General features: G+C 39.9%; 54 protein-coding genes and 1 pseudogene (1 of these 55 running past the window's edge). 36 read left to right on the top strand and 19 right to left on the bottom strand.

Annotated features, from left to right (window positions below):
• The 4 genes from hemL to QL998_RS08480 form a co-directional block, all read right to left on the bottom strand.
• Nucleotides 1–187, bottom strand: partial view of a glutamate-1-semialdehyde 2,1-aminomutase gene (gene hemL / locus QL998_RS08495; RefSeq protein WP_165744316.1) — the 5' end (the start) only. 1094 nt of this gene lie to the left of the window's left edge; 187 of the gene's 1281 nt are visible here — the first part of the coding sequence; its start codon is at nt 185–187; its stop codon lies off the left edge, out of view.
• Between the two features lie 33 nt (nt 188–220).
• Nucleotides 221–1237 carry an aspartate carbamoyltransferase gene (locus tag QL998_RS08490; RefSeq protein ID WP_007584862.1) on the bottom strand — a complete coding sequence of 339 codons (1017 nt, stop codon included), beginning with the start codon at nt 1235–1237 and terminating at the stop codon, nt 221–223.
• Nucleotides 1238–1351: 114 nt separating this feature from the next.
• Entirely contained in the window at nt 1352–1786 is a 435-nt protein-coding gene (locus QL998_RS08485) for a CopD family protein (protein WP_007584864.1), read from the bottom strand.
• A 15-nt stretch (nt 1787–1801) separates the two neighbouring features.
• Nucleotides 1802–3484 carry a chloride channel protein gene (locus QL998_RS08480; protein ID WP_007584866.1) on the bottom strand — a complete coding sequence of 561 codons (1683 nt, stop codon included), beginning with the start codon at nt 3482–3484 and terminating at the stop codon, nt 1802–1804.
• Nucleotides 3485–3806: 322 nt separating this feature from the next.
• Between QL998_RS08480 and erpA the strand changes: the two genes are divergently transcribed.
• Nucleotides 3807–4145 (top strand): iron-sulfur cluster insertion protein ErpA, encoded by a 339-nt coding sequence (erpA, locus tag QL998_RS08475; RefSeq protein WP_002958911.1) that lies wholly within the window; start codon nt 3807–3809, stop codon nt 4143–4145.
• Between the two features lie 49 nt (nt 4146–4194).
• Here the strand turns inward: erpA and QL998_RS08470 are convergent, their stop codons facing one another.
• A complete protein-coding gene (locus QL998_RS08470; RefSeq protein WP_010555198.1) occupies nt 4195–4383 on the bottom strand; it encodes a hypothetical protein in 189 nt (62 codons plus the stop codon).
• A gap of 452 nt (nt 4384–4835) precedes the next feature.
• Between QL998_RS08470 and QL998_RS08465 the strand changes: the two genes are divergently transcribed.
• A complete protein-coding gene (locus QL998_RS08465; RefSeq protein ID WP_007584874.1) occupies nt 4836–5075 on the top strand; it encodes a helix-turn-helix transcriptional regulator in 240 nt (79 codons plus the stop codon).
• Between the two features lie 70 nt (nt 5076–5145).
• Here the strand turns inward: QL998_RS08465 and QL998_RS08460 are convergent, their stop codons facing one another.
• Genes QL998_RS08460 through QL998_RS08445 form a run of 4 tightly spaced genes read right to left on the bottom strand, consistent with a single transcriptional unit; the run spans nt 5146 to nt 8902 of the window.
• Nucleotides 5146–6525, bottom strand: a complete 1380-nt coding sequence (locus QL998_RS08460; RefSeq protein WP_182195960.1) for an MFS transporter — start codon at nt 6523–6525, stop codon at nt 5146–5148.
• Nucleotides 6526–6575: 50 nt separating this feature from the next.
• Nucleotides 6576–7196, bottom strand: coding sequence for a peptidylprolyl isomerase (locus QL998_RS08455; RefSeq protein ID WP_010555196.1), 621 nt, complete (start codon nt 7194–7196; stop codon nt 6576–6578).
• 2 nt (nt 7197–7198) lie between these two features.
• On the bottom strand, nt 7199–7759 hold the full coding sequence (locus QL998_RS08450) for a YajG family lipoprotein (RefSeq protein WP_182195959.1): 561 nt from the start codon (nt 7757–7759) through the stop codon (nt 7199–7201).
• The gene (locus QL998_RS08445; protein WP_024598287.1) at nt 7760–8902 is read right to left on the bottom strand and encodes a methyltransferase; all 1143 of its coding nucleotides are present in this window, start codon (nt 8900–8902) and stop codon (nt 7760–7762) included.
• Between the two features lie 42 nt (nt 8903–8944).
• Between QL998_RS08445 and QL998_RS08440 the strand changes: the two genes are divergently transcribed.
• From QL998_RS08440 to cyoE, 17 genes are all read left to right on the top strand, one after another.
• Complete coding sequence (locus QL998_RS08440) at nt 8945–9571, top strand: alpha-ketoglutarate-dependent dioxygenase AlkB (RefSeq protein ID WP_182195957.1); 627 nt, start codon at nt 8945–8947, stop codon at nt 9569–9571.
• A gap of 46 nt (nt 9572–9617) precedes the next feature.
• Entirely contained in the window at nt 9618–9929 is a 312-nt protein-coding gene (locus QL998_RS08435; protein WP_165721276.1) for a BolA/IbaG family iron-sulfur metabolism protein, read from the top strand.
• 107 nt (nt 9930–10036) lie between these two features.
• Entirely contained in the window at nt 10037–11230 is a 1194-nt protein-coding gene (gene fabV, locus QL998_RS08430) for an enoyl-ACP reductase FabV (protein WP_007584887.1), read from the top strand.
• Nucleotides 11231–11592: 362 nt separating this feature from the next.
• Nucleotides 11593–12936, top strand: coding sequence for a Na(+)-translocating NADH-quinone reductase subunit A (locus QL998_RS08425; protein ID WP_024596562.1), 1344 nt, complete (start codon nt 11593–11595; stop codon nt 12934–12936).
• Nucleotides 12937–12940: 4 nt separating this feature from the next.
• Nucleotides 12941–14143, top strand: a complete 1203-nt coding sequence (locus QL998_RS08420) for an NADH:ubiquinone reductase (Na(+)-transporting) subunit B (RefSeq protein WP_002958899.1) — start codon at nt 12941–12943, stop codon at nt 14141–14143.
• Nucleotides 14136–14888: a Na(+)-translocating NADH-quinone reductase subunit C gene (locus QL998_RS08415; protein WP_002958898.1), complete on the top strand. Its 753-nt coding sequence runs from the start codon at nt 14136–14138 to the stop codon at nt 14886–14888. The genes QL998_RS08420 and QL998_RS08415 overlap by 8 nt, the downstream gene beginning before the upstream one ends.
• Nucleotides 14888–15520: an NADH:ubiquinone reductase (Na(+)-transporting) subunit D gene (locus QL998_RS08410; protein ID WP_007584891.1), complete on the top strand. Its 633-nt coding sequence runs from the start codon at nt 14888–14890 to the stop codon at nt 15518–15520. Before QL998_RS08415 ends, QL998_RS08410 begins: the two co-directional genes overlap by 1 nt.
• Before the next feature lie 10 nt (nt 15521–15530).
• A complete protein-coding gene (gene nqrE, locus QL998_RS08405; RefSeq protein WP_002958896.1) occupies nt 15531–16139 on the top strand; it encodes an NADH:ubiquinone reductase (Na(+)-transporting) subunit E in 609 nt (202 codons plus the stop codon).
• A gap of 18 nt (nt 16140–16157) precedes the next feature.
• Nucleotides 16158–17387, top strand: coding sequence for an NADH:ubiquinone reductase (Na(+)-transporting) subunit F (gene nqrF, locus QL998_RS08400; RefSeq protein WP_002958895.1), 1230 nt, complete (start codon nt 16158–16160; stop codon nt 17385–17387).
• 109 nt (nt 17388–17496) lie between these two features.
• Nucleotides 17497–18528, top strand: coding sequence for an FAD:protein FMN transferase (locus QL998_RS08395; protein WP_182712248.1), 1032 nt, complete (start codon nt 17497–17499; stop codon nt 18526–18528).
• Nucleotides 18529–18629: 101 nt separating this feature from the next.
• Nucleotides 18630–18842, top strand: coding sequence for a (Na+)-NQR maturation NqrM (nqrM, locus tag QL998_RS08390; protein WP_007376137.1), 213 nt, complete (start codon nt 18630–18632; stop codon nt 18840–18842).
• Between the two features lie 1080 nt (nt 18843–19922).
• Nucleotides 19923–20342: a hypothetical protein gene (locus tag QL998_RS08385; protein ID WP_002958097.1), complete on the top strand. Its 420-nt coding sequence runs from the start codon at nt 19923–19925 to the stop codon at nt 20340–20342.
• Between the two features lie 318 nt (nt 20343–20660).
• Nucleotides 20661–21620, top strand: coding sequence for a ubiquinol oxidase subunit II (gene cyoA, locus QL998_RS08380; protein ID WP_024603771.1), 960 nt, complete (start codon nt 20661–20663; stop codon nt 21618–21620).
• A gap of 2 nt (nt 21621–21622) precedes the next feature.
• Nucleotides 21623–23611, top strand: coding sequence for a cytochrome o ubiquinol oxidase subunit I (gene cyoB / locus QL998_RS08375; protein ID WP_149594194.1), 1989 nt, complete (start codon nt 21623–21625; stop codon nt 23609–23611).
• Nucleotides 23608–24249, top strand: coding sequence for a cytochrome o ubiquinol oxidase subunit III (gene cyoC, locus QL998_RS08370; RefSeq protein WP_149615280.1), 642 nt, complete (start codon nt 23608–23610; stop codon nt 24247–24249). Before cyoB ends, cyoC begins: the two co-directional genes overlap by 4 nt.
• Nucleotides 24249–24605 carry a cytochrome o ubiquinol oxidase subunit IV gene (gene cyoD, locus QL998_RS08365; RefSeq protein ID WP_024603769.1) on the top strand — a complete coding sequence of 119 codons (357 nt, stop codon included), beginning with the start codon at nt 24249–24251 and terminating at the stop codon, nt 24603–24605. Before cyoC ends, cyoD begins: the two co-directional genes overlap by 1 nt.
• 9 nt (nt 24606–24614) lie before the next feature.
• The gene (cyoE, locus tag QL998_RS08360; RefSeq protein ID WP_182195955.1) at nt 24615–25499 is read left to right on the top strand and encodes a heme o synthase; all 885 of its coding nucleotides are present in this window, start codon (nt 24615–24617) and stop codon (nt 25497–25499) included.
• 101 nt (nt 25500–25600) lie between these two features.
• Here cyoE and QL998_RS08355 read toward each other — a convergent pair whose 3' ends face one another.
• The 4 genes from QL998_RS08355 to QL998_RS08340 form a co-directional block, all read right to left on the bottom strand.
• Nucleotides 25601–26266, bottom strand: coding sequence for a hypothetical protein (locus QL998_RS08355; protein WP_182195953.1), 666 nt, complete (start codon nt 26264–26266; stop codon nt 25601–25603).
• A 158-nt stretch (nt 26267–26424) separates the two neighbouring features.
• Nucleotides 26425–28407 (bottom strand): phytase, encoded by a 1983-nt coding sequence (locus QL998_RS08350; RefSeq protein WP_182195950.1) that lies wholly within the window; start codon nt 28405–28407, stop codon nt 26425–26427.
• Between the two features lie 11 nt (nt 28408–28418).
• Nucleotides 28419–29393 carry a metallophosphoesterase gene (locus tag QL998_RS08345; protein ID WP_182195948.1) on the bottom strand — a complete coding sequence of 325 codons (975 nt, stop codon included), beginning with the start codon at nt 29391–29393 and terminating at the stop codon, nt 28419–28421.
• A gap of 61 nt (nt 29394–29454) precedes the next feature.
• Nucleotides 29455–31758, bottom strand: a complete 2304-nt coding sequence (locus tag QL998_RS08340; protein ID WP_290192512.1) for a TonB-dependent receptor — start codon at nt 31756–31758, stop codon at nt 29455–29457.
• Nucleotides 31759–32055: 297 nt separating this feature from the next.
• On the opposite strand from QL998_RS08340, the gene QL998_RS08335 reads away from it, so the two are divergent.
• Together QL998_RS08335 and QL998_RS08330 are read left to right on the top strand one after the other, a co-directional pair.
• The gene (locus tag QL998_RS08335; RefSeq protein WP_024605135.1) at nt 32056–32976 is read left to right on the top strand and encodes a GGDEF domain-containing protein; all 921 of its coding nucleotides are present in this window, start codon (nt 32056–32058) and stop codon (nt 32974–32976) included.
• Complete coding sequence (locus QL998_RS08330; RefSeq protein ID WP_182195942.1) at nt 32960–33961, top strand: AraC family transcriptional regulator; 1002 nt, start codon at nt 32960–32962, stop codon at nt 33959–33961. Before QL998_RS08335 ends, QL998_RS08330 begins: the two co-directional genes overlap by 17 nt.
• A gap of 1 nt (nt 33962) precedes the next feature.
• On the opposite strand, the gene QL998_RS08325 is transcribed toward QL998_RS08330, so the two are convergent.
• From QL998_RS08325 to ettA, 4 genes are all read right to left on the bottom strand, one after another.
• Nucleotides 33963–34466 (bottom strand): TlpA disulfide reductase family protein, encoded by a 504-nt coding sequence (locus QL998_RS08325; protein ID WP_138489503.1) that lies wholly within the window; start codon nt 34464–34466, stop codon nt 33963–33965.
• Between the two features lie 62 nt (nt 34467–34528).
• Nucleotides 34529–35437: a histone deacetylase gene (locus QL998_RS08320; RefSeq protein WP_290192511.1), complete on the bottom strand. Its 909-nt coding sequence runs from the start codon at nt 35435–35437 to the stop codon at nt 34529–34531.
• Nucleotides 35438–35490: 53 nt separating this feature from the next.
• On the bottom strand, nt 35491–35856 hold the full coding sequence (locus QL998_RS08315) for a PilZ domain-containing protein (RefSeq protein ID WP_002958114.1): 366 nt from the start codon (nt 35854–35856) through the stop codon (nt 35491–35493).
• 155 nt (nt 35857–36011) lie between these two features.
• A complete protein-coding gene (gene ettA / locus QL998_RS08310) occupies nt 36012–37685 on the bottom strand; it encodes an energy-dependent translational throttle protein EttA (RefSeq protein WP_024605363.1) in 1674 nt (557 codons plus the stop codon).
• A 333-nt stretch (nt 37686–38018) separates the two neighbouring features.
• Here ettA and QL998_RS08305 point away from each other — a divergent pair, with 333 nt between their 5' ends.
• The 9 genes and pseudogenes from QL998_RS08305 (at nt 38019) to QL998_RS08265 (ending at nt 48772) form a co-directional block, all read left to right on the top strand.
• Nucleotides 38019–38459 (top strand): outer membrane beta-barrel protein, encoded by a 441-nt coding sequence (locus QL998_RS08305; RefSeq protein ID WP_290192510.1) that lies wholly within the window; start codon nt 38019–38021, stop codon nt 38457–38459.
• Between the two features lie 17 nt (nt 38460–38476).
• Nucleotides 38477–38665, top strand: a complete 189-nt coding sequence (locus QL998_RS08300; protein ID WP_356948109.1) for an outer membrane beta-barrel protein — start codon at nt 38477–38479, stop codon at nt 38663–38665.
• 211 nt (nt 38666–38876) lie between these two features.
• Nucleotides 38877–39824 (top strand): homoserine O-succinyltransferase, encoded by a 948-nt coding sequence (metA, locus tag QL998_RS08295; RefSeq protein ID WP_007376156.1) that lies wholly within the window; start codon nt 38877–38879, stop codon nt 39822–39824.
• Nucleotides 39814–40887: a homocysteine S-methyltransferase family protein gene (locus QL998_RS08290; RefSeq protein ID WP_024605362.1), complete on the top strand. Its 1074-nt coding sequence runs from the start codon at nt 39814–39816 to the stop codon at nt 40885–40887. Before metA ends, QL998_RS08290 begins: the two co-directional genes overlap by 11 nt.
• Before the next feature lie 9 nt (nt 40888–40896).
• Nucleotides 40897–43527, top strand: a complete 2631-nt coding sequence (gene metH / locus QL998_RS08285) for a methionine synthase (RefSeq protein ID WP_290192509.1) — start codon at nt 40897–40899, stop codon at nt 43525–43527.
• A gap of 153 nt (nt 43528–43680) precedes the next feature.
• A complete protein-coding gene (locus QL998_RS08280) occupies nt 43681–45030 on the top strand; it encodes a Fic family protein (protein ID WP_290192508.1) in 1350 nt (449 codons plus the stop codon).
• 27 nt (nt 45031–45057) lie between these two features.
• Entirely contained in the window at nt 45058–45831 is a 774-nt protein-coding gene (locus QL998_RS08275) for a hypothetical protein (RefSeq protein ID WP_290192507.1), read from the top strand.
• 187 nt (nt 45832–46018) lie between these two features.
• A complete protein-coding gene (locus QL998_RS08270) occupies nt 46019–46516 on the top strand; it encodes a (2Fe-2S)-binding protein (RefSeq protein WP_024604026.1) in 498 nt (165 codons plus the stop codon).
• Nucleotides 46513–48772: pseudogene (locus QL998_RS08265) on the top strand (molybdopterin cofactor-binding domain-containing protein). Before QL998_RS08270 ends, QL998_RS08265 begins: the two are co-directional and overlap by 4 nt.
• Before the next feature lie 69 nt (nt 48773–48841).
• Here the strand turns inward: QL998_RS08265 and QL998_RS08260 are convergent.
• Nucleotides 48842–49039 (bottom strand): CsbD family protein, encoded by a 198-nt coding sequence (locus tag QL998_RS08260; RefSeq protein WP_007581220.1) that lies wholly within the window; start codon nt 49037–49039, stop codon nt 48842–48844.
• 280 nt (nt 49040–49319) lie between these two features.
• Between QL998_RS08260 and QL998_RS08255 the strand changes: the two genes are divergently transcribed.
• The 3 genes from QL998_RS08255 to QL998_RS08245 all read left to right on the top strand — a co-directional run bounded on the left by QL998_RS08255 (nt 49320) and on the right by QL998_RS08245 (nt 52799).
• Nucleotides 49320–49733 (top strand): group II truncated hemoglobin, encoded by a 414-nt coding sequence (locus QL998_RS08255; protein ID WP_101217759.1) that lies wholly within the window; start codon nt 49320–49322, stop codon nt 49731–49733.
• Between the two features lie 83 nt (nt 49734–49816).
• Entirely contained in the window at nt 49817–52243 is a 2427-nt protein-coding gene (gene hrpB, locus QL998_RS08250; protein WP_182197991.1) for an ATP-dependent helicase HrpB, read from the top strand.
• 91 nt (nt 52244–52334) lie between these two features.
• Nucleotides 52335–52799, top strand: coding sequence for a nuclear transport factor 2 family protein (locus QL998_RS08245; RefSeq protein WP_182197992.1), 465 nt, complete (start codon nt 52335–52337; stop codon nt 52797–52799).
• Between the two features lie 112 nt (nt 52800–52911).
• Here the strand turns inward: QL998_RS08245 and QL998_RS08240 are convergent, their stop codons facing one another.
• Complete coding sequence (locus tag QL998_RS08240; RefSeq protein WP_010555169.1) at nt 52912–53127, bottom strand: hypothetical protein; 216 nt, start codon at nt 53125–53127, stop codon at nt 52912–52914.
• Between the two features lie 170 nt (nt 53128–53297).
• Between QL998_RS08240 and QL998_RS08235 the strand changes: the two genes are divergently transcribed.
• The 3 genes from QL998_RS08235 to QL998_RS08225 all read left to right on the top strand — a co-directional run bounded on the left by QL998_RS08235 (nt 53298) and on the right by QL998_RS08225 (nt 57377).
• Nucleotides 53298–55205 (top strand): DUF1800 domain-containing protein, encoded by a 1908-nt coding sequence (locus QL998_RS08235; protein WP_182197994.1) that lies wholly within the window; start codon nt 53298–53300, stop codon nt 55203–55205.
• A 9-nt stretch (nt 55206–55214) separates the two neighbouring features.
• Complete coding sequence (locus QL998_RS08230; RefSeq protein ID WP_290192506.1) at nt 55215–56555, top strand: DUF1501 domain-containing protein; 1341 nt, start codon at nt 55215–55217, stop codon at nt 56553–56555.
• Between the two features lie 108 nt (nt 56556–56663).
• Nucleotides 56664–57377, top strand: a complete 714-nt coding sequence (locus QL998_RS08225; RefSeq protein ID WP_010555166.1) for a DUF1499 domain-containing protein — start codon at nt 56664–56666, stop codon at nt 57375–57377.
• Nucleotides 57378–57671: the final 294 nt, after the last annotated feature.

Below are 57671 nucleotides of genomic sequence, written 5' to 3'. Positions count from 1 at the left end.
TCATAGGCCCCCAAGAGCCAACATAATCAATGTAACGATTACCGTCGGCATCAAATGTAAACGCGCCTTCTGCTTTTGTAATAAATAGCGGTGTACCGCCTACACCATTAAAAGCACGAACTGGCGAGTTTACGCCACCTGGAATAGAGGCTTGAGCGCGTTCAAATAAGTCTTGGCTAATTGTCATGAAAAATCCTATAAATTGTCACTTAAAGAGGGTTTAGCTGTCGCGTTTGCGGCTAAACCAAGGTACGTCCACTTCATACTTATCGACTTTATTTTCTACGCCGAGTGTTAAAGCAAACAGTGCCATACGAATTAATACGCCATTTTGTACTTGGCGGAATATTGCTAAATTGTCGTTACTGTTTAAGTCGTTATCAAGCTCGTTGGCTTCTAAGCGGCTATCACGTGGTAACGGATGCATTAATACAGAGTTAGGTTTGCAATGAGCGCTGTAAATAGATTGGCTAATTCTAAAACCGCCACGGTATTTATTTGCTTCTTCTTGCGAAGGAAAACGCTCTTCTTGAATACGTGTTTGGTAAACAATATCGGCTGCTAAATTACCTTCCATTTTGTTTACTAGCTCAATTTTGTGTCCCGCATTTTCTACGGCATCTAAAATGCTCGTTGGCATTTGTAGGCCATCAGGTGCGACCATCGAAAATTTTACGTTTTTATAATGGCACAATAGCTTTGATAGAGAATGCACTGTGCGACCATATTTTAAATCACCCACAAGCGCTATATGCATGCCATCAATATTTTGATCAAAACGGTGTAATTCACGCTCAATGGTTAATAAATCAAGTAATGCTTGAGTCGGGTGCTCATTTGGACCGTCGCCGCCATTAATAACTGGCACAGTACAGCCATCAGCAAATTCACTTACTGAGCCTGCGTCAGGGTGACGCATAGCAACAGCATCGGCGTAAGCTGAAATAACGCGCGCGGTATCGTAAAGTGATTCACCTTTTGCAAGCGCTGAGCTTTGCATACCTGTAGTTTCACGTACACCACCGCCTAGTAAGTTAAAGGCTGTACCAAAGCTAACTCGAGTACGAGTGCTTGGTTCAAAAAACAAATTAGCTAAAATAGCGCCTTTAAGCACTGTTGTTTGCTTTTGTTTTTTAGCATAAGGCTCCATTTTTTTAGCTACTGCAAAAATACGTTCAATACAGTCTCTGTCTAGCTGATTTACAGACAGTATATGTTCGCCTTGGAAACTTAACATGGGGTAATTCCTAATCAATCAAATGGGCGCGATAATCCATAAATGGAGCACGCAATCGCGCGTGTTATAGCAAGTATTGTAAATTGCAGCGCAGTTTAACATGCACCGAAACGCTTATAAATTAGGTTTTATTACCGCAAGTGCCACTATGATGAGCAGCGCAATAACAGGGAGCTCATTAAAAATACGGTAAAAGCGGTCTGTTTTAGTGTTTCGGTCATGTTTAAAGTCACTCAATAACTTAAAACAGTAGCCGTGGTATAGGTATAAAATAATTACCAGTACAAGTTTGTAATGTAGCCACATACTGTATTTAAACCAATCACGACCATATTCAACAATGGTTAATACACCAAATACAGCCGTTAAAACAGCAAATGGGGTTACGAAATAAAGTAGCCTGCGCTCCATAACTTTAAGCATAGAGTTACATGATCTTTCTTCGCTCATTGCGTGATATACAAATAATCGAGGCAAGTAAAAAATACCAGCAAACCACGCAATCATAAAAAATATGTGGAGTGTTTTATAAATCAATAATGCGCTCATAATAGTCCTTATTGCTTAAAGTAAGCTGTTACGAATGGTTAAAATATGATGAATTTGATCCCAGCGTAATAGCCCCATAATTTGTTGATTATCTAAAAGGTTATAAACGTAAAGCGCGCCACTTCTTTTATCTTTTAGTATATCGAATGCATCGGCTAGGGTGGCTTGGCTGCTGATGCCCTGCAAGCTAATGTAATTTATATTTATTGCTTCATCAGACATTAGCGTTAAATCGTATTCAGCGAGGCGATAGCCATTTTCTTCGTCAAAAACAATCAAGGGTGTTTGGCTATCCATGGCATCAAGCGTATTTTTTATTTGCTCTTTATCGTCTGAGTAAAGCAATTTAAAGTCTTCATCCATATCATCCATTATTCCCACTTTTTGTAATGCTTCGGTAGCGGGAGATACATGGTACGGCAATCCCTGAAAATCTAATTGCTGCAAAAATATGGAGCGATTTCCAAAAAATTGTAATGCAGTTACATATGCAGTGGTTATAACTATCATCGCAGGAACGATTATTTCAGGTGATGATGTAAGCTCCATTACTGTTGTTAATGCAGCAAGTGGTGCATGCAGTGTAGCCGCTAATAATCCAGCCATACCTAAAACCCCATACGTGCCCGCAATATCAGTACCCGGGCTAATATATTGAGCAAAAAAGGCCATTAATGTCCCAATTAATACACCAAGCCCAATTACCGGACCAATTAAACCACCAGGAATACCCAAACCAATAGCAAACAATGTGGCAAGTAGTTTAGCTATTAAAATGGTAGTAAGCAGCTTTACGTTATCAGGCGATTCAACCGCGATAGTAATCGCACTCATACCAGAACCCATAGCATGAGGCACCGCGTAAGCTATCAAGCTGGCAATACAGCCTGCGATTAGTAAACGAGGAAACATACTTAAAGGTTTAAATGTTTTAATAATTAGCATTAAGTTTTGATTAAAGCTAAATGCTATAGCGCCCAGCGCCATACCGCATAATATTAAATAAGGGTAATGCCAACCACTTAATGGCGCTATTGTAATGAGTGCAAGTTCAGAGCCTTCACCAAAAACAAACTGCGTAGCGAGTGCACCAGTAACAGCAGCAAGCATGATTGGCACAAATATGTGTACTTTATATTCTCGAAGTACCACTTCCATTACAAAAATAACGGCTGCAAGTGGGGTATTAAACGAAGCGGCTATACCTGCCGCAACGCCGCAACCACTTAAAGTACGCATGGCGTTATGCGGTAAATGTAGTTTATCCGCTAAAATACTCGCACCTGTTGCGCCCATATGTACGGAAGGCCCTTCTCGGCCAACCGAAAAACCGCTAATGAGTGCAAGTGCTCCACCAACAAATTGATTAACCGTATTGTATAAAGGCATTTGCCCGTAATGGCGCTTAATACGATGAATAACAAAAGGAATGCCTAAACGGTAATGTTTAAAGCCAGTAAATGCAGCAAAGCACGCAATTAAAAATGCGGCTATTAATGGCATTAAAACGCGTTCAAGAGTGGGTAGGGTAGTAAAGTCGTCAGGTGTTTCCAAAAATAAGCTTTGAAAAAACAAAATAGTTAAGCGAAATAAAATAATAAAAAATGCAGCAATTAATCCGGCAACTACGCCTAATAAGCATAATTGTACAGATGTTTTAGGTTTTGCCAGTCGACGCCTGAGTTGCTCAAGCCACATGCATTATTTCCTCGCCGCATTTTTCAGCAGCATTTTAGCAAAAGAGTTTAGTTAAGTCCTTGTGATTTTGAATTTTTCGTAACTCATATTAACAATTTGCAGTAAAGATTAAGACCTATTTTTTATAACTAAAATTTTTAATGAATTTATAGTTTACAAGGGTCGCTTTTAGTTTGCTTAAGTATTATTTTAGTGAGCTAATGTTTAGCCACTTTTTTACTAATTTATAGGTATAACTTAGAGTAAAGAGTTGTTTTACTATACTTGATTAAAACACTCGGGTATTAGATAATCACGCCATTGCGATATTGAGGGTTTTAAAATGTCTGAAGAATTACCAATTAAGTTCAGCGATGCAGCTGCTGTTCGCGTTAAACAGTTAATCGACGAAGAAGAAAATCCAGATTTAAAACTGCGTGTTTATGTAACAGGTGGTGGTTGTTCGGGTTTTCAATATGGTTTTACTTTTGATGAAAAAGCGAATCCTGGCGATTTAGAAATTGTAAAAAATGGTGTAACACTCGTTATTGATCCAATGAGCATTCAATATTTGGTTGACGGTGAAGTTGATTACACTGAAGGATTAGAAGGCGCACGCTTTTTTGTATCTAATCCTAATGCAACAACAACCTGTGGTTGTGGTGCAAGCTTTAGCGTTTAACAGCCAAACGCTAGATAGAATGAAGCCGCTTTTGCGGCTTTTTTAATGCCTACAAATCGGTTGGGGCGTATTCGGTTATTTGCATTATCAATACAAAAAAGCCAAGTACAAAAGCAGAAAACGCTAAAATGTATATGAAGCCTTTTTTGCCTTGCTTAATTGGTACGCCGTTGTGGCGCAAAAAAAAGTACCAACCCAAGCACAACACAATCGGTAATAAAAAAAGAAGTCTGAACATTATTCGGCCTTTTTGGTGCTAATTATTGCTTAATCATAAACATGTGACGATAAATTGGAACAAAATTGTTATAAAAATTCATTTAAATATTTTATAACTAGAAATTAATTTATTAATACTTTTTGAGTACTTAGGTCAATATTCAGCGTTTATAAATATTCACTCGTGTTCATATTTGTACCGAGTATGTAATTAGTTATTTAACCAAAGTGTTAATAGTATATAATGTATCCAAGAATGAGACGGGCAAAATTTCATTCTCAATAAAAACAAATCTTTACCACATTATTAGCGTAGTTTTTTAGCTATATTGGTGGAGTGAGTAGCAACACATGCTTTGTTAAGCAATAGCTTGCTATTGAAAATATGGTATGACTGCTTACTTGCCTACAGCTATTGATAGAGACTACTGCTTTAATAGGTACGTCAAATCATCTAGTAGGAGATGTAAAATGATGGGCAAAACAGTTTCTTCTGAAGAAAATGCAAAGCTAACAAAGTGGCTTAAAAGTAAGCGCCACGAAAAGGGTCATACAATGCGAAGCCTAGCACAAGTGCTGGGAACGCCTCATTCGTTTATCGGCAAGATTGAAAACCAAGAACGCCGTTTAGATGTGATTGAGTTTGTTCGTTATTGTACAGCTCTAGAAGTTGATCCACATGAAGCACTTAGTTTGCTAAAAGTAGATTAACTCAAACATTGCTTAGTACACTTTAAGGGGCACTTGATAGTGCTAAGCAATATGTTAATGCAGGGATGCATTAAATATTTTTATGATAATTTTTCTCAAGCTCATATAATTTATGCCTAATCAGGTATAAAAATATCAGCGAAGGTATAACCATCAAGGCTGTTAAAACAAAGAACAGCGACCAATTTCCCATTAACCAATCATCAATTACTACACCACTGTAGCTCGAAAGTAACGTTCGTCCTAAATTCCCTAATGACGCCAGTAATGCATAGTGTGTTGCACTAAATGCTCTATCGCATAACATCGATATAAAGGCCACCATAGCGACCAGCGACCATGCTTGCGTAAACCCATCAATAACAATAGCAAAGGCATACAGTCTTAAATCAGGGCCAACTAAAGCAATCCACGAAAAGGCTAAGTTTGAGGCCGCCATCGCAATGCCACTAACAAATAAACCCTTAACAATGCCATATTTTTGATTAAATAAACTGCCAACAAAGGTGAATATGATTGTAAGTACGGCAGTACCTACCTTTGAAAATGTAGCTATATCGCTATTGCTAAAACCAATTTCTTTATAAAAAACAATCGACATTCGCCCTAAAAACGCTTCGCCTATTTTAAATAAGAAAATAAACGCAAGTAATGCTAGTGCCGTTTTAACGCCATTTTTAGTAAAAAAAGCTCTAAAGGGATCAATAACGGTTACCGCGAGCCACGCAACAGTTTTTGTAAGAGGGGTTTGTTTTGTAGAGGACAGTTTTTCAAGGTACACACGTTCAAGCTCGGCATGTACCGCTTCTCTATTTGATTCAGGTTCTTTTGCAAACAATGATCCACTCATTAGCAGCAGCATTACAGCAGCTAAAAAGTAATAAATTTGTGGCCAGTCGAGCGAGGGGATATCAGCCATATAAAATGGAATTGCACCTAAAAGCGCATAACCTGTCCACCAACCAGACGTTGCCATAGCGGCTGCCGCTGTTGCTTTGTGAGATTCGTTTGCTTTAAGTGTGTCTATTCTGAATGCATCAATAGCAATGTCTTGCGTAGCAGAAGCAATGGCAATTAACAAACAAATTGCAGCAACAATTGCTAAATTAGCTTTTAAATTAAGCCCTGCTAATAATAAGGTGCCAATAAAAATAAAGCTCTGGCAAAATAGTATCCAACTACGACGTTGGCCTAGCCATTTATATAAAATAGGGAGTTTTGTACGATCGATTAAGGGCGACCATAAAAAATTTATACTGTAAGCGCCAAATACAATGCCGAATAGGCCAATCATACTGCGGCTTAGCCCTTCATCCTTTAGCCAAGCCGACATAACAGAGCCAATTAATACCCACGGAAAACCGCTACTCATACCAAATATAAAAATATGGATTAAGCGTTTGTCTTTAAAGTAAGAAAAATATTCGCTAATAGAGAGAGATTTGCTCATAGGGCCTTCATTGGCTTTGATGCAGAGCAGCTAAGCTGCTCTTAAATAAATTACAGTGGAACTTGTTCAAGCATTTTAATATTTAAGATGATCACCGGTTTTTTAGGAACAAAATCGTAACCAATCTTTTCATTAAAGCCCGTTTCTACAGCCATGATCTTATCAAGGGTATCGTAGCCATCCATTACATTACCAAATACTGCAAAACCCCAATCTTTCCCTGGATTTAAGTGATCATTATTATCCATGTTAAAAAAGAATTGGCGTGTTCCCGAGTGCGGTTCACGGTCCTGATACGCCATAGCAATGCTATACATATCGTTTTTTAAACCGTTACCGCTTTCATTAAAAATAGGATCGTTTTCGTGTAAGCCGTCGTAATCTTTATCGTAACCACCACCTTGAATAACAAAGTCGCGATCATTTTCTACATCGCGCTCAATACGATGAAAAACACTGCCTTGATAGCTCTTATCTGACACGTAAGTTAAAAAGTTATTGACCGTAATGGGTGCTTTTGAACGGTCCAGTTCAACAACAATACTGCCCATCGTTGTTACGATTTCGACGCGTGGAAAAATATTGTCTTTTTGCACAAAGCGGCCTTCTTGGGCTGCCAAGCTACTTACACTAAAAAATAGGCCTAAGCAGATTAAAAAAAGTCGTTTCATAGTTAACCTTCTAAAAATTCTATTAATTCAGGGTCAGATACAATGCGGGTAATAACTTGCTCAGTCAACTTATTGAGCTGACCTTCTATTTTTGCTTGCTCATGACTAAACGGGCCTTCTAAATTCGCACTGCCTCTATACACTTTACTAAAATTGCTTGAGGCGCGAATAACTCTTACACCAAGCTCTATATGCGCTTCACTGGTATGGCTCACTAGTTTTTCGGTTACCACCGCTTGCAATGCATGAATATCTACTTCAAAGCGAACAGTTGCTAAGTTAGAAATACTGGCTCCATTGCGGCTAAGGGCGCTGTCTAACACACTTTTAATAGAGCTGGTAATGCCTTGGCTTGCAAAGGTTTTAGTTTTGTCTGATTCAATAAGTTTAAGTGTTGACGAATCGCCACGTAAATCAATTACACTGGTGCTTAAGCTACTATTTATAGTGCTTATTTGACCACTTTTATAAACAGGATTGAGTATTACTTGGCTAGGCTGATTCGCACAGCCACCAAGTATTAGTAATACACAACACCCAATTATAATGTTTGTTAATTTCATTTATAGCATTCCACTATTTTTAGTTGCACTTAGAACGACAAACTTTTTGTTTGAACCTAACAACTTACAGTTTCCGAACATACGGTTTAATTTATCGTGATAATCTAAATGACGATTACCAATAATACGCAGCTCGCCGCCTTCTTTTAAAGTATCTTTTGCTTGTTTAAACATTTGCCAAGCAATGTGATCGGTAACAGCTTGAGCTTGGTGAAATGGAGGATTACAAAGCACCATATCCACACTGTCTCTTTCAAAGCCTGTTAAACAATCGTTTTCGATGAACTCACAGTTATCAAACTTATCGCCTAGGTTAATTTCTACATTTAACCGGGCTGACTCTACTGCCATGTAAGACTCATCAACAAAGGTAACTGATGCATTAGGGCAACGAGCAAGCGTCATTAATCCAACAACTCCGTTACCACAGCCTAAATCAATAATGCTTTTAGCTTTTGGTGTTTCTGGTAAGTAGTTAAAAAAGAAGCGCGCACCAATATCCAACGAATCACGCGAAAACACATTTGCATGATTTGTTATATTAAACTCAGTACCTTCAAGTTCCCATGTTGTAGGGAAGTCTGCTGCTTTATATCCGCCTTTAGCATTGCTTAATATTAGACGTGATTTTTTAACTGCTAGGCTTGTTGTTGTTTCACCAATAAATTGCTCAAATGATTTTATTGTTGAATTATGAATTTCTTTTGTTTTACCTGCGGCAATTACTGGCGTACCAGGTGCAAGTACTTCACTAAGTTCACTTAATTGGAACTGTAAAAAACCCACATTACGAGGGATTTTAATAAGTACTAAATCAACATCCTCTGGTAATGCCGACAAACTATCTACTTGCGTAAACTCTGCTGTAGGCAGCTTGTTTTCTTGTAAGTTATAAGCCGCAGCTTGGTGGCTAATATAAGAATCATTAACTGAACAAACCGTTAACTTATTAAAATAACAAGCAAGTGCACCAAAGCTATCGTTTAAAATAAGCAATGAGCGACAATCTGGGTGATGTTCGTTAACATAATTGATAAGGTACTCATCTGCCGAATCCCACGCTTGTAAGCTGCGGTTTTTTTGATCCAATGGAAAGCGTTCAAGAGTAAAGGTTTTATCGCCTAGCTGGGCTTGCGTCGTCATAATGGTTCGTTGATCAGTAATCTAATGTAGGTAAATTCTAACATGCAACGGCAAAACGCCAACCCCCAACAGTTACCAAATGGCTTTTCTTATCAAAGTAGGGCACTTAGTGCACAAAAAAGCCTCGATCTATTTTATTATTTGCAAAAAAACCTACGTTGGCAGCAACCCGATGTAACCGTTTATGGCAAAACGGGGCCTATTCCACGACTGCAATGTTTCATGAGTGATCTAAATATTGAATACGGCTATTCAAGTAGTAAGCAAATAGTAGAACCATGGGATGAATTGTTACTCAATATGCGAAAGCGTTTAGAAGCACATTTAAACCAGCCTCTAAACTCATTGCTCGTTAATTATTACCGAGATGGTAATGATACGATGGGATGGCACAGTGATGATGAAATAGAGCTTGGTGATAAACCAACAATTGTATGTATCTCTTTAGGAGCTGATCGGGTTTTAAAGTTAAAGCACAAGGCGAGCAATAAAGTAACCGACTTAAAGTTACAAAGCGGTAGTTGTTTGATTATGAACGATCACAGCCAACGAGATTATCAACATGCAATACCTAAGCAAACCACGCTTGGGCATCCGCGAATAAGTTTAACTTACCGATTTATAAAGCACATTAAGCAAAGTAATTTAGTTAGCCAATCGCTGCTTTAAATTGTTATAGTAAGTGTATAAATTAGCTAATTAAAACGGTCTTTTTATGTCAATGCAGCAACAGATCCAAGAAAAAATAAGCAACGCCATTGCGTGTAAACATTTAAACGTGATTAACGAAAGCCATATGCACAGTGCTGGCACTGAATCACACTTTAAAGTAGTAGTGGTTAGCGAAGATTTTGCGGGTAAGCGTTTATTACAACGTCATCGCGAAATTAATGAAATTTTGAAAGATGAGTTAGCAAATCATATTCATGCACTCGCTATTCATACATATACACCCGATGAGTATGCAGAGCAGGGTGGCGAAGCGCCTGATTCACCCAATTGTATGGGTGGCTCTAAAGTTAGCTAAGTAATGTTTTAGAGTATTTGATGAGTGTTTAACTGATCAGATCAGTGTTTTTAGTATTAGCCTTTAAACTAGCGCTAATTTTTATTGTAAAAGATATAGGATGATCAATGGTCATTAAGCCTAAAATTCGTGGATTTATCTGCACAAACGCACACCCAGCTGGTTGTGCAGAGCATGTTCAAGAACAAATTAACTATGTAAAACAACAAGGCGCATTAAAAAGTGCACCAAAAAATGTATTAGTTATTGGCGCATCAACAGGCTACGGCTTGGCATCGCGCATTACTGCTGCGTTTGGTGGTGGTGCTAAAACATTAGGTATTTTCTTTGAAAAAGAAGGTACAGATCGTAAAACAGGCTCTGCTGGTTGGTACAATACCGCTGCTTTTCAAGAAGCTGCAGACGAAGCGGGTCTTTGGTCTAAAAATATTAATGGCGATGCGTTTTCTAACGAAATCAAGCAAAAAGCAATCGACACTATTAAAGCAGATTTGGGTAAAGTAGATTGTATTATTTACAGCCTAGCGTCTCCTCGTCGTACTGATCCAAATACAGGTGAAGTGTTCTCATCTACACTTAAGCCAATAGGTAATGCAGTAACCACTAAAAACTTAAATACATCAAAGCGTGAAATTGATGAAATTACGGTTGAAGCTGCAAATCAAGACGATATCGACAACACTATTAAAGTAATGGGTGGTGAAGATTGGGAAATGTGGATTGATGCATTAAAAGAAGCCGGTGTACTTGCCGATAACTTTAAAACTACAGCGTATACTTATATTGGTAAAGAGCTAACATGGCCAATATACGGACACGCTACTATTGGTAAAGCTAAAGAAGATTTAGACCGTGCAACGGCTGCTATTAAAGAATCAACAAAAGATTTAAATGGTGAGGCGTATGTTTCATCACTTAATGCAGTAGTGACACAAGCAAGTTCTGCTATTCCTATAATGCCGTTATATATTTCTGCTTTATTTAAAGTTATGAAAGCAGATGGCACATATGAAGGCACCATTGAGCAAATTCACGCATTATTTAGTGAAAACCTATATGGTGAATCGCCTCGCTTTGATGACGGTGGGCATTTATTCCAAAACTATAAAGAGCTAGAAGACGATGTGCAAGCACGCGTTCAAGCTGTATGGGATAGTGTTGATACAAGCAGCATTGATGAGCTAACAGACTATGTTGGTTACCATAATGAGTTTTTACGCTTATTTGGTTTTGGTATAGACGGTGTTGACTACGATCAAGACATAGATTCAGTTAAGCCAATTGCTAATATGATTGACTAACAGAATTTAGATATAAAAGCCGCAATAGCGGCTTTTTTTGTATTATGCGATTTGTTTAATTTGCGATGAAATCAGGAACGATAATTGCTTAGGCTACCACTTTGGTCTACCTTGATTTTTATTTAAATCACTTAACAAAACTAAATAAGTGTTTCTGTCGTATAATTTTCATAAATACACTCGCATAGTCATCTAAAATGATGTTAAAATCTCGACAATATGTGATGAGTTTTACTACGTTGCTTGTTTGATATTTCTAGTAAGCTGCTCTTTTGTACCTTGATATAACTTGGAATAACTCAAATGGCGACGTGGTTGATACGATTTTTCAGTTTCTTTCCTTTAATGTAATGCAAGTGCGTATGATCAATATAAAAAAAGGTCTGGATTTACCCTTAGAGGGCGCGCCACAGCAAGTTATACATGACGGTTCTGCTGTCAAACGTGTAGCTGTGCTTGGCGAAGAGTTTATCGGTATGCGTCCAACCATGCATGTTCGTGTGGATGACCAAGTCAAAAAAGGCCAGGTACTTTTTGAAGATAAAAAGAACCCAGGCGTCCTATTTACTGCTCCAGCTTCTGGTACAGTAAAAGAAATAAATCGTGGTGCTAAACGTGTGCTGCAATCTGTTGTTATTGAAGTAGCAGGCAGTGAGCAAATCACCTTTGACTCTTTCAAAGCAGACGAGCTTCCGAGCTTAGAGCGCGAAAAAGCCAAAGAAGTACTTATCCAGTCTGGTCAATGGACAGCACTTCGTGTTCGCCCATTCAGCAAAGTAGCGGCTGTGGATGCAAATCCTAGTTCTATTTTTGTGACCGCAATCGACACAAACCCATTAGCTGCAGATCCTGCAGTAATTATTGCAGAAAATGCGCAAGCATTTGAAGCGGGTCTTGCAGTTGTTTCGCGTTTGACCGATGGCAAAGTATTTGTGTGTAAAAAAGCAGGCAGCCAAGTTCCTAGCTCATCTATAGCTCAAGTAGAAGTACATGAGTTTGGTGGTGTGCATCCGGCTGGCCTCGTTGGCACTCATATCCACCATCTTGATGCAGTTTCTGTTAGCAAACAAGTTTGGCATATTGGTTACCAAGACGTTATTGCGTATGGTCACTTATTCCTTACTGGTGAAATTTACACAAATCGTGTTATTTCGCTTGCAGGTCCTCGCGTTAAAAACCCACGTTTAGTGAAAACACAATTAGGTGCTTCATTGGATGATTTAGTGGCTGGTGAGTTAGAAGACGGAGATAACCGCGTTATTTCTGGTTCTGTTCTATCGGGTTCTATTTCAAACGGTGTTCATGCATTCTTAGGTCGTTACCACGTTCAAGTATCTGTTTTACTTGAAGGTCGCGAAAAAGAATTGTTTGGCTGGATTGCACCAGGTAGTGATAAATTCTCTGTAACGCGTACGTTCCTTTCTCACCTTGCACCAAGTCGTTTATTTAAAATGACAACGTCAACAGGTGGTTCAAAACGTGCCATGGTACCAATTGGTAGCTACGAGCGCGTAATGCCGTTAGATATTTTGCCTACTCTATTATTACGTGACTTAATTGCACGTGATTTAGACAGTGCAATTTCATTGGGCGCGCTTGAACTTGATGAAGAAGATTTAGCGTTATGTACCTTCGTTTGTCCAGGCAAATACGAGTATGGTTCTATCCTACGCGATTGCTTAACTACGATCGAGAAGGAAGGCTAGAGAGATGGGTTTAAAAAAATATCTAGAAGATATCGAGCCGAATTTTGAAGCCGGTGGTAAATATGAGAAGTTTTATGCACTGTATGAAGCAGCTGCAACTATTTTTTATACACCAGGCTACGTAAATAAAGGCGCGACACACGTACGCGATAATATCGACCTAAAACGCATGATGATTTTAGTGTGGATGGCGACGTTCCCAGCTATGTTTTTTGGTATGTTCAATATCGGTCATCAGGCCGCAGGTGCTTTAGCACAAGGTTTTGAACTAGCAAACACGTGGCAAGTTGGTTTGTTCCAGTTATTCGGTGGTGAATTAACCGCTGATGCAGGCTGGGGCGCTAAGATGTTCTATGGAGCATGTTTCTTCCTACCTATCTACGCGGTAACGTTTGCAGTGGGTGGCTTTTGGGAAGTAATATTTGCTTCTGTGCGTAAGCATGAAATTAACGAAGGTTTCTTCGTTACTTCAGTTTTATTTGCACTTATTTTGCCAGCAACTATTCCTTTATGGCAAGTTGCGTTAGGTATTACGTTTGGTGTAGTAATCGCTAAAGAAATCTTTGGTGGTACTGGCCGTAACTTCTTAAACCCTGCTTTAGCCGGTCGTGCATTTTTATTCTTTGCATACCCAGCTCAAATCTCAGGTGACACAGTATGGACAGCAGTAGATTCTTTCTCTGGTGCAACTATGCTAGGCCAAGCATTTGCTGGCACACTTGACTTTGCAAACATGGAATTATGGTGGAATGCGTTTTATGGTTTCATTCAAGGTTCTGTAGGTGAAACATCTACACTTGCATTATTAGTAGGTGGTTTGTTCTTAATTTACGTTCGTATCGCTTCTTGGCGCATCGTACTAGGTGTATTCCTAGGTATGGTAGCAACTGCATTTTTATTAAATGCTGTTGGCTCAGAAACTAACCCTGTATTTGCAATGCCTTGGTATTGGCATTTTGTACTTGGTGGCTTTGCGTTTGGTATGTTCTTTATGGCTACTGACCCTGTATCAGCTGCATTTACTGACAAAGGTAAATTAGCATATGGTCTATTAATTGGCTTTATGGTGGTTATGATACGTGTTGTGAATCCTGCTTTCCCAGAAGGCATGATGCTAGCAATCTTATTTGCTAACTTGTTCGCTCCACTGTTCGATCACTTTGTAGTGCAGGCTAATATTAAGCGGAGGTTGGCACGTAATGTCTAGTAATAACGAATCAATCGGCAAAACGTTATCAGTTGTTGTAGCACTATGTTTAGTGTGTGCAATCATTGTATCGTTTGCTTCTGTACAGCTTCGTCCTTTACAGCAAGCTAATAAAAACAAAGATATTCAAAGCAATATCTTAGCTGCTGCGGGCATCGACAAAGTTGAAAATGTTCTTGAAACATTTGATGCAAAAATCGAAGCGCGCGTTGTAAACATGACTACAGGTGAGTTTGTAGATACAGACCCAACAATCTTTGACTTTGAAAAAAGCAAATATGATGCAGCGCTAAGTGTTTCTCTTCAAGAGAAAGGCGTTAAAGATATTGCTGGTATTCAACGTGTGACTAAAGAGTCACCGGTGTATATCTCTAAAAAAGAAGATGGCTCAGTTGATGCAATCATTCTTCCTATCCAAGGCTACGGCTTATGGGGCTTAATGTACGGTTTTATCTCGCTTGAAAGCGATGGTGAAACAGTTAAGGGCATTATCTTTTACAAGCATAATGAAACCCCAGGTCTTGGTGGCGAAATCCAAAATCCACAGTGGACTGCTACATGGGAAGGTAAAGAACTTCCAATTCAAATTGTTAAAGGTACTGCGGGCAATGATGAGCATAAGATCGATGGTCTTTCAGGTGCTACATTAACGTCTAACGGTGTTGATCATGCAGTTGACTTTTGGACTGGCGAAAATGGCTTTGGCCCTTTCCTTGCGAAAGTACGTAAAGGAGCATTGAAATAATGGCTGATACTAAAGAAATGAAGGCGGTCCTATTTGGTCCGGTTTTAGCTAACAACCCAATCGCACTACAAGTACTTGGTATTTGTTCTGCGCTAGCGGTAACGTCTAGCTTAAAAAATGCGTTAATTATGTCAATTGCATTGACACTTGTAACTGCGTTTTCGAGCTTTTTTATCTCGCTTATTCGTAACCAGATCCCATCATCTGTACGTATCATCGTACAAATGACCATTATCGCATCATTGGTAATCGTTGTTGACCAAGTATTACAGGCATTTTCTTATGCTACTGCAAAAGAGCTTTCTGTATTCGTTGGTCTAATCATTACTAACTGTATCGTAATGGGTCGTGCTGAAGCATACGCGATGAAGTCGCCACCAATTATGTCTTTCCTTGACGGTATTGGTAACGGCTTAGGTTACTCTGTAGTACTACTTACTGTTGGTTTCATTCGTGAGCTATTTGGTAAGGGTTCACTATTCGGTGTTGATATTATCCCATTAGTACAAGATGGCGGTTGGTATCAGCCTATGGGTCTATTGATCTTACCACCGAGTGCATTCTTCATCATTGGTTTATTCATATGGGTACTGCGTACTTATAAGAAAGACCAAGTAGAAGCTAAAGCGTAAGGGGCAAATAGTGGAACATTATATTAGTTTATTTGTAAAAGCCGTTTTTATTGAGAACTTAGCGTTGTCATTCTTCTTAGGCATGTGTACTTTTTTAGCGGTATCTAAAAAAGTAACTACATCAATTGGCCTAGGCATAGCGGTTATAGTTGTATTGGGTATTTCTGTGCCTGTAAACAACTTGGTTTATCATGCGGTACTTGCACCTGGTTCACTAACTTGGTTAGGTTACCCAGATGCAGATCTTAGCTTTTTACGTTTCTTAACTTTCATTGGTGTTATTGCAGCACTTGTGCAAATTCTTGAAATGGCATTAGATAAGTTTTTCCCTGCACTATACAACGCGTTAGGTATCTTCTTACCACTTATCACAGTTAACTGTGCAATATTTGGTGCGGTATCATTCATGGTTGAGCGTAACTATAACTTCGGCGAGTCTGTTGTTTATGGTATTGGCGCTGGTGTTGGTTGGGCACTTGCAATTACATTACTTGCAGGTATCCGTGAGAAACTGAAATACTCAGACGTACCTGACGGCTTACGTGGTTTAGGTATTACCTTCATCACTGTTGGTTTAATGGGACTTGGCTTTATGTCATTCTCTGGTATTTCACTGTAAAGGTAGCGAGGATAAATCATGGATTATCAGATTTTCTTAGGCGTTGGTGTTTTTATCGCTATCGTTGTACTACTGGTTTTAGTCATCATTGGTGCTAAATCTCAGTTAGTTGCAAGTGGCGATATTATCATCGGCATTAATGGCGACCCAGATAAAGCCATTAAAACATCAGCAGGTAGTAAGCTTTTAGGCGCACTATCTGAGTCAGGTATATTTGTATCATCTGCTTGTGGTGGCGGTGGCTCTTGTGGTCAGTGTCGTGTACACATTAAAGAAGGTGGTGGTGATATTCTGCCAACTGAGCTTGATCACATATCTAAAGGTGAAGCCCGTGAAGGCTGTCGTTTAGCGTGTCAGGTAAATGTTAAAAATGACATGGAAATTGAACTTGAAGAGTCAATTTTCGGTGTTAAGAAGTGGGATTGTGAAGTTATCTCTAATGATAACAAAGCAACGTTCATCAAAGAACTTAAGCTGCAAATTCCAGATGGCGAGTCAGTGCCGTTTCGTGCGGGTGGTTACATCCAAATCGAAGCTCCACCTCACCATGTTAAATATGCAGATTTCGATGTTCCTGAAGAGTATCGTGGCGACTGGAACCATTTTGGTTTCTTCGATCTGGAGTCAAAAGTAGACGAAGAAACAATTCGTGCTTACTCAATGGCTAACTACCCAGAAGAAGAAGGCATCATTATGCTTAACGTGCGTATTGCTGCTCCACCTCCAAGAAACCTTAGCTTGCCATGTGGTAAAATGTCTTCGTACATTTGGTCACTTAAAGAAGGCGACAAGGTAACTATTTCGGGCCCATTTGGTGAGTTCTTTGCTAAAGACACTGACGCAGAAATGGTATTTGTTGGTGGTGGTGCTGGTATGGCGCCAATGCGTTCTCATATCTTTGACCAACTTAAACGTTTGAACTCTAAACGTAAGATGAGTTTTTGGTATGGTGCACGTTCTGAGCGTGAAATGTTCTACGTAGAAGATTTTGACGGCCTAGCCGCTGAAAATCCTAACTTCGTATGGCATACAGCACTTTCAGATCCACAGCCTGAAGATAACTGGGAAGGCTATACTGGCTTTATTCATAACGTGTTATTTGAGAACTATCTTAAAGATCACGAAGCGCCTGAAGATTGTGAGTACTACATGTGTGGTCCTCCAATGATGAATGCGGCAGTTATTACTATGCTTAAAGATTTAGGTGTTGAAGACGAAAATATCTTACTAGATGACTTCGGTGGCTAACACTAATACCAAAACAGTTTAGTTTTGGTTAAAATACCAGCCTCGTAGCACTTGTGTTACGAGGCTTTTTTTATTCTTTAATTTTATCAATCTATTAAGTAGAGCTGTTATGAATCGAGTAAGTACTTCACAGGGCATAATGGCCTTTTTACTAATTACACTGACTGTATTATTGTCTGGGTGTGGTGAAAAGCCAGAGTTAAAAGAAACCTTTTTAGAAGGTAAGACTATGGGTACCACTTATCATATTAAATATTATGATGAGCAAGCCCAGCTATCGGCTTCACAACTACAGCTGCAAATAGACGCTGTTTTAAAAGATGTGAACCAATCTATGTCTACTTACATAGAAGACTCTGAAATAAATACATTTAACAGATTACCTGCAAATCAAGTCATGCCAATTAGCGAAGATTTTAGGGCTGTTATAAGCGAGTCTATTCGCTTGGGTGAATCGACTAAAACACTCGACGTAACAATGGGGCCTTTAATTGATTTATGGGGCTTTGGGCCTGATAAAAAACCAACTAATCGCCCAAGTGATGAAGAGCTTGCAAGTATGGTTGAAAAAATAGGCATTGATAAACTTATCTTAAATGAGCAAGGACTGGCTAAAACAGTTAATGGACTGGAGCTTTCTTTTTCGGCAACAGCTAAGGGCTATGGTATTGATAAAGTTGCCCAGTTATTAGAAAGCCACGACATTACTAATTACATGGTTGAGATTGGTGGTGAGCTGCGTATAGCAGGTGAAAAGCCAAATAATCAGGATTGGAAAATCGCGATTGAGCAACCAGATGCGCAACCTGGAGAGCGTAAGGTACACCGTGTTTTATCGCCAGGTACAAGTGGTATAGCGACATCGGGTGATTACCGTATTTTTTATAAAATGGATGGCGAGATCTATACCCACTTAATTGATCCAGCAACAGGTATGCCTATTAAGCACGACTTAGTGTCGGTAACTGTGCTTCATCCAAGCGCTATGACGGCAGATGGTTTAGCGACGGCACTTACTGTAATGGGGATGCAAAAAGCGCAAGCTTATGCTGAGCAACATGATTTACCGGTTTATTTAATAGGTAAATCAAAAGAGGGTTTAATTACCTACTCAAGCCCAGCATTTAAGTCTTATTTATAGTATGGTGCTGACTTGTTTATTTCCGTGTTATTTGGGTATATAATAGCAGTCGCTCAAAAATATTTGAGTTTAATTTATTGCTGATCAATAGGGGCTAAGCAATGTCACTTTTTCTTCTTACTTTTGGCTTACTAATTTTGATAGTTTCGGCTATGGCCGTTGGTATGATCGTGCAAAAAAAATCTATGGCAAGCAGCTGTGGTGGTTTAGGTTCGGTTGGTATTGATAAAGCCTGTGATTGCGATGATCCATGTGATAAACGCAAAAACCGTTTAGCAAAAGAGCAAGCCTGGAAAGAAAACCAAATTATTTAAGCCTGTCTTAAATATTAAAAAGCGCTTTATAGCGCTTTTTTTGTGCCTGTAAAACGCCTTCGCATCATAGCTTCCAAAGCAATCCAATCTAAATGTATTAGACAAAGGTATATAGTTTAGTTTTTTTCACCTATTAGGTTTATTTTTCTCGTTTGTCAAATTGGAGCTAACACTCTAAAGTTTAACCATAGACAAAGAGCAAGGCTCTCGTCATAAGCTTGAGGCATAAGTTAGCCTCGCTTAAAAGAATCTTTATATTGTGTGTGAAGATGTTGTCAGTGTGAAAGGCAACTCAAGTTCGGTGGATTCACTTCCATAAAGAACGAGTTTGAGTTGTTTTTATTCCCTACAATTGCCACGCAGTGTAAACCAAGAATCTTTATATTGTGTGTGAAGATGTTGTCAGTGTGAAAGGCAACTCAAGTTCGGTGGTGACTGAATTTGGGTTGTTTTTATTTACTTTCAATTGCCACGTAATGTAAACCAAGAATCTTTATATTGTGTGTGAAGATGTTGTCAGTGTGAAAGGCAACTCAAATTCGGTGGATTCACTTCCATAAAGAACGAGTTTGAGTTGTTTTTATTCCCTACAATTGCCATGCAGTGTAAACCAAAAATCTTTATATTGTGTGTGAAGATGTTGTCAGTGTAAAAGGCGGCTCAAGTTCGGTGGTGACTGAATTTGGGCTGTTTTTATTTGTGCGACACAATTATTACTCCCTCCTAAAAACCTATAATCCTATTAAATATTTCTCTTTAAATCGTTTTTTATTTGAACTAACCGAATGTTTTTTATCGTGTTATTTTTTATTAACAAAATAGCTTCGAAAGCTTAACTCAAATTAATTGATTTTTAGTTGAACAGAAAATTCTCTTTGTTATACTCAAGTTCGAACTTTCAGTAAGTTTTGAAAGTTTGGTTGATACGGATCAATTTTCGCTAGATAAATATGTGCTAGCTGGATTTGATTGTATTTAGCACCTGGTTTTAGGGCTTACAACAGCAATGTTTTTTAAATTTTTCCATTGCGAACTGTATTACTCTAATTTTGTTATAGTCATTTTAGTAGGTTAATGTCTTTGAACACACTTTCTTTGCATCATACAGCTACGGAACTTGCCTCTGGCGAGCCGCAGACGTGTGAGCGCTTGAATAAAGCAGGCAAGGGCGTGTGTGTAGCTATAACTTTATTAGTGTTTAATACTGTAATGTTGCTAAGCGGTGCATTAGAGGATGCCTTCAAGCTTGAAGCGCTATTAAGTGATGGGTTTATTGTAGAGCCACTGTTACTTAATCTTGCGCAATTTTTAGCTCATCCGATCATATCAAGTCAGTTACTTATTGGCCTTTGTTGGTTATTGTTCCATATTTGTCCAGCGCGTCGTGCTGGCATAATCCTCCGTAAAGCAGCCTTTGCTTTTAGCGAGGCTAAAGTTCTTCAGCCTGTGATCTCTTCACACGGTTGTCGTGCTCCACCTAGCTTTACAGGTTGCCTGTAACGCTGCATCTTGTTGCTGGTTTTAATTATTTGTTCTTGCTGTAAATAATTAAGGTTAGCTAAAACAAAGTAGCTCCGTGTTTTTTAAACACATTTCAGCCAACCACCACTCACCCAAGTTAACTTTTATTACGTTATATAAATGCGTTTAGAAAGCTGGGTTTGTTGCTAGGTCATTAATGGCATGAGCTTTAGGTTTTGAATAGCCCCCTTATTTTTATAATTTAATTCTAGTTAACTTGGGTTTTTATTGAAAAATCGTTGCTTTGGTTTTTATTTTAAGCAGCAAATTGAAACTCTAGGTTTGTAGGATACTCCCTTGTTAATTCGTAACCTTTGTAATATTGCTTTAGCTAGTACAGTGCTGGCGTTGTCAGGCTGTAAAGGCGGGATACTCGATCCAAAAGGGCAGATAGGCATTGATGAGAAAAATTTAATCATCATCGCAACCGTGCTTATGTTGCTTGTAGTCGTTCCCGTTATTGTGATGACTTTGTATTTCGCTTGGAAATATAGAGACACTCAAAACCAAGAAATTTATGCTCCAAAATGGGCTCATTCAAATAAAATTGAAGCCGTTGTTTGGGCTGTTCCTATTGTTATTGTAATCATTTTAGGTGTTATTACCTGGCAGTCTACCCAAGAGCTAGACCCTTACAAACCAATTGAAGGTAAAGGTAAGCATCTTACTGTTGAAGTGGTTTCATTAAACTGGAAGTGGCTGTTTATATATCCTGAGCAAGGTATTGCTACGGTTAATGAATTAGTGTTCCCAGCAAATGTACCTGTTGAATATAAAATCACTTCAGAGAGCACAATGAACTCCTTTTTTATTCCGCAATTGGGTAGTCAAATATACTCAATGGCTGGGATGGAAACCAAGCTTCACTTAATTGCAAATGAGCCAGGTACGTTTAAAGGCTTTTCTGCAAATTACAGCGGCGCAGGTTTTACTGGCATGAAATTTAATGCCATTGCTACACCTACCCAAGCTGGTTTTGATAAGTGGGTGAGTGATGTGAAAGCGAATTCAAGCGCTAACAACCTGACTCATGCAAATTATGTTGAGCTTGCAAAAGCAAGTGAAAATAACCCTGTAGCCTATTACGGAAAAGTTGATGACGGCTTATTTCATACCATTGTTATGAAGTATATGCAGGCGCATGGCGATATGAACAAAAAACACCATGCAATGGGCGAACATGGGCAAATGAGTAAAAAGCATCATGAAATGAGTGAGCACTCAATGCCTTCATCTCACAGCCAAGGCGAGGAATAATAATGTCGTTATTAGGTAATCTTTCACTCGACGCAATTCCGTTTCATGAGCCAATTCTTGTGTTCACGATGTCGGTTATTGCGATAGCTGGGCTTATTATTGCCGGGCTTATTACAAAGTATAAAAAATGGGGCGTGCTTTGGCGCGACTGGATCACGTCTGTTGATCACAAACGCTTAGGCGTAATGTATATTCTTTTAGCACTAATAATGCTGTTTCGTGGTTTTTCAGATGCAATAATGATGCGTGCGCAGTTGGCACTTGCTACCAGTGGTGCGCCAGGTTATTTACCACCAGAACACTACGACCAAATATTTACTGCCCACGGCGTAATCATGATCATATTTATGGCAATGCCATTTATGATTGGTCTAATGAACATTGTATTACCACTTCAAATTGGTGCTCGCGATGTTGCTTTCCCATTTTTAAATAATTTAAGTTTTTGGTTTACAGCCAGTGGTGCAATTTTAATTAACTTATCACTTGTGTTTGGTGAGTTTGCAAAAACAGGTTGGGTGGCATATCCGCCGCTTTCGGAGCTGACCTTTAGCCCTGGGGTGGGGGTTGATTATTATATTTGGGCCTTGCAAATATCCGGGCTCGGTACACTTCTAACAGCCGTAAACTTTTTAGCGACTGTGTTTAAAATGCGTGCACCAGGTATGACCCTAATGAAAATGCCAATTTTCACATGGGCATGTACATGGGCAAACATATTAATTGCAGCATCATTCCCAATTTTAACTGCTGTACTTGCAATGCTAACGCTTGACCGTTATCTCGACTTCCACTTCTTTACCAATGAATTGGGCGGTAACGCCATGATGTACATCAACCTGTTTTGGGCATGGGGTCATCCTGAGGTATACATATTAGTATTACCAGCGTTTGGTATTTTTTCTGAAATTATTTCGACCTTTGCCGGTAAACGTTTATTTGGTTACAAGTCGATGGTTTACGCCAGCGGTGCAATCTCAATTTTAGGCTTTATTGTTTGGCTACATCACTTCTTTACGATGGGCTCGAGTGCTAACGTTAATGCGTTTTTTGGGGTAATGACCATGGTTATTGCCGTACCAACTGGGGTTAAGTTATTTAACTGGTTATTTACCATTTACCGAGGTCGTTTACGTATTAGCGTACCGGTACTTTGGACACTTGGCTTTATGGTTACCTTTACCGTAGGCGGTATGACCGGTGTATTACTTGCTATTCCTGGCGCCGATTATGTACTGCATAACAGCTTATTCTTAATTGCACATTTTCATAACACAATTATTGGTGGTGCTGTGTTTGGTTACCTGGCCGGTTTTGTATTTTGGTTCCCTAAAGCAATGGGCTTTAAACTTAATGAAAAATGGGGCAAAGCATCATTTTGGTGTTGGATTATTGGTTTCTTCGTAGCATTTATGCCGCTGTACGTACTTGGTTTCTTAGGTATGACACGTCGCTTAAACCACACTAACAACCCAGATTGGAACATATGGTTATACATTGCCGCAGGCGGTGCTGTAATTATTATGTTTGGTATTATCAGCCAGGTAATTCAATTATATGTGAGCTTTAGAGACCGTGAAGCGCTTGACGATACAACAGGCGATCCGTGGAACGGCCACACACTTGAGTGGGCTACAAGTTCACCTCCGCAAATTTATAACTTTGCAACAATTCCACATATTGATGATATTGATGCATGGACCGATATGAAAGAAAAAGGTCAAGCATATCAAGATAAGGCAAACTACAGCCCTATTCATATGCCTAAAAACACATCAGCTGGCGTGTTAATGGCAGCAAGCTTAACAGTATTTTGTTTTGCAATGATTTGGCATATTTGGTGGTTAGCTGTTGTTGGGCTAGTAGGCGGAATTGCCATTTTTATCAAACGTTGTTACACCAGCGATGTAGATTACTATATACAACCTGATGAAATTGCACGCACTGAAGCTGCATATAATTCAAGTGGCATTAAGGAGCTAAAAGCGTGAGTACACTTTCTGCAAATTTAGAATCAGCAAATTTAGACTCTGTATCACATGATGATCATGCCCACGCGCATGATCATCACGATACTTCGGGTGACACGATATTTGGCTTTTGGTTATACCTAATGACCGATTGCCTATTATTTGCCTCGTTTTTTGCCACCTACGCAGTGCTGTTTATGAACACTGCCGGCGGTGTATCGGGTAAAGATATTTTTGAGCTCGACTTTGTAGCAGTAGAAACTGCTGCACTACTTATTAGTAGTATTACCTTTGGTTTTGCCATGATTGCCGCTCAAGGGCAAAAAAAGGCACTAACACTGACTTGGTTATTTGTTACGTTTTGTTTAGGTGCTGTGTTTATTGGTATGGAAGTATACGAATTTCATCACCTAATTGTGCATGGCAATGGCCCACAACAAAGTGCTTTTTTGACATCATTTTTCTCATTAGTTGGCCTACATGGTTTACATGTAACTGCGGGTCTAATTTGGATGACCATAATGATGATTGAAGTTGCTAAACGCGGCTTAGGTAAAGCAACCGTAACGCGTTTAAGCTGCTTAAGCCTATTTTGGCACTTCTTAGACATTGTTTGGATTTGTGTATTTACCGTTGTTTATTTAATGGGAGCAATGTAATGAGCCACAGCGAAACGCATGCGTTAAAGCAAACGCAAAGTGATCATCATGATGAATCTCATGGCAGTGTTAAAACTTACTTAATTGGCTTTGTGCTATCGGTAATTTTAACTGCTATACCGTTTTACATGGTAATGGAAGGTGACTTTTCAAAAGCAACAACGCTTTGGAGCATTGTTACTTTAGCAATCGTACAAATTTGGGTGCATTTAAAATACTTTTTACACCTTAATTTTACCACCGAAGATGGCCGTGCAAGTACTTTCACATTCCTATTCAGTGCTCTGATCATCGTAATGGTTGTTGGGTTATCTGTTTGGATCATTTATGAATCTAACGCAATGATGATGTACTAGGAGTTGAAGATGTTTCGTCGTTATTTATCAGTGACAAAGCCGGGTATTATTATGGGCAATTTGATCAGCGTAGCGGGCGGGTTTTTACTTGCTTCGCGCGGTGATATAGACCCATGGTTAATGATTGCCACATTAATTGGTTTGTCGCTAGTGGTTGCATCAGGTTGCGCTATCAATAATGTTATAGATAGAGACATAGATGTGGCCATGGCGCGTACTCGTACGCGGGTTACAGTAACGGGCGAAATGTCGGCCTTTGCTGCACTTAGTCACGGTATTTTATTGGGTGTTGTGGGCTTTGGTTTACTTATCGCCTACACCACTCAAGCCGCGGTATTTTTTGCAGCCTTTGGCTACGTAATTTATGTAGGGGTTTATACCCTCTACATGAAACGCAACTCAGTATATGGCACTTTTGTAGGCAGCCTTTCTGGCGCTGTACCGCCAGTAGTAGGTTACTGCGCCGTAACAGGGCAGTTCGATATGGGCGCATTAATACTGCTAGTCATGTTTAGCTTGTGGCAAATGCCGCACTCTTACGCTATTGCTATTTTTCGCTTTAAAGATTATCAAGCTGCAGGTATTCCTGTATTACCAGTAGCGCAAGGTATCGACAAAGCAAAACGCCATATCGTACTTTACATTGCTGTATATGCCCTAGTTGTGATGTTACTGCCAATTACTGGCTACACAGGAGCTGCTTTTATGGCTGTGGCGTGTATTACCAGCTTTTGGTGGTTGCTAATGGCATTGCGTGGTTATCGTCGTAATATTGATATGAGTAGCTGGGCACGTAAAGTGTTCGCATTTTCAATCATTAATATTACAGCGTTAAGCATTGCTATGGCTGTTGACTACCATAGCGTTGCTCCACAGCTATTAACGCTTACCTAATTTAAAAATTTTTAACTATTCCAAAGTTAATCCAAAGGCTCGAAAGAGCCTTTTTTTATGCCTGAATATTGAAATGATTTAGCATTCGTATAATCGCTATTTTATTTTTTAAAATCATCAGCATTGTAATAAAGTGGTTTAAGGGTGCCGCAGTTAATAAACTTATAGGTAAGCTCATTTTCAGCTGGGACACGTTTTGAGGTACGAAGCTTTTGCATACATGCATTAACTAAATCAACAAAAATAAGATGGTTATAGCTCGGCGCTTGTTGAATTTTATGAATATAAATACGCTCACTCCCGCCCAGATTAATCATGTCGTAGTCTTGCCATTGCGATGATTCACTTAAATCTTTTAGATCTCTGGCATACAGTTGCTTACTCAGTTCAAGCTCTTTTTTTGAGTAAATTAAACTACCACCTTGTTGATAATCACCCTCGTAAATGTCGGCAATAATCGTAATTTCTTCACCACGCATTAAATGTTGAATATTAAACGCTTGTGGCTTAACCGTGATTAGTTCAGCATTTCTAACAAAGTTTAAGAGTGCGACATCGGGGTTTCCTATTTTATAAACAACTTGCACATCATCTGGAGAATTATAACTAGGTAAGTTAATCGCAATTATAGATGAGCCTTGATTAACCAAAGCCATAGGATGCTCAGCATTGTAAGCGGGGTCTACCGGTGGAAGTTCTGCTTTTTCTTCTTCAGCTGCGGCAAAGCCACTTAAAGTAACTAGTAATAAAGTAAGTAGTAGGCGCATTATAATCTCAATTAATTTATGAGCTTAAATTGTAGTATAAAATATATATTACATTGAGTTAATTACACTTAATACTTAAATGCCAAGCATTGTATAAAAGGCTCAAATGAGCCTTTTATACAATTTCAGGTAATCTTAAAGCGACATTAAAATAAGCACTATTTAATTGCTTTTTTTACTTCTCGCCAATCTATTATTTTAAAGTTTTGAGGTTGCTGTGGCATACGATTATAACCATCTTGTACAACTAAAATACCTTCAGGATAACCCGGTAGGGACTTAGATGTTACTGTTAACCCGTCGGTTTCTGATGAGCCATCAATACCATTAACCAAATCACTTATTACATTAAACTTACCCGTAAACTCTAAGCTAGGTGTTTTAATGCCCGCAGTATCATTATTTATTTTATACAGTACGTAGCTGTTATCACCTTGGCTCGAAACAACTAAATAACGTGTTTTGTCGCTGTGGTAAATTTCCATACCTTCAACATCATCAACAAGTTGCTCATTTATACCTTGCAGCATAACCGGTGTACTGCCTGCCGTTGGCTCTGCACCTATAAACCAAATACCGGCATCTTCTTCGCCTACAAATAATTGTCCCAGTTCATCATCTGCACTACAGCCTTCTGGTTGGCTTGGTAGGTTAAACTCGCGAACAAGTTTGCCTGTTATTTTTTCGTTATCCTCACTGATTTTATATTGCTGATACAGCCCCGATTTATCATTTACAAATACATAGTTCCCCGTATTTGACGAGTACATACATAAGCCATAAATTTCATCAAGATTGGTAGGAATATCAGCAATGTACTTCACACTATTATTAGCTTGTACTGTAAATAGACTAATACCGTTAAGCGTTCGGTTACTAGCAGTTATTAATGTATTGGTACTGTTTTTAATCGTGCTATTTTGTCGCAGGTCTACGTTATTTAAACGACCAACTTCAAGTGACTGTTCAAGCTTGCCATTTAGGCTGTATACCATTAGTCCACGGCGTTTATCGGTGCCTAAAATTAAGCTGTTTGCTGCATCTTTAGGGTTAACCCAAATTGCCGGATCGTCTGCTGCATCACCAAATGCTTGAACGGGGGCCGTTTGTGCACTTGCCTTTATTTGAGTGATTGATTGAGTGTTGGTTTTTAATGGTTTTTTGATAGGTGTTACAGGTAATGTACTTTTAATATAAGCGCCTGTTTCGTCGTTATACAGCACTGCCGTTGCCGCGTTGTTACTTGTGTAATTTACCGCTACCGATTCCAAGCTCAAGTCACCATTTAACATCCAGTTATTAAGCATTTTACTAATTGGATCATAAGCATACACAGTATTGTTTTTGGTACTAGTAAACCAGATAATACCATCTTGCGAAGCTGAAATAGCTCCTAGTTCACTGTGTAACTTTCCAAAGGGGGCGACTAAAGCAATCGGTTTTTTATCTGCTTGCGATTCAGCGTTCGCGTTTATTGCCCAAATGCCTACTTCGCTTTCACTTACATATAAGGTATTTGTTGTTGTACTTACAGCACAACCCGACGCCTCACTAACGCCAGAAAATTCACGTACATTTACGTTAACCGCTTTATTATTCGCTGTATCAAAAATAATAGTTTCGGTAATTAGCCCGCGTACATCAGGTACAAATGCCGATATTGATTCACTCGCTTTATTAGCAAATAAACACACCGTATCGGGTTGTGCTTGTGGTGGGTTAATGCGGGTTAGTTCAATTGTATTCCAGCCACTTTGAGTGTGCTCAAGCTTAAATATAACAACGTTATCTTGATTGTTATCAATAGTTGCAACCAAAAATGAGTGTGCTGTTAGCTTAGTGACAGCAAGCGCTTCAAAGTTACCTTTTTTTATAATGCGGCTTTGTTGCGTTTCACTTTCAACTAACACTAAGCCTTTGCTTTCGCTTGCTAGCAACCAATTGTTATTATTTAACCATGCCGCTTGTGAGCCTTGCATGTTATCTGTTGGACCAAATTTAGTACTATTAATGACTACTTTATCAGGTGTGTTTTTTACTGCCGTATTTGTAGCCACGTTACTATTGCTACATGCACTTAATGTGCTAAGCACTAAGCTACTTACAATTAAGCTAAGAGATGTTTTTAATTTAAATTTCATGTTGTAACCTTTTATTGGTCAAAGCGCTTTTGAGTGCTGTAACGCACTTCGCCTTTATAGTTAATAGCCGTTGCTTTTAGTGCTTCATTGTTAATCGAAAAGCTCAAAAATCCTGGAGTAGCTTCTGCAAAACGCGTAAATTCACGTTGTTTTACGTAACGCGCTTCGCTACCACCACCAGATACAAAGTGGTCGAGTTTACTGCCATCTATTTGGTTATGTTGCAGGTCATGTTCGTGTCCTGCTATGTATGCTTGCACACCATTTTGCTCAAATATGGGCTCGAGTAAATTACGTAAACCTTCAGTAAGTCCATAACGTTTTCCACTGCTATAAAGTGGGTGATGACCAACCACTATTTTCCATCGAGCTTGGCTATTTGAGAGTTGGCTATTTAACCATGTTAATTGCGCTTGGCTGTTTTGCCCTTGAGTTGCTTTGTATTTTTCGCGTGTTTTGTATTCAGGGTTTAAAGTATTAGTGTCTAAAAACACCATTAATATCTGCTCGCCACCTTTTAAAGTAAAGGTTTTGCTGTAATAGCGTGCAGGTAAATTCCAGCGCTGACTTTTTTTACTGTAATCAAGTTGTGCTTGCGCATTACCTAAATAATCATGATTACCCAGTACTACATACCAAGGCTCGAATGTATGTGGACCATGGTAAATATCTTCATAGGCACTTTGCCAAAGCGGGTCGTTAACACTTGCTACCCCATTGGGATAAAAGTTATCGCCCGTTGAAATAGTAAAATCACCATCCGTTTGAAACATCGCTATTTCTAACTGGTGTGCTACGTCTTTTTGATAAAAGTGCCCGTTATGACCCCAATCACCAATAACCGTAAAATTTAAGCTCTTAGGCAGCACCGTCAAGTTGGCAATTTTTTGTTGCTCGTATAATACATCGGTGTACGTTACGTTTGCCAATACGCTTTGTATACTGCATAAGCCAAGTGTTATTAGCAGTAATGTTTTTTTTATCATTATAGTTCTCTCATGTTTGGCAGCGCTAAATAAAGTGATTAGCACTACCTCATAAACTTATTTAAAACGCGTAACGCAGCATAAGTTGATAAACCGGTCCGGCTTCTTCAGATTCAATTTCGTACTCATCAAAGCTTCTACTAAATTGATCTTCAACGGTATCAAATTTATTAAAGGTTTCGTCTTTACTTGCATCAAGTAGGTTTGAACCCACCAAGCGTAGCGTTACATCTTCCCAACGCTTCTCTATAAACACTTCAAAGTCGGCACTGTAAGATGTAGTTATTTCTTCACCTACAATACGTCCATAGGCATCACCTTGCTTGCGGTAAGTTGCGCCAAATGCAGCTTTGAGTTCGGGTAAGTCTTGAATAAACCCAACGTTATAAACGTAGTCTGATTGATCGTTAAATTTTCGAGACCCAAAAAAATCGGTTACTTCACTATCAAGCCATGAGTAGTTTAAAAATACACCCGTATTAGGCATGCTAAATGCGCCAAGTGGAGTAGATAAATCAAGCTCAACTCCTTTAACATTACCATCGCCGGTGTTGCGTGGTTGCAGTACAAATGTACCTTCGCCCTCAGAGCCTTCTTGTCCTGTATTTGCTATTTCTATTAGGTCATTTACTTTGCGATAAAATAAATTAATACCTACAACGCCACTTTTTCCTAAGCGATACTCGTAGCCTAAGTCCATACCCCAAGCTGATTCTGGTTTTAATTCAGGGTTCCCTAGTTGGTCGTTATCGCCAAGCTCTTTTTCGATAAGTGCCGGCGTTAAAAAATCAAACTCAGGGCGGCGTAAACTACGCGCAATCGATGCACTTATACGCCCATTTTCGCTAACGTTATAACGAAAGTGTGCCGAGGGGAGGATAAAGTCGTAACTATTATTTTCGCTCACGCCAATTGTTTTATCATTAATTTTAGAATCGGTAGACTCCCAGCGAACGCCCAGCTCCCAAGCAAATAAATCATCTTTGTGCTTAACAAGGGCAAATAAGTCAAAGCGATCTTCTTCTAAAGTATTTACACCACCAGTAACCGCTTCGTACTCGCTATTAAATGTAGCAAGCGTTAAAGGTGTTGCTGCGTATTGCTCCCAACTGGTAAGTGCAAGTTCTAATTCGTTTTGCGATTCTAAAATTTCACTGTCGCGTTTTTTATTTTGTAAAAATGCACCAAACTGAATTTCTTTGCTGTCACCCCAAGGTTGGCTGTGTTGCCACTGTAGAGTCCATTCTTTATCATCTATTTCACTTTTAGTTTGCTCTTCTTCAAATACCATCGGCAGCTCTGAGGTATCTAATTCGACTTCTTCCTCATAAACAGACTCTTCAAACCGAGCAAAGCCAAATTTAAACTTACTTGTGCCACTTAGTAGTGGAAATTCATAAGCGGTATTGATGTTGTAATTAGTTTGGTCAATATATTTAACATTCGCATTATCTGTTTCTAAGTTACCGCCATTTACAATATCGTTATTGGTTGCAGTTGGGTCGTTGTATTCAAATGAACGTTCATCCTCAGTACGCTCTGTATCAACCCACATAGCGCTAATATTAAACTGACTATCGTCGTCAAAAACAATTTCGTAGCTGGAGTTAAGTGACGTGTCGTCGCCATCGCGAGTGTCAGATTGGTCTTCGCGGTTATCAAATTCTTCTGTTTGAAAGTTTATATTGTTTTCAGGGCTATCGCCGTAGCGCAAACTATTTTTTTGTTTTGGGTTATATCTGCCTTGTAAATTTGCACCAAGTAATAAGCGCCCACCAGCCAATTCAGTACCGTACACTGCAGCTAAGCTTTCTTTAAATTCACCATCGTCATAAAGCAAGCCACCAGCACGCAAGTAACCGCCATCTAAACTGTAACCATCGCGCAATACAATATTTAATGTGCCCGCAATAGCATCGGCTGAGCGGTTAGCACTTGATGAGCGAATTATTTCAACGCGTTCAATTAACTCAGCCGGAATTCGGTCAACAAAAAATGAACGATCGGCACCAGCGCCAGGTACTTCTTCACCGTTTATAAGCACCTTTGTATAAGCAGGGCTTAACCCTCGCATACGTGCACCATCCGATTCAAGCACATCCGATAAAAATGTAACACTGGGTACTCGTTTTAATGCATCGCCTGCGGTCAATGGTTCAAAACGTTGAAAGTACTCTTGTGAATACTCCAAGGTTGGTGCGAGTTCGTCTGAGCGGTTTCTGTAGCCAATTTCACCGTATACAACAATTTTGTCAGAAACTTCGATATCTTTTTTTGCGGTTTCTTTTGCATCATCTTCTGCATAAGCCGTCAAATTACATAAGGCTAATGCGGCTACCAGTGCTTTTATTTTAAAGTCTTTCATTGTATTTGCTCTTGGTTATTGCTGGTTTGTTTCTTGGTATGGCGAGCAAGCTAAAGATATTTGGTTACGTAAATGTGACAGTGTTTAGGTTAAATACATGTATTTAGAGGTGTTTGAGCAATATATAGAGTGTATTGAGCTTTTATCACTCCTCGTAAAGTCAGGTGTTATGTACCGTGCAGGGCTGTTTTTAAAGTAGGTATCATCTCGTTGTCATATAGCTGAGCTAATATCACCCTGCTAACAAAAACTTGTATGAACTAACTTTAAAACTCATTTATAAACGAGATACCGCACATGCGATTTAACCCCTTTATCAGCCACCGATTATTAATAAACGCTATTATTGCGATGTTTTTTAGCGCTGTGTTTTTAAGTAGTTATTTAGGTGTATTAAAAACTTACGCCAGTATTCAGTGGCTCGATATTATGGGGGAGGGCGGTATTGTATTAATGACCCTTGTATGGATTGCCGCGTTATTAATTTCAAGACCACCGAGTAAAGTAACCACTTACTTAGTGATAGGTGTTGGGCTATTTATGTTCTCGGCAACGCTCGATTTACTTGATGAATGGCTAATGCATCCCGCCCATCAATGGCTCAGTTGGATTGAATCTCTGCCAGCCCCTTTAGGCATGTTGTTAACGAGTGTGGGTTTGTATTATTGGCATCAAGAGCAGTACGTATTAAATCGTCAGCTACGCCGCCGTGAAGCGCATTTACGTGAGCACGATAAGGTGTGCTCAGTTACAGGTCTTTATAAGGCGCAGTACCTAGATTCTGCAATTAAAGAGCAACTTACGAGCAAACAACCACTCTGGCTTGGCGCGATTGATATTCGTGATTTTTCGCATTTTAATAGTGAGTTTGGCTTTAGTGAGGGCGACCGGTTACTGCGTGAAATTAGCGAGCTATTGTTAATGAATTGCCGACTAAGTGATGTAGTGTGCCGCTACGCAGGAGATTGCTTTATGGTACTAATGCCAGCTACTACAGAGCAGCAAGCTAAAGAGCTAATGGCACAAATTAAAGGAGCTCTAAAGCATTGTGCATTTAAAGTTGAAGCATCTAAAAAAGCAAAGTTTCAATATGTCACTACCGCCTTAATACAAGGTAATAAGCATAGCAGTACAGATAAACTAACAAGCCAACTGCATAGTCAATTACAACAAAAAAAGCATCAACAAAAAGTAGCGCACCGTGCACACGTTTGTTAGCCAAGACGATAAATATTTAAGCGCTCAAGGGCTTATTACGTCAGCTGTAGAGCTTGCTCAAAGCCGAAACATAAATTTACATAAGTTGCTACGCGGTACCGGTATTTTTGAACAAGACTTACTTAATTTTCAGCATACATTTAGTGTGTCTCAGCAGGTGCGTTTATTAGCTCAATTTAAGTTGTTGATGAAAAGTACTGACAGTAGTTTTTTACTCGGTAGCCAACTTATTAACGACACTCGAGCCGAAGCTCAGGCATTGATATATAGCGATAATTTAGCTCAAGTATTAAAGCAATTATCACTTTTAAGAATGCAATTAGCGCCTTTGCTGTTTAGCCAAACGTATATTAAAAACGATAATGTTTATATTTACATTCAGCCAGCACATGGGCTTGATGAAAGCCTTTACCACTATGTGCTAGAGATATACAGCACTGCATTTTATAGTTTACTTAAACGAGTGAGCGAAAGTTACCCGCATTGTCAGTTCGACTTTGCTTTTAAACGCCCTCGGCATATTCAAGAATACGAGCAAAATTTAGGGCTAAAGGTAAGTTTTGATAAGCCATGTACTCGCTGGGTATTAAATAAAACCATGTTAAGGGCTAAAAACCCGCATGCGAGTGAATTACGATTTATGCAAGCGCAGTCGCAGCTACATAATAAAAGCGTAGTTAGCATGACTTTTATTGAAGCCGTTTGCAGATACTTATACTCTCACCCAAGTGCTAATTTAGAGTGTACCGCGAAGCACTTTGCTATGAGTTCAGCTACATTTAAGCGCAGGCTCAAACTCAATGGGGTACGCTTTTCAGCGTTAATAGATGAGCAAAATAAGCACAAAGCTATTTACCTACTTACTCTGTGCGCTAAACATAACGAACAAGTCGCTGAGCATTTAGCTTTTTACGATATACCTAACTTTCGGCGCGCCTTTAAGCGCTGGACAGGCTTAACACCTAATCAGTTAAAAGCGCAATAAGTTACTCAGTTGCCATGTCGATGGAGTGCAACAATGTTCGTGCATTTAAATGAAGGTTTGGATCTTCTGGATTTGACGTATTAGTCAGCCAAATTACATTGCCTTCTTTATTTACAAACAATGTAGTAGGTGTGCCTCGTATACCTAATTGCTGTGCTATTGCATCGGCTTTTACAGCTGTTTTAAAAGTATAACCTCTTTCGCTAAGTGCTTTAGCGGGGGTAGCATCGTCATCTTCTTTAAAGCTCACGGCAATAACTTTTAAGCCCATATCATCAATTTTTTGAAGTGCTGGCTGCAGCTTTTTACAGTACGGACACCACGTTGCCCAAAAGTGTAAAACGTAAGGTTGACCTAATAAATCTTGAGTGTTGAGCGGCGACCCATCAGCCATTTGTAAATTTAATGTAGGCAATTTAGGATATGTTGCTTCTGAGCTTGTATCTTGTGCGTAAGCTGTAAAGCTTAATAAAATTAGCGTGATGGTAATAAATAGCTGTTTCATAATATGCTCTTTTTTATTTTACATATTAAACAAGAACGATAATTTAACATTTTTCTTTCAAACTAAAAGCCAGCAGCTTGTTCAACAACAATAGCGTGGCGTTTAGCGAGGCGTAGGTGATCTCTATCGTAACCACCACCTATTACTGTGGCAACAGGTGTGTTGTGCTCAAGGCATCGTTTTAGCACTAAATGGTCGCGCTTAACTATGCCATCCCAGCTTATATCTAATTTACCCAAGCCATCACCTTGCCAAATATCAACGCCTGCATCGTAAAGTACCAAGCTTGGGTTTAGCTCTTTTAGTAAATAACTCAAGGTTTCGTCAACTATGGCAAGGTATTCGTCGTCTTTCATGTTGTCGGCTAAACCAATGTCTAAATCGCTAGCGGACTTTCTAAAGGGGAAGTTTTTTTCACAATGGATAGAGCAGGTATACGCATAGGGTTGATGCTGTAACATTGCAGCTGTGCCATCACCTTGGTGCACGTCTAAATCAAAAATAAGTACGTTAGTTACCTCACCCGATTTAATTAAAGTTTGCGTGGTAAAGGCCAAATCGTTAACCATACAAAAACCTGAACCAAAGTCATTATGTGCGTGATGTGTACCACCAGCAAGATGACACGCTATACCGTGTTTAAGTGCTAAGCGGGCTGTTTGAAGCGTTCCTTGAGGGGCTGTAAATGTACGTGCCATAAGCTCTTTTGACCAAGGTAGACCAATGCGACGCATTGCTTTTTCATCTAAGCGGTTGTGCCATAAATCTTGGATATAATTATCGCAATGCACAAGCTCAAGGGGCTCTGGCGTGCCTAATATTGGCTCAACTAGGTTACTGCCGATTAAACCAAGCTCTGCAACATGTTGATATAAATGTGCAAATTTACTCATTACAAAGCGATGCTTAGGATCAAAGCTAAACGAGTAGTTAGGATGGTATACCAAAGGCAAATGAGGATTTAAGCGCATATTTACAAGCTTTATAAAGTTTGCGCTATGGTAATCAACTTAAGTGAATGAGTCTATTGTGAGTCATTAATAAGTGACGCTAATTCGCGATGCAGTAGCTCATCATCGGCTAAGTTTAGCTCTATTAAACGCTTTAAATAAGTAATACTGTCTATATCAATGTGATGGCATTTTAAACCAATATGATCGGCTTCAATATGGCAAATCACTACTTCCATTTTTATTTCTATATCGCTTTGAGGCAATGTAAAACGCAGTATTGCTTGCGTATTGTGGCTGCCAATAAATGCATCACAATTAGTAACCAACGCGCCATGTAACGATAGATCGAGTAATTTACACGGATACTGTTGGCTATCAAAACATAACAGAGCGTTAGTTGAAAATAGCACACGAGAAAACTGTCGACGATTTTGCATAACCTAATTTAGCCTTACTGTTTTTTATAATAAATTAAGCATAGCGGGTAATTCTCTACATGCTAGCAAGATGTGCTCCTGTAATGCTGGTGGCATAAAAAAGCCCTGCAAAGTGCAGGGCTTAAGTTATACAAACATAAAATTAACCAATATTTTTAGCCAATTTTTTTGTATTTAATACGTTTAGGTTGAGTTGCCTCAGCGCCTAGGGTCTTTTTAAGCCACTCTTCATATTCAGTGTAGTTACCATCAAAGAAGTTAATTTGACCTTCATCACGGTAATCTAAAATATGTGTAGCAATACGGTCAAGGAACCAACGGTCATGCGAGATACACATTACACAACCTGGGAACTCTAAAATAGCGTTCTCCAGTGCACGTAGTGTTTCAACGTCCAAGTCATTGGTTGGCTCATCGAGTAGTAACACATTGCCGCCAGCTTTTAATAACTTAGCAAGGTGTAAACGGTTACGCTCACCACCTGATAGGTCTTTAACAAACTTTTGCTGATCGTTACCTTTAAAGTTAAAGCGACTTACATACGCACGGCTTGGGAACTCAAAGTTACCAATTTTCAGTACGTCTTGTCCGTCTGATATTTCTTGGAAAACAGTTTTGCTTTCGTCCATACCGTCGCGGAACTGATCAACAGTAGCTAGGTGTACTGTTTCGCCAACACTGATGCTACCGCTGTCTTGCGTTTGCTCACCGCTTATCATTTTAAACAGCGTTGATTTACCCGCGCCATTCGCGCCAATAATGCCCACAATGGCACCTTTTGGCATGCTAAAGCTTAAGTCATCAATTAAAACGCGATCGCCAAAACTCTTACGAAGATTAGTTACTTCAAGTACTTGGTCACCTAAACGCGGACCAGGTGGAATAAACATCTCGTTAGTTTCGTTACGTTTTTGGTAATCAGACTGCTGCATTTCAGTAAACTGAGCCATACGTGCTTTTGACTTAGCTTGGCGGCCTTTAGGGTTTGAACGAACCCATTCAAGTTCTTGCGCAATTGATTTTTGACGTGCTTTTTCAGATTTTTGTTCTTGCTGTAAGCGCGCATCTTTTTGTTCAAGCCAAGAAGAGTAGTTACCTTCCCATGGAATACCTTCACCACGGTCAAGCTCTAATATCCAACCAGCTACATTATCAAGGAAGTAACGGTCATGCGTTACAGCCACAACAGTGCCTTCGTAATCGTGTAAGAAGCGCTCTAACCATGCAACCGACTCAGCATCCAAGTGGTTAGTAGGTTCATCAAGGATAAGCATGTCTGGTTTTTCAAGTAATAATCGACATATAGCAACACGGCGACGCTCACCACCTGAAAGGTGCTCAATTTTAGCATCCCACTCTGGCAGGCGAAGTGCATCAGCTGCGCGTTCTAAAACGTTGTCGATGTTATGACCATCGTGCGCCTGAATAACAGCTTCAAGCTCGCCTTGCTCTTTTGCAAGTGCGTCAAAGTCAGCGTCTTCCATGGCGTATTCGTTATACACTTCGTCAAGACGTTTAAGTGCATGTTTAACTTCGCCAACAGCTTCTTCAACAGTTTCACGTACTGTTTTACTTTCGTCTAAAACAGGTTCTTGCGGTAAATAACCAATTTTAGTACCAGGCTGAGGATGTGCATCACCTTCAAAATCTTGGTCAACACCGGCCATAATACGCAGTAACGTAGATTTACCAGAACCGTTTAAACCAAGCACACCAATTTTAGCGCCAGGAAAAAAGTGCAACGAAATATCTTTTAAGATAGTGCGCTTAGGTGGCACAACCTTAGATACTCGACTCATCGAGAATATAAATTTATCAGGTAAAACCATGGAGGAAAGCCTTCAAATAATAATAAAAATTTCAATGTTGTATTGTAGTGGCTGACGGGTGAAACAGTCAACGAATGCTGTATAGAACAATACACTTACCTAAGCGGTACTTTGTTTTGATTGCTCGTTAAAAACACTACTATTACAGGATTTCTATTGTGTAAAATTCTGTAATCTATTGTTTTATATTGTTCAAATACATTTCATTTTTAACAAAAGTGGTACAGTATATTTACAAGCTGTAAAGTATAAGCAAGTTATATAGGCAGGCCACACTTAGTTTATTGTTAAACATCACATTATTAAATATTACAAAGGTTTAAAGGAATGAACATGAAAATAGTTACAAGGTTAGGGGCATTACTTTTAGGTTTATACTCATTTTCGAGCCAAGCAGACATACTCCACGTAAATGGTTATTACCAAGGAATAGGGATAGGGTCTACGCAAATTGATGTATACGAGAGTGATAGCATACAGTTTACAACGCTTTACGGCCGGTTTGGATATCAGTTTTCGCGTTACTTTGCATTAGAAGGGCGTATAGGTTTTGGGTTAAATGATGAGTCAACGCCTCTAAACGGAATTGTTTACACTCAGAACCCACAGGACGGTTCGCTGAGTTCAGAATTCATTAAGAGCGAAATCGATTCAAGCCTTGATTTGCAAACAAGTATATTTGTAAAAGCTAATTATCCAATTTCATCTCGAGCTGATATGTTTTTATTTGGTGGCTATGGTAGAAATAAATTAAGTTACAATGAAGGCGCTTAAAAAACCTTGCAGAATCAATAACTGGTACAGATACAAATTCTACGCTAATAACTGAGCAAAACTACGATGAAGGCGGCGTAACGTACGGAACCGGCATTGACTTTAGGCTAACTCAACGCTGGCAAGTAAGTGCTGAATACCAATATTTTGATACAAATGAAGGCGATATTTACGCTCTTAATTTATCTGTAAATTATCGTTTTTAATTATAATAGCGCTACTGATTTTAGTAGCGCTATTTCAATTCACTAAAACAAAGTACTTCAATATAAATGCATTCCCTCTCATCTATAACTTTTAGTAAATCTTAAAAAAATCATGAATAAATTTCATTTAGACATCTATACATCTAGAGGTTGATATTTTTTACTTTCAGTTCATAATTAACTTTCGGTTTTTATGAGCAGGAGTAAAAATATGCCAATTACAGTAAAAGACGAGTTGCCGGCAATTGCACGTTTACGTCAAGAAAACGTATTTGTAATGCCAAAAACACGTGCAAAAACGCAAGAAATACGCCCAATGCGTTTGGCTATTTTAAACTTAATGCCTAATAAAGTAGAAACCGAAGTTCAGTTTATTCGTTTGCTTGCCAACTCGCCTTTGCAAGTTAACGTAGAGCTACTGCGCCTCGACACTCACCGCAGTAGCAGTAATTCAGAAGAGCACCTTGATACCTTTTATCGTTATTTTTCTGAGGTTAAAGACAACAATTACGATGCGTTAATTGTAACTGGCGCGCCACTTGCCCATTTAGAATACGACGATGTAGCGTATTGGGATGAGCTAAAAGTCATTATTGATTGGGCTGAGCAACACGTTACCTCTACGTTATTTTCGTGTTGGGCAGCACATGCAGCGTTATATCACCGTTACAATTTAAAGCGCGATTTAAAAGACGATAAACTGTGTGGCGTATTTACCCACCAATGTTATTTTGATCACGGTGCACTGACTCGCGGATTCGACGACACCTTTTTGGTACCGCACTCACGCTACGGCCACATTGATATAAATAAAATAAACGCCTGTGATGAGCTAGTTGTACTGGCAGGTTCTGAGCGAGTAGGGGCTTACTTACTTAAAAATAAATCGGGTAGCCAAGTGTTTATAACCGGCCACCCAGAGTACGACGCCGACTCGCTAAAAGCAGAATACGAGCGCGATTGTAAAAAAAGCCCTAATGCACCAAAACCCGAAAATTACTTTCCGGATGACGATGCAACCAAACAACCTTCAAAAACGTGGCAAAGCCATGCTTTTTTACTTTTTTCGAACTGGTTAAATTACTACGTGTACCAAACCACACCGTATGATATTAATTTAGTTAGCCAAGACGTGAGGACTAACAACTATGCCGAATAACGCGCCTACAAATAATAAGCAAGCCGAAATAAGTGCCGCATTAAAAGAACGCATTTTAATTTTAGATGGCGCAATGGGCACCATGATCCAAGATCATAAGCTAGAAGAAGAAGACTATCGCGGAGAGCGTTTTAAAGACTGGCATGTATTAATTAAAGGTAATAACGATTTATTAAGCCTAACCAAGCCCGACTTAATCACTGATATTCATCGTGGTTTTTTATCAGCGGGCGCCGATATTATCGAAACCAACACGTTTAACTCGACCACTATTTCGATGGAAGATTACGACATGGCAAACCTAAGCCGTGAAATAAACCTAGAGTCGGCTAAATTAGCACGCGCAATTTGCGATGAATTTACGGCTAAAACGCCAGAAAAACCGCGCTATGTAGCCGGTGTTTTAGGGCCGACATCTAAAACGTGTTCAATTTCGCCAGACGTAAACGATCCGGGTTACCGAAACGTTACTTTTGATAAGCTAGTTACTGCGTATGTAGAGTCTACCCTTGCATTAATGGAAGGCGGCGCCGATTTAATACTAATCGAAACTATATTCGACACGCTTAATGCAAAAGCCGCCTCGTTTGGTGTAGAAGAAGCCTTTGAACAAGCAGGGCGCACATTACCAGTTATGATCTCGGGCACTATTACTGACGCTTCTGGCCGTACGCTTTCTGGGCAAACAACCGAAGCATTTTATAACTCTATTCGCCATATTAAGCCTATTTCGATTGGTTTAAACTGCGCGCTTGGCCCTGATTTACTGCGCCAATATGTAGAAGAGCTTTCGCGCGTGTGCGAAACCTTTACATCGGTACACCCTAATGCGGGCTTGCCTAATGAGTTTGGTGAATACGACTTAGAAGCGCCTGAAATGGCAGCCGAAATTATCGATTGGGGTAAATCGGGCTTTATTAATATAGTAGGTGGATGTTGTGGCACCACGCCTGCGCATATTCGTGCTTTTGCAAAAGGTCTAGCGGGCGTTAAACCACGCCAATTGCCAGAGCTTGAAGTACGCATGCGTTTATCAGGCCTTGAAGCCTGTAACTTAAATTAAGGAGCCAACATGACCCAACAAATAGCAGTATTTACCAATGTTGGTGAGCGTACCAATGTAACTGGTTCGGCTATGTTTAAACGCCTAATCATGGAAGAAGATTTTGAAGCAGCGTTAACAGTTGCACGTGAACAAGTAGAAAACGGCGCACAGGTTATTGATATAAACATGGACGAAGCCATGTTGGATTCAAAAGCCGCCATGGTTAAGTTTTTAAACTTAATAGCCTCAGAGCCTGATATTTCACGCGTACCAATTATGGTCGACTCCTCAAAGTGGGAAGTAATAGAAGCCGGCTTAAAGTGTATTCAAGGCAAGGCAATTGTTAACTCAATATCGTTAAAAGAGGGCGAAGAGCCGTTTATTCGCCAAGCTAAAATAATAAAACGCTTTGGTGCAGCCGCTGTTGTAATGGCGTTTGATACCGACGGGCAAGCCGACACGGCAGACCGTAAGTTCGCAATATGTGCGCGCAGTTATAAAATATTGGTAGAAGACATTGGCTTTGCGCCAGAAGATATTATTTTCGACCCTAATATATTTGCCGTAGCCACAGGGATAGAAGAGCACGACAACTACGCCGTAGAATTTATTGAAGGTACACGCCGCATTAAGCAAAATTTGCCGCACTGTAAAGTGTCGGGCGGTGTATCAAATGTATCGTTTTCGTTTAGAGGTAATAACCCCGTACGTGAAGCCATTCACTCGGTGTTTTTATATCACGCCATAAAAGCGGGTATGGATATGGGCATTGTAAATGCAGGGCAACTCGCCGTTTACGACGACATCCCAGAAGAGCTTCGTAAAGCCGTTGAAGACGTAATACTTAACACAGACCCAGGTGCAGGCGAGCGTTTAGTAGAGCTTGCACCAAAATACTCTGGTATGGCACAAGCCGAGCGAGTAGAAGATTTAGAATGGCGCACATGGCCTGTTGAAAAACGCCTTGAGCACGCGCTTGTAAAAGGCATTACTACCTTTATAGATGAAGATACCGAAGAGTGCCGCGCTGCTGCCGATAAACCTATTCACGTAATTGAAGGGCCGTTAATGGATGGCATGAACGTAGTAGGGGATTTATTTGGCGCAGGTAAAATGTTTTTACCACAAGTGGTTAAATCGGCGCGCGTAATGAAACGAGCCGTAGCCTACTTAGACCCATTTATTGAAGCCGAAAAAGAAGAAGGTGCAACTAACGGTAAAATAGTGATGGCGACCGTAAAAGGTGACGTACACGACATAGGTAAAAATATTGTGGGTGTTGTACTGCAATGTAATAACTATGAAGTAATCGACTTAGGTGTAATGGTACCGGCTGATAAAATACTGCAAACCGCCATCGACGAAAAAGCTGATATTATTGGATTATCGGGCTTAATTACCCCATCGCTTGACGAAATGGTACACGTAGCAAAAGAAATGAAACGCCGTGGCTTTGAACTGCCGCTGTTAATTGGTGGTGCAACTACTTCTAAAGCGCACACCGCAGTAAAAATTGAGCCGCAATATGACAAAGGCGTAGTGTATGTAAGTAATGCCAGCCGTGCGGTAGGTGTAGTATCTAATTTATTATCAAAAGAGCATAAGCCTGGTTTTTTAGAAAAAACCCAAGCTGAATATGTAAAAGTACGCGAGCAACAAGCGCGTAAAAAACCTCGCTCTAAGCCTGTTACAATCCAGCGCGCACGCGATAACGCAGCACAACTCGATTGGGATAACTACACGCCACCAGTGCCTAAAAAGCTCGGCGTGATCGAGTTTAAAAACGTATCCATTGCCACTTTGCGTAAATACATAGATTGGACGCCATACTTTATGACGTGGTCAATCGCCGGTAAATACCCGCGCATAATGACCGACGAAGTAGTAGGCGAGCAAGCGCAAAGCTTATTTAAAGACGCTAACGATATGTTAGATGACCTTGAAAAAGCAGGTAGTTTGCAACCACTTGGCGTAATTGGTTTATTCCCTGCTAACCGCGTAGGGGACGACATAGAAATATACACCGACGAAACACGCAAAGAGTTATTAACGACCTCATGCCATTTACGTCAGCAAACCGAAAAAACCGACTTTGCTAACTACTGCCTAGCCGACTACATAGCACCCAAAGGCACACCAGACTATTTTGGCGCATTTGCAGTAACGGGTGGCCTAGAAGAAGACGACTTAGCAAATGCGTTTGACGCACAGCAAGACGATTACAACAAAATAATGATTAAAGCGGTTGCCGACAGGCTCGCAGAAGCGTTTGCAGAATACTTACACGAAAAAGTACGTAAAGAGTATTGGGGTTTTGCACCAGACGAAAACCTAGCAAACGATGAGCTAATACGCGAAAACTACCAAGGTATTCGCCCAGCGCCAGGTTACCCTGCGTGCCCAGAGCACACCGAAAAAAAGAAAATTTGGCAGTTGCTCGATACCGAAAAACGCATTGGTATGCAGCTAACTAGCTCGTACGCTATGTGGCCAGGTGCTGCTGTTTCAGGTTGGTACTTCTCACACCCTGAGGCTAAATACTACGCAGTAGCAGCGATACAACGCGATCAAGTAGAAGATTACGCTAAACGAACTAATATGACGCTAGCAGAAGCTGAAAGATGGCTATCGCCTAATTTGGGGTATGATCCGGAGTAATAGAACAGCTGTCAGTTAAAATAAAAGCGAGCCTAATTAAGCTCGCTTTTGGTATAAAGTTATTTACCTAAACTTAAATTTGTTTTTTTACGTTGACGAGTTTTTAATTATAAGTAAACTCATTATATAAAAATTAAGTTTAGGTGTTTTACTATGGCAAGAATTAGAGTTCCCAAACCATTAAACGAGTTACTATCTATTACACCTCCTGATGAGTTTATTCCACTTTTAGGGAAGTTTGGTCCTACAAATTCAGAAGGGAAATATCTCCACTGGGATAAATTTATATGGCGTATACCTAAAGATATATCAGAACAAGCTGCTTGGGTCGCTACGAAGCTGTCAAGGAAAACTATATCAAAAAAAATATCATTAGTTGCAGAAAAAAATAAACAATTCACTTACTGCATTCCAGATTCCCTTCATGCATTACTTCATCAGATCGATAAATTATCTGGTGGTGGGCATGCGATTGGTGATGGTTCATTTATTACTACAAAAGAAAAAGATAGGTACCTGGTTAAGAGCTTAATGATGGAAGAAGCAATAACATCTTCTCAACTAGAAGGTGCATCTACAACGAGGAAAATAGCGAAAGAAATGCTTGAAACAAAAAGGCAACCTATCGATAAATCTGAACAAATGATTTTCAATAATTACCTTTTGATGAAAAAAGCACTAGAGAGAAAAGATGAAGCTCTTTCTATAGAGCTAATACTAGAGCTTCATGCAATTGCCACATATAAAGCTATTGATAATGATGCGATTTCAGGAGCTTTAAGAGAAGACAATGATATAGCCGTTTCAAACCTCTACAATGAATTAGCGCATACACCTCCATGCTTCTCTTCTTTAAAGGAAAGGTTATTATCTTTATGTGATTTTGCAAATGAAAAGCATGATGGGGCTAATAGCGACACGTTTATACATCCATTAGTTAAAGCGATTATTTTACATTTCATGATCGGTTACATTCATCCTTTTGGGGATGGGAATGGAAGAACCGCCAGAGCTATTTTTTATTGGTATATGCTCAGTTCTGGTTATTGGTTATTTGAATATGTGTCAATTAGTAAGCTAATCCAAGAAAAGAGAAGTGATTATGATGCAGCATTTGTTTATACAGAAACAGACGAATTTGACTTAACTTACTTTATTTATCATCAAGTTGATGTTGTCATGAAAGCGGTTAATTCATTAAATACTCACATAGAATCTAAAAAAAGTGAATTTTATCAATTCATGGAGTGGATCGAAAAAAGCCCTCTATCAAAGAACTTCAAGCGAGGTCAATTAGAGTTGCTCAAAGAAGCTGTAAAGCATCCAGGTAAAATATTTACTACTAAACAGGTTTCCATAGAATTTGATATTAATGAGAACACAGCAAGAACATATTTAAATGGATTAGTTGATGCAGATCTTTTAATTGCTACGAAAAGTAAAAAAAGCAAAGCTATTAGATATCTATCTCCTGCAGGGTTAAGAGAAAAACTAAAAATATAATTAGTTTCGTTATATTAGAACCTTTAAATGAAGATCAGGTTCAACTTTGAAGGGCATTACCACATAGTATTGTGGTTATGCCTACTTTTTACATCTAGCACATTTGCTCTTGAGCAAAAATATCACGAGTTCGTTTTACCTGTTATTGCAGCCTTTGCAGATCACGATAAACCTGTAATTGCTGCACTTATTCGTTACCCGCTAAAACGACGATATCCGATACCTGACATTAAAAATGAAGCTGAGTTTATCAACCGCTTTGATGAAGTGTTTAATGATGAGTTAGTAGCAGTTATTGCCAGTTCAAAAATTGATACTGATTGGGATAAAGTAGGTTGGCGCGGCATTATGCTAAATAACGGCGTTATGTGGGTAGATACCGACGGTAAAATTATTGCTGTAAATACACAAAATACTAAAGAGCAGGCACTTGCTAAAAGCTTAATCGAACAAGGTAAGCAATCTTTGCATTCAAGTATCAATACTTTTAAAAAACCAATACTCGATTGGAAAACGGCTAACTACCATATTCGTGTTGATGATTTAGGTGATGGAAATTACCGTTATGCAGTGTGGGGTATTAATAAAAAGCCAAGTGACAAGCCTGATATGGTTTTACTAAATGGCGATATTACATTTGAGGGCAGCGGCGGGAATCATCATTATACGTTTAAAAATGGTCGCTATAGTTATGTGCTACACGTAACTATTATTGGCTGCGATACATCACCACCAGGTTGGCTTGAAGTTTATAAAGACGATGAGCGATTACTATTTGAAAATGTTATAAGCACTCATTAATGTATGTTTTAGTATGCTTGATAATGTAGATCTGTTTTCAACAGTTAAACGTTCTAATAATTAGTATTTTTGTAAAATAGATCTAAGTGGTAGGCTAAAAGTAGTAAGTATAAAATAGTAAGTAATTAAAAATAGTTCTCGCGCAACAAGGAACCCTCCTGTAAAGCGCTTTGCCAAGGAGTTTAGTATGATCACGCTTACCATTAATGATAATAAACATGAGTTTTCTGGCGATCCGTCAACGCCAGTATTATGGTATCTCCGAGACGAATTGAATTTAACTGGGCCTAAATTTGGCTGTGGTATGGCGCAGTGCGGTGCGTGTACTGTGCATATAGATGGGGTAGCTCAGCGCTCGTGTGTATTACCTGTAGCGGCAGTAGCGGGTCTTTCAATTACAACAATTGAAGGGTTAAGCGAGCAGGGCGACCATCCAGTACAACAAGCATGGATAGAGCATAAGGTACCGCAGTGTGGTTTTTGCCAGTGCGGCCAAATGATGCAAGCTGCAAGCTTATTAGCTGCAAACCCAACCCCAACCGACGATGAAATAGTAAGTAATATGTCGGGAAATATTTGCCGTTGTGGTACATACCCGCGTATTCATAAAGCAATTAAATCAGCTGCTAAAACAATGGCGAGTGTTCAGTATTTTGACCCAAATGAACAAGGGGAAGAAGTATGAACCAAAATAATAAATATTTTGATTTAAACCGCCGTAAGTTTTTAAAAACCAGTGCAATAGGTGCGTTGGTACTCGGTACCTATTTTGTAGGCAGTGCGCCAAGAGCATTTGCGGGTGTGTTAGAGCAGCCATCTGAGCTGGCAAAACGCGCAAACTTATTTATTGCACTGCGCCCAGACGGCATGGTTGAAATAACGTGCCATCGCTCTGAAATGGGTCAGCAAATTCGCACCGCGATTGCACAAATAGTTGCCGATGAAATGGAAGCCGCGTGGGATAAGGTTATTGTTATTCAGGGTAAGGGCGACCCTAAATACGGCGATCAAAATACCGATGGCTCGCGCAGTATCCGCTACAACATGCAGCGCCTGCGTGAAATGGGCGCAAGTGTACGTTACATGATGCAGCATGCTGCCGCTAAGTTTTGGAAAGTTGATCCACAAACCTGTACTGCTAATCAACACGTCGTTACACACAGCTCAGGTAAATCGCTTACTTATAAAGATTTAATCGACTTAGCGCTTACAATAACGCCACCAGAAGCTGACAAACTAACGCTTAAAACGCGCAAAGAATGGCGTTACATTAATACCGGCATGGCGCACATAGATTTAGCCGATTTAGTAACAGGTAAAGCAATATTTGCAGCCGATGTACGCGCACCACAAGCGCTGGTGGCTATAATTGAACGCCCGCCGGTAGTAGGCGGTGTTGAAGTCATTTGATGCCAGTGCTACAAAAGCGATAAACGGCGTTATAGATGTTATTGAAATACCTGCACCAAAAGGCGCACCGCAGTTTCAGCCAAAAGGTGGCATTGCGATTATAGCTAAAAACACATGGGCTGCATGGCAAGGGCGTAAAGCATTAAAAGTGGTGTGGGATGATGGCAAAAATGGCGATTACAATTCAGAAGAATTTAAAAAGTCATTATTACAAACAGTACAAACTCCACAGGCAAACATACGTGATAAAGGCGATGCCATGGGCGTGTTGGCTAAATCGAGCAATAAATTGGTAGCTGATTATTACGCACCGCATCTTGCTCAAGCACCAATGGAGCCGCCTTGTGCAACAGCTATGTACAACAAAGACAGTGTTGATATATGGGCTGCTACGCAAAATCCACAAGCCGATATGAAAACAGTGGCTGCAATGCTTGGCATGGATGAGAGCAAAATTAATGTTCACGTTACCATGTTAGGGGGCGGCTTTGGGCGTAAGTCAAAACCTGACTTTTCAGCAGAAGCGGCTTACCTTTCAATGAAAGTAGGCAAACCTATTCGTGTGCAATGGACGCGTGAAGACGACATACAACATGGTTTTTACCATGCTGTTTCGGCTCAGCACATTGAAGCATCGCTAGATAAAAATGGCGCAATAGAATCGTATTTACACCGCACCGCGTTTTCACCAATTACCTCTACCTTTTCAGAAGGGGCGACTACGCCGGGAAGCTTTGAACTGCGCTTAGGATTTACCGATAACCCTATTAACACACCTAACATGAAGTTAGAAAACGGTGATGCGCCTGCTAAAGCACGAATTGGTTGGATGCGTTCTGTATCAAATATTTTTCATGCCTTTGCTATTCAGTCATTTATTGGTGAAGCAGCGCACAAAGCCGGTCGCGACCAAAAAGACTATTTACTAGACACTATAGGTCCGAGTCGTATTGTTGATGTAACAGAGCAAAATGCTACATACGATAATTACGGTGGCGATAAAGCGGTTTATCCTTTAGATATTGGCAGGCTGCGCCATGTTATTGAAAAAGTAGCTGACATGAGTAAATGGGGTCGAGAACTTCCTAAAGGTCGAGGTTTAGGCATAGCAGCGCATAGAAGCTTTTTAACTTATGTAGCTACGGTAGTTGAAGTAGAAGTGTCGGATGCTGGCGATTTAAACGTAATTAAATCGTGGGTTGCCATTGATGCGGGTACGGTTGTAAACACCGACACAGTTAAAAATCAAACCCAAGGTGGCTCTATTTATGGTATTACCACTGCAATCAGCGATGGTATTACCTTTGATAAAGGGCGCGTACAGCAAAGTAACTTTCATGATTATCGTGTACCGCGTATGAGCGACTCACCTCTTGAGATTGAAGTTGAAATTGTACAAAGTGATGCACCACCAGCAGGAGTAGGCGAGCCGTCTACACCAGTTTATGCGCCAGCATTATGTAATGCTATTTTTGCAGCGTGCGGAAAGCGTATTAGTCAGTTACCGATTGGTAACCAATTAAAAGCGTAACTAAATAACCTACAGCTTAAACAAAAAAAACCGCCAAATGGCGGTTTTTTTAAAAGCGGTTAACGCGGTTTAACGACCTTTTTCAAACTCATCAACTTCACGCTCTGCTTCTTCTTTAGATTTACCGTATTGCTGCTGAATTTTACCAACTAGCTCTGTACGGCTACCTTCAATTTTATCTAAATCGTCGTTGGTAAGATCGCCCCATTTTTGTTGAGCCTTACCTTTAAGTTCTTTCCAATTACCTTCGATACGATCGCTGTTCATAAGTTTATCCTTACTTTAGGTTAGTGAATTAACTGTCAGTTATAAAGTAGCAAGCCTTGTACCAATGAATAATAATGGTTTTATTGCTTTTATTATCAGTTGGTTATATTTTTATGTTGAGCGATTTTGTTTTTAATATTGCGCTATTTATTAAAAAATATACATAGCAGCCTGTAATTATTGCTGACATAAGTTACGCCGCTTTGATGTAACTCATTCTTAAATTTTTGTTTTAAGCTAATATGCAGGTATTAAACAAAGTAGTTAAGCTGAGTGAGTTATGAATACTAAGACGTGTGAATATGGAGTGGGTGACTGCTCATACAAAATGGCAGGTGAGTTAGCAGGTATTACACAATTGGTGAATGCGTTTTACGATAATATGGACGCTTTAAAAGAGGCTGAAAATATAAGGAGTATGCATTCAAAAGACTTATCGGCATCGCGAAAAAAGCTCGCTTATTTTTTGTCGGGCTGGTTAGGTGGTCCTAAATTATACGCTGAACATTTTGGCAGTATTAACATTCCTCAAGCGCACAAACATTTACATGTAGGAATTGAGCAAAGTGATGCATGGCTTTTATGCATGCAAAAAGCGGTTGATGGGCAACCTTACGAAGCACCATTTAAAATTTACTTAATGCAGCAATTACGAGTGCCTGCAGATCGAATTAGAATGGTGTCGGGTAGTTAATAGCAATTATTAATAAACATCTACCGCGGTGTCGCTGCGGTTTTTTGTTACAATGCCTGCAAAGCAATTTAGGGTAAATAGCTGTGCTGCCGGTTCAAGACATATATCAACAACTCGTTACTACATTACAAAGTAATCCTATTACGTTATTACAAGCGCCGCCTGGTGCGGGTAAATCTACGTGGTTGCCGCTGCAACTAATGCGCGATGGGCATTTTAAACGTATTGTAATGCTAGAGCCTCGCCGTTTAGCTGCTCGTAATATAGCCAGCTACTTAGCAAAGTGCCAAAACGAGAGTGTTGGGCAAAGTGTGGGCTTGCGGATTAGGGGCGAGAGTAAAGTAAGCGCTAATACGCGCCTCGAGATAGTCACCGAAGGCATGCTAACGCGCATGTTGCAAAACGACCCCGAATTAAGCGATATTGATTTACTGATATTTGATGAATTTCATGAGCGTTCAATTGCAGCCGATACCTCACTTGCCTTTGCGCTCGAGACCCAAAGTGCGCTGCGTGAAGATTTAACCATTATGCTTATGTCGGCAACTCTTGATACTGAGCGTTATACAGCGTTTTTTGACTGCCCTGTAATTCAATCAAGCGGTCGCAGCTACCCAATAGACGAAATATACATACCCATAAAAGATGAAAGCCGTTGGCTCGATGCAATTCCTACCATAATAAAACAAGCACTTAATGAGCAAACAGGTAGCGCATTGGTATTTTTACCTGGGCAATTTGAGATACTACGCGTGCAACAAGCACTTAGCGATTTACCCAGTAACTGCATAGTAGCAACGCTATTTGGCGAGCAAGATAAAGCCAATCAGCAAGCTGCTATTGCTCCTGCACCAAACGGCATGCGCAAAGTAGTGCTTACCACCAATGTAGCCGAAACCAGTTTAACTATTGAAGGCATACGCATTGTAATTGACAGCGGCAAGCGCCGTGCAGCTACCTTTAATTTAAAAACAGGGGTCACTGAGCTCACAACACAAAGTATATCGCGCTCGTCTGCTGTGCAGCGTGCAGGGCGTGCAGGGCGAATAGAGCCGGGCATTGTTTATCGAATTGGCTCAAAGCAAACCTTTGAGAGACGTAATAGCCACGACAATCCCGAAATACTCACATCAGACATAAGCCAACTTATGCTTGAGGCAAAGCAGTGGGGAGCCAGTATTGATGAGCTAACCTTGCTCGATAAGCCCACTGAGCAACAATGCGAGCAAGCAAGTAACCTGCTTAATATGCTTGAAGCTATTGATAGCAAAGGTAAGCTCACACCGCTTGGCAGTAAAATGCTAGGTTTTGGTGCTGATATTCGTTTGGCGCATATGCTATTAAAAGCACAAATACTTGATGACCAACTCTCTGGTATTTTTAGGCTCGCTATTTATTTAGTGGCATTACTTGAGAGCCGAGTAAACAGTGCAAACGAGTTGAGTTTAGCGCTACATAGCCAACAACAACGTCCGCATCCGGTATTTAAACAACAGTTAAAATATTGGCAAAGCCGCTTAAAAGTAAAAAACGAAAACAGCGAATTAAATACGCATTATATTAGTTTGTTGGTGGCATTGGCATATCCAGATCGTATTGCTAAAAAACGCGGTAATGGTTACCTACTTGCCAATGGTGCAGGTGCTGAGTTAAATGCCGATTACTGGCACAACGACGATTACTTAGCTATAGCAACCATGGGCGGGCACAAAGGAGGGCGTATATTTACAGCCACTGCGCTCAACCCATTTGAGTTACAAGAGTATTTACCGCATTTATTTAGTGAACTTACTCGTTGTGAGTTTGATGAAAAATCAGCGCGTTTTATTCATCAAGATGAAGTAAAGCTTGGTGCTATAACACTCACCAGCCAGCCTAGTAAACAAAAACTAGATAAGAGAGAACGTGCTAAAGCGTGGCTTAACTTATTTGCTAAACACGGTTTTGCATTATTTAACGAGCAACCTGATGCGCAGCAATTGCTGATACGCATGAGCTTAGCAAGTAATTTAATACCCGATAAATTCCCACAAATAAACGAGCAACAACTCATTCAAAATGCAGCGCAGTGGCTAGGCGTGTTTTTAGAAGATATTAAAACGCTTACGCAGCTTAAAAAGTTTAACTACTTTGAAGCATTGCAGAACTGTTTTGATTGGCAACAACAAACAGCGTTAAAAGCATTGTTACCACTGCGCTTAACGGTGCCAAGTGGCTCAAATATAAAAATAGAATACCAGCTTGATGGCCCCGCAAAGCTAAGCGTGCGCATGCAAGAAGTTTACGGCTTGACTAGTACGCCTATGCTTGCCAAGGGTAAACTGCCACTGCTTATGGAGTTGCTATCGCCAGGTAAACGCTCACTGCAACTTACTCAAGATTTAGCGCACTTTTGGGCTAGCAGTTACCGCGACGTGCAAAAGGAAATGAAAGGTCGCTACCCTAAACATTTTTGGCCAGACGACCCTGCCAACAGTGTTGCAACCAACAGAGTAAAGAGCAAGATGTAGGTGATAATTCACTTAAAACTAATTTTGTTTGATTATTGAACTTACTAATGTAATGTACCTATAAAATATTTTTAGCTACAGGGAATAGTCAATGAGGTTACTTTTAACGTTAGGTTTGGTATTAGTTGCTACCTTTTCGGTTCATGCCCAAGAGCCTCTCGACTTAAATACGTTTGCGCAGCAGTACTATAAAACAATGACCGCCACACAAGCACCTAACGCAGGTGCTAAAGAGCTTGAGGCTTACCTTGCATTGTTAACCGATGATATTGGCAATCAGCATATTCCGTATCAACCGGATGACTCACGTACTCCAGATGGTAAAAAGCAGATGCGCAAAGGTATGAGTTTTTACTTAGGTGCGCACACATTGTTTGAAAGCACACTGCTTAATACATTTGTGTTTAACGATACAGGCTTTGCTATTCGTTATAAAAACTATGTAAAAGGTATTCATCCGCAAAATAAGCAGCCAATAGAGTACACCTCCACAATGATGGAAGTGATTGAAATTGAAAGCGGCAAAGTGGCGATGATCCGCAAGTACCACGAATAACTAATAAAGCCAATAAAGATATATTTATGAAACATTTACTGATCGCATTATCAATATTGATGTTTAGTGCGTTCGCCAAGAAAAATGGCTCCATACCTTGTTATTATTGGATTTAAACTTCTTTTCCGCCATGCTTTTCTGCTAGGTCGTCGAGCTCGGCTGAGGTGTAATCAAAACCACTTTCGTCGTATTCGTATGTCACTTTTACACTATCGCCGCCATTAAAAAGTCGTGTTTTTACATCGTTAACCGGCCAGTCTTTCAGCTCGTGTAAAAACCGGTTAGCAACTTGTGAAGATTCAAAACAATAGCGAATTTCTGTTTTCATAAATAATAAAGCTCTGGCTGTTTACCCCTGCAGCTAGTGCATTATTAATGGGGCGTTCATGATTCGGTTACAAAAAATAAAGAGTTAAATTGTAAATTTTGTGTTTCAATAAATGCATCAAACTCGGTACACACTAACGTACTTTAATTAACAAATGATGACGACTTTACATGCATTATAAATTTGCTCTGATCGCAAGCTCGGTTTTTATACTAAGCGCTTGCGGTGGTTCAGGCTCAGATGATACGCCAACCGTTAACGGAAATAAAATCCCCATTTTGTCAGTCGCTGATTTTCCTAGTGAATTAAGTAAGGGCCAAACAATTGAGCTAACAGCAACAGCCAGTGATAAAGACGGCACTATTACATCGGTTGTATGGCAACAAACGCAAGGGCCTGAACTAATTAGCGGGCCTTTAGAGGCAGTAACCACCTCAGTAACACTGCTAAATGCGCAAAGTTATAAGCCTGTTAATTACGCTTTTTCGATCACAGCAACCGACAATGAAGGGGCAAGCAGTGTAAAAACGCTGAGCTTTATAGCGCGCAATAATATGGATGAGATTAGCGCCGCACGGTTACTACACCAAGCAACAATGGGGCCTAAGCTTAGTGAAATACAAAACACACAAGGTTTAAGCGAGCAGCAATGGCTTGATAAACAAATAGCGCTACCTATTAATTATCACCGTGATTATTTAGTAAAGCTAAATGACGATGACGACTTTAAATACATAAGCCGCATAGATGCATGGTGGAAAGCAGTAATGCAAAGTGACGATCAACTCCGTCAACGTGTTGCATTTGCGTTAAGTGAAATATTAGTGGTGTCGGATGAGAACAGTGCCTTAAGAGGGCAACCTGAGGGCATGATCACTTATTACGATTTATTACTAAAGCATGCCTTTGGTAATTATCGTGACTTACTCGAAGATGTCACGCTTTCGCCTATTATGGGAACTTATTTAAGCCATTTGGGTAACGAAAAAGCAGACGATACACTTAATATTCGCCCAGACGAAAATTACGCACGTGAAGTAATGCAGTTATTTACTATTGGCCTTGAAGAACTAAATCTAGATGGCAGCGCCAAGCTTGATGCACAAGGTAATACCATTGCCACTTACGGACAGGTAGAAATAGAGGGTTTTGCACGCGTATTTACTGGTTGGACGTTTGCCGATAGTGAAACATTTAAGCGTAAAAGTCGTGATTATATTAAGCCAATGGAAGCATTTGACGAGTACCATTCTAGTAAACAAAAAACCTTACTAAACGGTGAGGTTATACCACAAGGTTATGCAGCAGAAGAGTCATTGCAAATAGGGCTCGATAATTTATTTAATCATCAAAATGTTGCGCCGTTTATTAGCAAACAGCTTATTCAGCGATTAATTACCTCAAACCCAACCCCCCAATATGTTGAGCGAGTAGCTAATGTATTTATTGATAACGGCGCTGGTGTACGCGGCGATTTAGCGGCGGTAGTAAAGGCTATTTATTTAGATGATGAAGCGCGGCATTTTGGCTCAGTGCTTAATTACCAAGGTAAAATTAAAGAGCCTATTTTAAAAACTGTACAGTTTTGGCGAAATCTCGATGCTAAATCGCCAGCGGGTTATTATAAAACATGGAATTTAATAAATAGCTACGGACAAGGACCCATGCAATCGGCTTCAGTATTTAACTTTTTTAGGCCTGATTATCAAACCGCAGCTTTGCGAAATGAAGGTATTGTTGCACCAGAATTACAAATAGCAAACGACGCAACACTGATTGGCACCATGAACGCGCTTTACGCAAGCTTAGTATGGAGTACCGCAGAAGCGCGCAGCGATTTAAATTCAAATAGTATTTATATTTATGTTCAAGACGACATGAATGTTTTAGAGAAAAACGGTGTTAGCGCGCTATTAGCTCAGTACAACACGTTATATTTTGCAGGCGCAATGAGCAGTGACACACGCCAAGCATTACTTGATTTAGATGCCTACTTTAATGAAGAGCAATACCGTGAACGGGTTTCGTATTTATTATATATGATTGCTATTTCACCTGAATTTAACGTGCAGTATTAGGAGCGCATAATGAGCATTAATAGAAGAGAGTTTTTGTCGTTATGTGTAAAAGGTAGTGTATCGGCTGCCGCGTTAACGAGCCTGCAATTACAAGCATTAACTGGAGCGACTAATGCAGTTGAGCTAGGAGATTACAAAGCATTAGTGTGTGTGTATTTATACGGAGGGAATGATTCGTTAAATATGCTAGTTCCGCTTGAAGGCGAGCAACGTAGTGTTTACGAGCAAAGTAGGCAGAACCTGGCGGTAGAGAGCCCACTTGAGTTAAGTATTAAAAGCCAGTTTGCCGGTGGAGTCGGTATTCATCCCTCACTTGAACCTATACAAAATGTGTTTGAATCTCAAAATTTAGCATTTGTAGGCGGGGTAGGTACTTTACTCGCTCCCACAACATTGAATGACTATAAAAATAAAGCAATAGGTTTGCCTAAGCATTTGTTTTCGCATAACGATCAGCAAGCTGCGTGGATGTATGGTCGAGAAAAACAATCACTTAATAGCGGGTGGGGCGCACGACTTTTAGAGCGTTTAGAGTTACAAGATGAGTTTGCAGCTAATGTATCACTCGACGGTACTAATTTATGGCAAACGGGAAGTGCTAGCAATGCATTTGCGCTTAACAAAAGCGGCATTAGTAGTATTAACGCGTTTGGAGGGTATCAACCTCGTAGCGAGCACGTAACTTCTATTATGAACCGCTTACTAGGCAATACGAGCCATCCATTAAGTACAGCTTATGCCAATGGCTTAACAAGTGCGATAAATAACACTCAAGCAACGAACAGCGCGTTAGAAAGCGCGCCTGCACTTATTACCCCATTTAGCGATAATAGCCTTAGTGAGCAATTTTCAGCAGTCGCTAAAACAATTAGCGTACAGGCAAAATTGAGCACTCAGCGCCAAGTGTTTTTTGTTTCTATGGGGGGGTATGATACGCACGATAACCAATTAACAACGCACCCTGCTTTATTAAATACGTTAGCTCAAGGGTTAAGTGAATTTGATAGCGCGATGAAAGAGCTTGATATGGCAGATAAAGTGACTGCGTTTACTATGTCTGATTTTGGTCGCACGTTGACCTCAAATGGCGATGGCACTGACCATGGTTGGGCAGGAAACCAAATAGTAATGGGCGGCGCAGTAAAAGGCGGCAATATATATGGCGAGCTACTAACTCAACATTTGGATGGCCCACAAGATACCGGTGGCGGGCGTTTAATTCCAAGTGTTGCTAATGAGCAGTACTTTGCCACATTGGCTCAGTGGTTTGGTGTGCCAAGCTCTGAGCTTGTTGATATTTTTCCAAACTTGAGTAACTTTGATCACACAACATTGGACTTTTTTGTGTAATTAGTCGCTAATAGTAATCTAAAAGCACTTGTTAGTAGTATAAGCTACTGGTTAATAGTGCTTATCTGTTTTAATAATAAAAATCACACACAATATAGGAATCATAAAATGAAAGTTTTAGTGAGCTTAGTTAGTTTAATCGCTTTTTTACTCGTCATACTGCCAGGGCCTTTGTATAAATTTGGTATTGTAGAATTAGGTGTTGCGTTTACGGGGTTTAAATTTGGCGTTTATGCTGGTGGCGCTGCATTGGTGCTACTTATAGTACAAGCGTTATTTATGCGTAAAACGTTAACGCTAAGCAGTGGTGTTATTGCACTTGTATTTTCGGTTGTGGCCATTGCTATGCCACTTAATATGATGAACAAGGCTGAAGGCGTACCGGCAATTCATGACATTTCAACTGATTTAGTTAATCCACCAAAATTTGTAGCAATTGCACCACTGCGTGCAAATGCATCTAACCCAGTAGAATACGCGGGTGAAGAAACGGCAGTACAGCAACGCAAAGCATACCCTGAGCTGGTAACTTTAAGCTTTGCACAATCTAAAGCCGATTTAATGACAGCAAGCGAACAAGCAGTTAAAAATCTTGGCTTTGCATTGGTAAGTGCAAATACGGCTACAGGTATTGTGGAAGCTACCGATACAACAACGTGGTTTGGTTTTAAAGACGATGTGGTTATTCGTATTAAAGATGAAGGCAGCCAACGTTTTGTTGATATTCGTAGTAAGTCGCGAGTAGGGCGTAGTGATTTAGGAAAAAATGCAGAGCGCATTCATTCAATTATTAATGAATTAAACAGCTTACTTGCAAAATAACTAAATTTAGCGCCCTAGTACTAATGATTGAGCCCAAACACTGTTTGGGCTTTTTTGTTTGCCCAGCGAAGCTGGCAAACCCGATAGGCTGAAAGATGCCTTATTACCCTGACTAAGGGGAAGATAATCTGAATGGCAAGGGCGTCACTGGCCAACGGTGGGGTCTGAAGGAAGCCATAAGAAGTTAGAGGTACACAACTAACCGTAACCTGTTTCGGCAGTATTGGTGGGTCAGCGTGCAAAATAACGCAACGCCCTATACTTAGTCAGACCAATACTGTGCTTGAGGGTGGG

This window comes from Pseudoalteromonas sp. APC 3691 (genome assembly GCF_030408135.1).
GTDB lineage: Bacteria > Pseudomonadota > Gammaproteobacteria > Enterobacterales > Alteromonadaceae > Pseudoalteromonas.
This window is presented reverse-complemented; position numbering and strand designations above follow the sequence as displayed.

Coding starts and splice junctions, on each gene's coding strand:
- QL998_RS08315 (WP_002958114.1), bottom strand. CDS start 35,856: ATGCAAAATCGTCGACAGTTTTCTCGTGTGCTATTTTCAACTAACGCT.
- QL998_RS08340 (WP_290192512.1), bottom strand. CDS start 31,758: ATGAAAGACTTTAAAATAAAAGCACTGGTAGCCGCATTAGCCTTATGT.
- QL998_RS08270 (WP_024604026.1), top strand. CDS start 46,019: ATGATCACGCTTACCATTAATGATAATAAACATGAGTTTTCTGGCGAT.
- QL998_RS08490 (WP_007584862.1), bottom strand. CDS start 1,237: ATGTTAAGTTTCCAAGGCGAACATATACTGTCTGTAAATCAGCTAGAC.
- QL998_RS08335 (WP_024605135.1), top strand. CDS start 32,056: ATGCGATTTAACCCCTTTATCAGCCACCGATTATTAATAAACGCTATT.
- metA (WP_007376156.1), top strand. CDS start 38,877: ATGCCAATTACAGTAAAAGACGAGTTGCCGGCAATTGCACGTTTACGT.
- QL998_RS08320 (WP_290192511.1), bottom strand. CDS start 35,437: ATGCGCTTAAATCCTCATTTGCCTTTGGTATACCATCCTAACTACTCG.
- QL998_RS08465 (WP_007584874.1), top strand. CDS start 4,836: ATGATGGGCAAAACAGTTTCTTCTGAAGAAAATGCAAAGCTAACAAAG.
- QL998_RS08290 (WP_024605362.1), top strand. CDS start 39,814: ATGCCGAATAACGCGCCTACAAATAATAAGCAAGCCGAAATAAGTGCC.
- QL998_RS08480 (WP_007584866.1), bottom strand. CDS start 3,484: ATGTGGCTTGAGCAACTCAGGCGTCGACTGGCAAAACCTAAAACATCT.
- QL998_RS08445 (WP_024598287.1), bottom strand. CDS start 8,902: ATGACGACGCAAGCCCAGCTAGGCGATAAAACCTTTACTCTTGAACGC.
- metH (WP_290192509.1), top strand. CDS start 40,897: ATGACCCAACAAATAGCAGTATTTACCAATGTTGGTGAGCGTACCAAT.
- nqrM (WP_007376137.1), top strand. CDS start 18,630: ATGTCACTTTTTCTTCTTACTTTTGGCTTACTAATTTTGATAGTTTCG.
- cyoB (WP_149594194.1), top strand. CDS start 21,623: ATGTCGTTATTAGGTAATCTTTCACTCGACGCAATTCCGTTTCATGAG.
- QL998_RS08240 (WP_010555169.1), bottom strand. CDS start 53,127: ATGAAAACAGAAATTCGCTATTGTTTTGAATCTTCACAAGTTGCTAAC.
- QL998_RS08345 (WP_182195948.1), bottom strand. CDS start 29,393: ATGATAAAAAAAACATTACTGCTAATAACACTTGGCTTATGCAGTATA.
- QL998_RS08410 (WP_007584891.1), top strand. CDS start 14,888: ATGGCTGATACTAAAGAAATGAAGGCGGTCCTATTTGGTCCGGTTTTA.
- QL998_RS08305 (WP_290192510.1), top strand. CDS start 38,019: ATGAAAATAGTTACAAGGTTAGGGGCATTACTTTTAGGTTTATACTCA.
- cyoE (WP_182195955.1), top strand. CDS start 24,615: ATGTTTCGTCGTTATTTATCAGTGACAAAGCCGGGTATTATTATGGGC.
- cyoD (WP_024603769.1), top strand. CDS start 24,249: ATGAGCCACAGCGAAACGCATGCGTTAAAGCAAACGCAAAGTGATCAT.
- QL998_RS08470 (WP_010555198.1), bottom strand. CDS start 4,383: ATGTTCAGACTTCTTTTTTTATTACCGATTGTGTTGTGCTTGGGTTGG.
- QL998_RS08260 (WP_007581220.1), bottom strand. CDS start 49,039: ATGAACAGCGATCGTATCGAAGGTAATTGGAAAGAACTTAAAGGTAAG.
- QL998_RS08350 (WP_182195950.1), bottom strand. CDS start 28,407: ATGAAATTTAAATTAAAAACATCTCTTAGCTTAATTGTAAGTAGCTTA.
- QL998_RS08235 (WP_182197994.1), top strand. CDS start 53,298: ATGCATTATAAATTTGCTCTGATCGCAAGCTCGGTTTTTATACTAAGC.
- QL998_RS08460 (WP_182195960.1), bottom strand. CDS start 6,525: ATGAGCAAATCTCTCTCTATTAGCGAATATTTTTCTTACTTTAAAGAC.
- QL998_RS08230 (WP_290192506.1), top strand. CDS start 55,215: ATGAGCATTAATAGAAGAGAGTTTTTGTCGTTATGTGTAAAAGGTAGT.
- QL998_RS08450 (WP_182195959.1), bottom strand. CDS start 7,759: ATGAAATTAACAAACATTATAATTGGGTGTTGTGTATTACTAATACTT.
- QL998_RS08415 (WP_002958898.1), top strand. CDS start 14,136: ATGTCTAGTAATAACGAATCAATCGGCAAAACGTTATCAGTTGTTGTA.
- QL998_RS08245 (WP_182197992.1), top strand. CDS start 52,335: ATGAGGTTACTTTTAACGTTAGGTTTGGTATTAGTTGCTACCTTTTCG.
- QL998_RS08455 (WP_010555196.1), bottom strand. CDS start 7,196: ATGAAACGACTTTTTTTAATCTGCTTAGGCCTATTTTTTAGTGTAAGT.
- QL998_RS08420 (WP_002958899.1), top strand. CDS start 12,941: ATGGGTTTAAAAAAATATCTAGAAGATATCGAGCCGAATTTTGAAGCC.
- QL998_RS08225 (WP_010555166.1), top strand. CDS start 56,664: ATGAAAGTTTTAGTGAGCTTAGTTAGTTTAATCGCTTTTTTACTCGTC.
- QL998_RS08280 (WP_290192508.1), top strand. CDS start 43,681: ATGGCAAGAATTAGAGTTCCCAAACCATTAAACGAGTTACTATCTATT.
- QL998_RS08355 (WP_182195953.1), bottom strand. CDS start 26,266: ATGCGCCTACTACTTACTTTATTACTAGTTACTTTAAGTGGCTTTGCC.
- QL998_RS08435 (WP_165721276.1), top strand. CDS start 9,618: ATGTCAATGCAGCAACAGATCCAAGAAAAAATAAGCAACGCCATTGCG.
- nqrF (WP_002958895.1), top strand. CDS start 16,158: ATGGATTATCAGATTTTCTTAGGCGTTGGTGTTTTTATCGCTATCGTT.
- QL998_RS08395 (WP_182712248.1), top strand. CDS start 17,497: ATGAATCGAGTAAGTACTTCACAGGGCATAATGGCCTTTTTACTAATT.
- QL998_RS08425 (WP_024596562.1), top strand. CDS start 11,593: ATGATCAATATAAAAAAAGGTCTGGATTTACCCTTAGAGGGCGCGCCA.
- QL998_RS08255 (WP_101217759.1), top strand. CDS start 49,320: ATGAATACTAAGACGTGTGAATATGGAGTGGGTGACTGCTCATACAAA.
- QL998_RS08325 (WP_138489503.1), bottom strand. CDS start 34,466: ATGAAACAGCTATTTATTACCATCACGCTAATTTTATTAAGCTTTACA.
- QL998_RS08440 (WP_182195957.1), top strand. CDS start 8,945: ATGCAACGGCAAAACGCCAACCCCCAACAGTTACCAAATGGCTTTTCT.
- erpA (WP_002958911.1), top strand. CDS start 3,807: ATGTCTGAAGAATTACCAATTAAGTTCAGCGATGCAGCTGCTGTTCGC.
- ettA (WP_024605363.1), bottom strand. CDS start 37,685: ATGGTTTTACCTGATAAATTTATATTCTCGATGAGTCGAGTATCTAAG.
- QL998_RS08485 (WP_007584864.1), bottom strand. CDS start 1,786: ATGAGCGCATTATTGATTTATAAAACACTCCACATATTTTTTATGATT.
- fabV (WP_007584887.1), top strand. CDS start 10,037: ATGGTCATTAAGCCTAAAATTCGTGGATTTATCTGCACAAACGCACAC.
- QL998_RS08275 (WP_290192507.1), top strand. CDS start 45,058: ATGAAGATCAGGTTCAACTTTGAAGGGCATTACCACATAGTATTGTGG.